Source organism: Mycobacterium sp. GA-1285, from assembly GCF_001499905.1.
Lineage (GTDB): Bacteria > Actinomycetota > Actinomycetes > Mycobacteriales > Mycobacteriaceae > Mycobacterium.
This window is the reverse complement of record NZ_LQIS01000017.1, coordinates 1-55974: the sequence shown is the minus strand read 5'-3', so window position 1 is coordinate 55974 and position 55974 is coordinate 1. Positions and strand designations below refer to the sequence as shown.

Sequence of the window (55974 nt, the reverse complement as noted above, 5' to 3'; positions counted from 1 at the left end):
GGCGCTGCTGGATCTTGTCCAACAGCATCGGGTACAGATGTGTCGCGGCAGGCGTCTCGACGCTCTTGGGCTTGCGGGTGATCGTGATGCCGGCGTACTGGGCTCCGGGAATCTCGACGGCTGCATGTTCGGCCAACTCCGCGATGACGGTGTCCGCATCGGGTCGGCTGTAGAGCCCGCGCACCAATTCTGCGATACGTAGGTGAGCGCCCTCGCGTTCGTCGGGTTCGTTCGCCATCACCATTCGGAGTCCTTCACCGTCGTCTCAGATTACGCCGCAAGGTCAAGATCGACCTTGCTAACAGGTCGTAATTATCGGTGACGCAAGCTGTCGGCGGTCCATTTTGACCTCCACCGCCGATCCGCGCATCACAGCGCTCTCAGATACCGGTCGGTGACCACCCGCTGGACCAGCGACGTCACCGGCGACGCAAGCCGGCTCCACCAGGTGGCATGCCGGGAGAACGCAGTGACCAGGGCCGTCACCTCGTACGATGCGGGGTCGTACGACACCAGGAACAGCTCTTCACCGGACTCCGCGTGGCCGGGCAGGGTGCCGTAGGCGAACCCGCGGGCGTGGTGTTCGTCGACGACGTAGACCACTCGGCACGGCGCCGCGATCGGACCCAGGTGCACGAGAACCTCGGACCCCACCTCCGCGACCTCCGTCGTCGCCTGGACCCGCACCCCAGCGCCGCGCAGCATGCCCCATCGCATTCCGGCGGCCGCAGCCTCCTCGAAGCGGTCGCGGCCATGACCGATGACGGCCGACTTGTGTACGTGGTGGTAGCCGGGCGGCAGCTCGCCGGTGGTCGCACCCACCTCGGGATACGTCAGCGGGAGCGCGCCGAGATCGCTGAGTCTCACTCGCGCTACCTTGCCATCGCCGGCGTACGGAGAGCATGGCCGCCGCCGAAATCGAGCTGACCGACGACGAGTTCGACACTCTGAGCAAAGCCGGAGCCGCCGACGACCGAGCGAGGCAATACGGTGGGACGGGTGAGCTCTGAGCAGCCGCCCGGTGGTGGCTTCAACCCGCCGGTCGCCACCGACCGTGGCGGACCCGACTATGGGCGCTTCATCGAAGCGGTCCGCACGTTGCAGGACCACGCCCGCGCCGCCGATGCCCCCGACGAGGTGATCAGCGAAGCGGCCAACCAGATCGAGAAGGTGTCGCAGCTGCTCGCCCCCTACTACGCCGACGAATGGTCCTCTCCCTCCGGCCGGCGGTTGGACCTGCCCAACCGCGGCAACATCCTGTCGATCCCCCTCGACGTGCGCGTCACCGATGATCAGCGCATCGAAGGCACCGCGGAATTCCGCCGCTTCCACCTCGGCCGCAACGGCGCGGCCCACGGCGGCACCGTCGCGCAGCTCTTCGACGCCCTACTCGGCTTCACCGCGTTCAAGCTCAGCGGCAGCAGGGCCCAACGCACGGCATTCCTGCGCATCGACTATCGGCGGATCGCGCACGTCGAGAAGCAATTTCAGGTGGAGGCGGGGATCGACCGGATCGAGGGCCGCAAGATCTTCGTCTCCGGACGGCTGCTCGACGGCAACGCCGTGCTGGCCGAGGCGCACGCATTGTTCGTCAAACTCAAACCGGGCCAGCCGTGAGCGTCGCCGACGTCAAGAGGCGCCTCGGCAGCTGGCGCGAGCGGGTCCGGAAACGACGCACGATCAACTTCGCCTACCGCATAGGGGTCGGCGTCGTCGGGGCCGCGGTCCTCGGGCTGGGCATCCTGGCCATCCCGTACCCGGGTCCTGGCTGGGCGATCGTCTTCGTCGGCCTGGGCATCCTCGCCACCGAGTTTGAGTGGGCGCGACGGCTGCTGGCCTACGCCAAGGAGCGCTACGACAAGGTGATGGACTGGTTCCATCGCCAGCACGGCGCAGTGCAGATCCTGGGCGGGGTGTTCACCGCGTTGGTGGTGTTTGCCACGCTGTGGCTGCTGGGCGCGGTCGACTTCTTCGCCAACCTCGTCGGGCTGGAGCACAGACTGCTCGAGAGCCCCCTCGGCATCGGGTCCTGACGCGGCCGATCGCAGACGGTCACCGATAGCATGGTCGCGTCCTCGAGTCTGTTGACACTGAAACTGGAGAGTCACCGATGAGCGCCGCCACCGACCGCACTCCCGCAGCCCCGATCCGGGTCGCTGCCGGGACCACGGCGGGGGAGGCGGTGCGCGAGGCGGGCCTACCGAGCCGGGGCGCATCCGATGCGATCGTCGTCGTCCGCGACGCCGAGGGCCGGCTCCGTGACCTGTCGTGGGTGCCCGACTCCGACGTCGAGGTGACGCCGGTGGCCGCCGACACCGACGACGGCCGCAGCGTCCTGCGGCACTCCACCGCGCACGTGCTGGCTCAAGCCGTACAGGATCTCTTCCCCGAGGCCAAGCTCGGCATCGGTCCGCCGATCACCGACGGGTTCTATTACGACTTCGATGTGGAGCAGGCCTTCACGCCCGAAGACCTCGCGGCGCTGGAGAAGCGCATGCGCCAGATCGTCAAAGAGGGCCAGCTGTTCTCCCGGCGCGTCTACGAGTCGAAAGACCAGGCCCGCGAGGAGCTCGCCAACGAGCCCTACAAGCTCGAGCTGGTGGACGACAAGTCCGGCGACCCCGATGTGATGGAGGTCGGTGGCGACGAGCTGACCGCCTACGACAACCTCAATCCCCGCACCCGACAACGGGAATGGGGCGATCTGTGCCGCGGCCCGCACATCCCGACGACGAAATACATCCCGGCGTTCAAGCTCACCCGCAGCTCGGCCGCCTATTGGCGCGGCAACCAGAACAACGCGAGCCTGCAACGTATCTACGGAACCGCCTGGGAATCGCAGGAAGCACTCGACAGGCACCTCGAGTTCATCGAGGAGGCGCAACGTCGGGACCACCGCAAGCTCGGCGCTGAGCTCGACCTGTTCAGCTTCCCCGACGAAATCGGTTCGGGTTTGGCCGTTTTCCATCCCAAAGGTGGAATCATCCGGCGCGAGCTCGAGGACTACTCGCGGCGCAAGCACACCGAGGCCGGCTACCAGTTCGTCAACAGCCCGCACATCACCAAGGCCGAGCTGTTCAAGATCTCCGGACACCTCGATTGGTACGCCGACGGCATGTTCCCGCCCATGCACCTCGACGCGGAACTCAACCCCGACGGCACGGTGCGCAAACCCGGCCAGGACTACTACCTCAAGCCGATGAACTGCCCCATGCACTGCCTGATCTACCGGTCGCGTGGGCGTTCGTACCGCGAACTTCCGTTGCGGCTGTTCGAATTCGGCACCGTGTACCGCTACGAGCTGTCCGGTGTCGTGCACGGGCTGACGCGGGTACGCGGGCTGACGATGGACGACGCCCACATCTACTGCACCCGCGATCAGATGCGCGACGAGTTGACCTCGCTGCTGCGCTTCATCCTCGACCTGCTCGCCGACTACGGCCTGACCGAGTTCCACCTCGAGCTCTCCACCAAGGACCCCGACAAGTCCGTCGGTTCCGACGAGCTGTGGGAGGAGGCCACCGACGTGCTGGCCGAAGTCGGCGCCGCCTCCGGGCTCGACCTCGTCCCCGATCCCGGCGGCGCGGCGTTCTACGGCCCGAAGATCTCGGTGCAGGTCAAAGACGCGCTCGGCCGCAGCTGGCAGATGTCGACCATCCAGCTGGACTTCAACTTCCCCGAGCGCTTCGAGCTGGAGTACACCGCCGCGGACGGGTCGCGGCAGCGGCCGGTGATGATTCACCGCGCGCTCTTCGGGTCGATCGAGCGGTTCTTCGGCATCCTCACCGAGCACTACGCCGGAGCGTTCCCGGCATGGCTGGCGCCCGTGCAGGTGGTCGGCATTCCGGTCGCCGACGACCACGTTCCCTACCTGAACGGCCTTGCGACGCAACTGAAGATGAAGGGCGTCCGTGCCGAGGTGGACGCCAGCGATGACCGGATGGCCAAGAAGATCGTCAACCACACCAACCAGAAGGTGCCGTTCATGTTGGTGGCGGGAGACCGCGACGTCGAGGCCGACGCCGTCAGCTTCCGATTCGGCGACCGCACCCAGATCAACGGCGTACCGCGCGACAAGGCCGTCGCCGCGATCACCGACTGGATCGCCAGCCGTCGAAACGCCGCTCCCACAGCCGAACTGCTCGAGGTGGGTACCGCGAAGTGAGCGCCGACGACCGGGCCGACAGCGGCATCGACAACGACCACACGGTGATCGACCGCGGCGCCGGTGACCCCGACCATCTGCAGCGGCTGTGGACGCCGCACCGGATGAGCTACATCGCCGAGGCGCCCATGAAAGGCGGGTCGGCCGGCTCGGGCAAGTCCCGCCAGCCGTTCACCGACATCCCGATGATGCCCGACGAGGAGGGGCTGGTCGTCGCGCGCGGCGAGTCCGTTTACATCGTGCTCAACCTCTACCCGTACAACCCGGGGCACTCGATGGTGGTGCCCTATCGACGGGTGTCTGAGTTGGAAGACCTCACCCCCGACGAGAGCTTCGAGCTGATCTCGTTCACCCAGAAGCTGATTCGCGTGATCAAGTCCGTCTCTCACCCGCACGGTTTCAACGTCGGGCTCAACCTCGGTCAGTCCGCGGGCGGGTCGCTGGCCGACCATCTGCACATGCACGTCGTGCCGCGCTGGAGCGGCGACGCGAACTTCATCACGATCATCGGCGGCTCGAAAGCGGTGCCGCAGTTGCTCCGTGAGACCCGTGAACTGCTGGCCACCGAATGGGCGAGACAGCAGTGAGCAACTTCTACCTGATGACCCGGGCCGCGTACGAGAAACTCAGCACGCCGATCGCCAAGGGCGCGCTGCGAGCGGGGTTCACCCCCGACAGCATCACGATCCTGGGTACCGCGGGCTCGGTGCTGGGGGCGTTGACGCTGTACCCGATCGGTCATCTGTGGTGGGGCTCGGTCGTCGTGTGGCTGTTCGTGCTCGCCGACATGCTCGACGGTGCGATGGCCCGCCAGCTCGGCGGTGGCACCCGCTTCGGGGCGGTGCTGGATGCCACGTGCGACCGCATCAGCGACGGCGCGATCTTCTGCGGGCTGCTGTGGTGGGCGGCGTTCGGGCTGCAGAGCGCCTCGCTCGTGGTCGCGACGATGATCTGCCTGGTGACCTCGCAGGTCATCTCCTACATCAAGGCCAGGGCCGAAGCCAGCGGTCTGTCGGCGGAGGGAGGTCTGATCGAGCGTCCGGAGCGGCTCATCATCGTGCTGGTCGGCGCGGGGCTGTCCGGTTTGTTCGGTGTGGTGTGGCTGCTGCACATCGCGATGTGGGTGCTCGCGGTGACCAGCTTGGTGACACTGGGTCAGCGTGTGCACAGTGTGCGGACGTCGCCCGGAGCGATGGATCGGATCGTCAAGCCCGACGCAACCGATGCGGGCGGGGACGAACCGGAGGCGGGTGAGCAGTGACCACCACCCCCTCGGGACCGACGGCCATTGGCAACCCGTTGGGTGGCTGGTTGTCGGACTGGGGGTACGCCGCGGGCTGGCGGCTGGTGCGCGCGATGCCGGAGTTCTTCGCCCGCAATACTTTCGATGCCGGCGCTTACTTCGCAGCACGCGGCGGCGGGCCCGAACAGCTGCGCAAGAACCTGGCTCGCGTCGTCGGCGTACCGCCCGAGCAGGTGCCCGGTGGACTGATCCGTGCTTCGCTTGCCTCCTACGCCCGATACTGGCGGGAGGCTTTTCGGTTGCCGACGATGGACCACGAGGCGCTCGGCCGTGAACTGGTCGTGGACGACGTCGACCTGCTGTGGGCCGCATTGGACGCCGGCCGCGGTGCGGTGTTGTCCTTACCGCACAGCGGCAACTGGGACATGGCAGGCGTCTGGCTGGTCCAGAACTACGGCACGTTCACCACGGTGGCCGAACGCCTCAAGCCCGAGTCGCTGTACAACCGCTTCGTCGCATACCGGGAGCGTCTGGGATTCGAAGTCGTTCCGTTGACCGGCGGTGACCGGCCGCCGTTCGAGGTTCTCGCCGAGCGGTTACGCGACAACCGGCCGGTATGCCTGATGGCCGACCGTGACCTCAGCCGCAGCGGGGTCGAAGTGAATTTCTTCGGCGAACCCACGCGCATGCCCGCGGGCTCGGCCAAACTCGCGATCGAGACCGGGGCGGCGCTGTTCCCGGTGCACTGCTGGTTCGAAGGCGATGGGTGGGGCATGCGGGTGTTTCCCGAGATCGACACGTCGTCGGGCGACGTCACGGTCATCACGCAGGCGTTGGCCGACCGGTTCGCCCGCAACATCGCCGAGCACCCGGCCGACTGGCACATGATGCAACCGCAGTGGGTGGCCGATCTGTCGGCGGAGCGGCGGGCGAGGCTGGAGGCCAGCCCGTGAGGATAGGCATGGTCTGCCCGTACTCGTTCGACGTGCCGGGCGGGGTGCAGTCGCACGTGCTGCAGCTGGCCGAGGTGATGGACGGCCTCGGGCATCACGTCAGCGTGCTGGCGCCGTCGTCGCCGGGCGCGCAGCTGCCCGACTACGTCGTCTCCGGCGGCAGGGCCGTGCCGATTCCGTACAACGGATCGGTCGCGCGCCTCCGATTCGGGCCCGCCACCCACCGCCTGGTGAAGCGCTGGCTGGCCGACGGCGACTTCGACGTGCTGCACCTGCACGAGCCCAACGCCCCGAGCCTGTCGATGCTGGCGCTCAACATCGCCGAGGGCCCGATCGTCGCGACGTTTCACACCTCGACCACAAAGTCGTTGACGCTGAGCGTGTTCGAGCCGATTTTGCGGCCGATGCACGAGAAGATCGTCGGGCGCATCGCGGTGTCGGACCTGGCCCGCCGCTGGCAGATGGAGGCGTTGGGCAGCGACGCGGTCGTCATCCCGAACGGGGTGGACGTGTCGACGTTCGCGTCCGCGCCGCTGCTCGACGGCTATCCCCGTCCGGGTAAGTCGGTGCTGTTCTTGGGCCGCTTCGACGAACCCCGCAAGGGTATGGCGGTGCTGCTGCGCGCGTTGCCGACGCTGGTCGAGCGGTTCCCCGACGTCGAGGTCCTCGTCGTCGGCCGCGGGGACGAGGACGAACTGCGCGACGACGCAGGTGAACTCGCACCGCATCTGCGCTTCCTCGGTCAGGTCGACGACGCGGTCAAGGCGTCGGCGATGCGCAGCGCCGATGTGTACTGCGCACCCCACACGGGCGGCGAGAGTTTCGGCATCGTGCTCGTCGAGGCCATGGCCGCCGGCACCGCGGTGGTGGCCAGCGACCTCGACGCGTTCCGTCAGGTGCTCGACGACGGGGCGGCCGGCCGCCTGGTGCCGGTCGACGACGCGGCGGCGCTGGCCGACGGGTTGATCGAGGTGCTCGACGACGACGCGGTGCGCGAGCACTACATCACGGCCGCGACGCACGTCGTGCGGCGCTACGACTGGTCGGTGGTGGCCCGGCAGATCATGCGGGTGTACGAGACCGTCTCGGGCTCGGGTACCACGGTGACGGTCTCAGGCGGTGACGGCGGCACCAGGGCGACGAGGGCGGCGAGAACCAGGAAGGCGACCGGAGGCGTCCGGTGATCACCTGGATCGTCGTGATCACGCTGGCGCTGCTGGTGGTGGTCATCCTGGCGGTCGGCGGGTGGGCGTTGCAGACCGCCAACCGACTGGACCGGCTGCACGTGCGATACGACCTGTCGTGGCAGGCGCTCGACGGGGCGTTGGCCCGCCGCGCCGTCGTCGCCCGCGCGGTCGCCGTCGACGCCTACGGTGACGGGCCGCAAGCCACTCGGCTGGCCGCGCTGGCCGATGCCGCCGAGCGGGCGCCGAGGCATGCTCGCGAGGGCACCGAGAACGACCTGTCCGCCGCGCTGGCGCAGGTGGACCCGGCGTCACTGCCGCAGCCTCTGGTCGCCGAACTGGCCGACGCCGAAGCGCGAGTGGTGCTGGCCCGTCGTTTCCACAACGACGCGGTGCGCGACACCCTCGCGCTGCGCGAACGACCTGTGGTGCGCATATTGCGGCTCGGTGGAACCGCCGCGCTGCCAACCTATTTCGAGATCGTCGAGCGGTCAGAGACGGTACCGGAGGTAGGTCGAAGGTGAGCTGGCGCACGTCGGCGCGGGTGGTTCTGCTCGACGAGGCGGGGGCGGTGCTGTTGTTTCGCGGCTCGGACCCGGCGCTGGCCGACGCCCCGCGCTGGTGGTTCACCGTCGGCGGTGCGGTGGAACCGGGGGAGACGGTCGCCGACGCCGCGGCGCGGGAGGTCGGCGAGGAGACCGGTCTGCGGGTGGCCGCCGCCGACCTCGTCGGCCCGCTGTGGCGGCGCCAGGCGGTGTTCGAGTTCGACGGTTCGGTGATCCGCAGCGAAGAGCTGTTCCTGGTGTACCGCACGACACGATTCCAGCCGTCGATGGGCGGTCACACAGCGCTGGAACGGCGCACGATTCTCGGCTATCGCTGGTGTGATGAGACAATGATCCAAGAGCTGGTCGCCAATGGCGAAACCGTCTACCCGCTGCAACTCGGCGAGTTGCTGCACCAAGCGAATGTGCTCGCCGACGCGCGCGGAAGCGGTACGCGGCTGCAGTTGCAATCGATCCGCTGAAGCGCGGAATCAACACGTTTGCGCCCGCGTTTAGACTCGATCAGTAGGGATTCGGAGGAGATAGCAGTGGATACCGCACCGAACGGGTCGGTGACCCAGACCGGAACAGCCCGGGTGAAGCGTGGCATGGCCGAGATGCTCAAGGGCGGCGTGATCATGGACGTCGTCACGCCCGAGCAGGCCAGGATCGCCGAGGGTGCCGGTGCGGTGGCGGTCATGGCGCTCGAACGGGTGCCCGCCGACATCCGCGCTCAGGGTGGCGTCGCGCGCATGAGTGATCCCGACCTCATCGAGGGCATCATCTCGGCGGTCACCATCCCGGTGATGGCCAAGGTCCGCATCGGCCACTTCGTGGAGGCACAGATTCTGCAGAGCCTCGGCGTCGACTACATCGACGAGTCCGAGGTGCTCACCCCCGCCGACTACACCCACCACATCGACAAGTGGAAGTTCACCGTGCCTTTTGTGTGCGGTGCGACCAATCTCGGCGAGGCGCTGCGGCGCATCACCGAAGGGGCGGCGATGATCCGCTCGAAGGGCGAGGCCGGCACCGGCGACGTGTCCAACGCGACCACCCACATGCGTCAGATCGGCGGCGAGATCCGTCGGCTGACTTCGCTGTCGGAAGACGAATTGTACGTCGCGGCAAAGGAGTTGCAGGCACCATACGATCTGGTGGTCGAGGTGGCTCGGGCCGGCAAACTGCCGGTGACGCTGTTCACCGCCGGCGGCATCGCGACCCCCGCGGACGCCGCGATGATGATGCAGCTCGGCGCCGAGGGCGTGTTCGTCGGCTCTGGCATCTTCAAGTCCGGCGATCCCGCCGCCCGCGCCGCCGCGATCGTGAAGGCCACCACGTTCTACGACGATCCCGACGTGCTGGCGAAAGTGTCGCGCGGGCTGGGCGAGCCGATGGTCGGCATCAACGTCGAGGACGTCGCCGCCCCGCACCGGCTCGCCGAACGCGGCTGGTAGTCCAGGTGGCGATCGAGCAGATACTCGATCTCGAGCAACTCGAGGTCAACATCTACCGTGGCAGCGTCTTCAGCCCCGAATCAGGGTTCCTGCAACGGACTTTCGGCGGACACGTGGCCGGCCAGTCGCTGGTCTCGGCGGTGCGCACGGTCGAAGCGCAATTCCAGGTGCATTCGTTGCACGGATACTTCCTTCGGCCGGGAGACGCCAAGGCGCCGACGGTGTACATCGTCGAGCGGCTGCGTGACGGCGGCTCGTTCGTGACGCGTCGCGTCAACGCGATCCAGCACGGCGAGACGATCTTCTCGATGTCGGCGTCCTTCCAGACCGACCAGAGCGGCATCGAGCATCAGGACGCGATGCCCGAGGCGCCGCCGCCCGACGACTGCCCGGGACTGACCGAGATCAAGGCGTTCGACGATGCGGGCTTCAACCAGTTCGCCGAATGGGACGTCCGAATCGTGCCGCAGCAGAAGCTGATCCAGCTGCCCGGTAAGGCGTCCCAGCAGCAGGTGTGGTTCAAGCACCGCGATCCGCTGCCCGACGACTACGTGCTGCACATCTGCGCGCTGGCCTACATGAGCGATCTGACGCTGCTGGGTTCGGCGCAAGTCCATCATCCGGATCTGCGCAAACACCTGCAGGTGGCGTCGCTGGATCATGCGATGTGGTTCATGCGCCAATTCCGCGCCGACGAGTGGCTGCTTTACGACCAGTCCTCGCCGTCGGCCTCCGGTGGCCGGTCGTTATGCCAGGGCAAGATCTTCAACCAGTACGGCGAGATGGTGGCGGCGGTCATGCAGGAGGGACTGACCCGCTTCAAACGCGACTACCGACCGTGAGCGCTGCGCATGTCGGTGTCCTTGCGCTACAAGGCGACACCCGCGAACACCTGGCGGCGCTGCGCGAGGCCGGGGCGGAGGCATCCACCGTGCGGCGAGTACGCGAGCTGGAGGCCGTTGACGCGTTGGTGATTCCCGGCGGAGAGTCCACCGCGATGAGCCACCTGCTGCGCGAGCTCGACCTGCTCGAGCCCCTGCGGTCGCGGCTGGCCGACGGCATGCCGGCTTACGGTTCGTGCGCGGGCATGATCCTGCTGGCCTCGGAGATCCTGGATGCGGGGTCAACGGGTCGGGAGGCCACGCCGCTGAAGGGGATCGATATGACGGTGCGGCGTAATGCCTTTGGGCGCCAAGTCGACTCGTTCGAAGACGACATCGCCTTCGGCGGCGTCGACGGGCCGGTGCACGCCGTGTTCATCCGGGCGCCGTGGGTGGAGCGCGTCGGGCCTGAGGTCGAGGTGCTCGCGACGGCCGCCGGTCACATCGTCGCCGTGCGACAGGGCAGACGACTCGCGACGGCCTTCCATCCGGAGATCACCGGCGACCGCCGCATCCACAAGCTGTTCGTCTCGATGCTCTAGCAATCGCGCGATTTGTGCACATTCAGGAGCGGTCAGCGCTCTCCGATGTGCACAAATCGCCGGAAGGGCTAGCGGATTTCCAGGCCCGTGACCGCGCGACCGATCACCAGGCGCTGGATCTCGCTGGTGCCCTCGAAAATCGTGAAGATCTTGGCGTCGCGGTGCATCCGCTCGACGGGATACTCGCGGGTGTAGCCGTTGCCGCCGAGAATCTGGATCGCCTCATCGGTGACGTACACCGCGGTCTCGCTGGCGACCAGCTTGGCCATCGAACCCTCGGCGTTCTCGAACGTCTTGCCATTGCGCGCCATCCAGCCCGCGCGCCAGACCAGCATCCGCGAGGCATCGATGCGAGCCTTCATATCGGCCAACTTGAAGGCGATGGCCTGGAATTCGCCGATCTTCTTGCCGAACTGCTCACGCTGACGGGCGTAATCGAGCGCGTACTCATACGCCGCGCGGGCTACGCCGACGGCCATGGCACCGACCGTGGGTCGCGTTCGCTCGAACGTCGCCAGCGCGGCCTGGCTCTTGGAACTCCTGCCCTCGCGAACCCGCGCGATGCGCTCCTCGAACTTCTCCCTGCCGCCGACGATCAACCGGCCGGGGATGCGCACGTCCTCGAGCACCACCTCGGCGGTATGTGAGGCGCGGATGCCGTGCTTGAGGAACTTCTGGCCCTGCCGGAACCCCGGTGTGTTCGGCGGGATGATGAAGGTGGCCTGTCCGCGAGTCCCGAGTTCGGGGTACACCGACGCGACGACGATGTGCACCTCGGCGATACCGCCGTTGGTGGCCCAGGTCTTGACACCGTTGAGCACCCATTCGTCCTTGGCCTCGTCGTACCGGGCGCGGGTGAGGATCGCCCCGACGTCAGAACCGGCACCGGGTTCCGACGAGCAGAACGACGCGACCTTCGGTTCGTCGACGCTGCCGAACATCTGCGGCAGCCATTCGCCCATCTGCTCGGGGGTTCCGTTGGCGGCCAGCGACGCCGCCGCCAGGCCGGTGCCCAGGATCGACAGCGCGATACCCGCGTCGCCCCAGAACATCTCCTCGAACGTGACGAGCATGCCCAGACCGGATGGTTCGCCGGCCTGCTCGGCGAAGAACTCCATCGAGTACAGACCGACCTTGGCGGCCTCCTGGATGATCGGCCACGGTGTCTGCTCGCGCTCGTCCCATTCGGCGGCGGCGGGCCGGATCACATCGGCGGCGAATTCGTGCACCCAGTTCTGAATGTGGACCAGGTCGGGCGACAACTCGAGCGAGAAAGACATGGCCCTATCTTACTCCGGAGTAAGATAACTGCGAAGGTCTGTGGCGGAGCTAACAACAGCTATCCGGGGAGATGTCGCGATGACAACGGTCGAGGTGGAGCCGCAGCCGCGCATCGACACCCTCGTCAAGCTTTCGAATGGAGCCGACGCCCGGAGCGCCGAATACACCGGCACCGCTTGGTTCGACGGCAAGCCGATCATGTCCGGTGCGGTGCTGCGCAGAGCCCCGAACGCACCGAAAGGCATTCGGATGCCGAACTTCTCGGCGTCGTTCTTCGTCCCCGACAGCCTCCCGTACAACCGGGCTGCACTGGATGACGCGACGTTGTCGGTCTCGATGGTTCTGCGGGCATCCGGGGAAACCGGCGCGATCGTCGACGCCGCGGCGACCTTCACCGACGATCCGTCCGGCGCACCGACGTGGATCCAGATCCACGTGCAGGGTCACCTCGCGTGGCCGGCTGCGGTCGGTTATCGCGTCATCGCGTTGACGTCGCCGGATGCTGTTCGGTAGGGCGCAAACGTCCACGTAGACTCGTCGGGCGGACTTCGCGCACGAAACTTGGCGCACGATCAGCGCACGGAGAGGTACTACCTGCATGAGCGGCCATTCCAAGTGGGCCACCACCAAACACAAGAAAGCCGTCATCGATGCCCGCCGGGGCAAGATGTTCGCCAAATTGATCAAGAACGTCGAGGTCGCGGCGCGTGTGGGCGGCGGCGACCCGGCGGGCAATCCCACGCTGTACGACGCGATCCAAAAGGCCAAGAAGTCGTCTGTGCCCAACGACAACATCGAACGGGCCCGCAAGCGCGGCAGCGGTGAGGAAGCCGGCGGCGCGGACTACCAGAACATCACCTACGAGGGTTACGGCCCCCACGGTGTCGCGGTGCTGATCGAATGCCTGACCGACAACCGAAACCGCGCGGCCGGCGAGGTGCGCGTCGCGATGACCCGCAACGGCGGCAACATGGCCGACCCCGGTTCGGTGTCCTACCTCTTCTCCCGCAAGGGCGTCATCACCCTGGACAAGGACGGCCTCACCGAGGACGACGTGCTGTTGGCGGTGCTGGACGCCGGGGCCGAGGACGTCAACGACCTCGGCGACTCCTTCGAGATTCTCTGCGAGCCAAGCGATCTCGTCGCCGTGCGCACCGCGTTGCAGGACGCAGGCATCGACTACGAATCGGCCGAAACCGGGTTCGAGCCCTCGGTCACCGTGCCGCTGGATGCCGACGGCGCGCGCAAGATCATGAAGCTGGTCGACGCGCTCGAAGATCTCGACGACGTCCAGGACGTCTACACCAACATCGACATCTCCGACGAGGTCGCCGCCGAACTCGACGCCGACGACTAAACGGGCAGGCTAGATCGTCAGGGCCACGCGGTAGTGGCGGTGGGCGAACAGCCAGTCGCCATCGACGCGCACCAGTTTGTCGACATACTCGCCGACCAGTTGGCGGCCCGGTTGATCGCGCAGCTTCATGAATTCCAGGCAATACGACCGCGCGTCGGCCAGGTCACCGCGCACCGTCAGCGACGCCATTTGGGTGAAGAACGCCATCTGCTCGATGGTTGCGAAGATGCCGTGCCAGTGGTCGCGCAGTTCACTCTTGCCGCGGCATTCGCCGCCCGAGCCGGTTCTGCGGCCGTCCTCGGTCCAGCACGACAGATACGCGTCGAGGTCCTTGCGGGTGACCGCGTCGCTGTAGATTTCGAGGCGCTCTCGGATGAGTTGTCTGTCTTCGGTCGGCCCGCTGAAGGTCATTGGCTCATTATCGAAGACGACCACTATCAGGAGCGGAGGCCCACGGCATGGCCAGGGTGACGGTGACCGACCCGGAGGGCGAGACGGTGACGGTGCGGCGCTGGTGGTGGCGCACGATCCCGTGGCAGACCGGGTTCTCCACGCTGGACACGTTCCTCTTCCTGCTCGTCCTGCCGTTCATGGTGATGTGGCCGGTCTGGCTGGCGCTGAAGTGGCTCGGCGTGTCGTGGACGATCCTCATCGAACGCGACGGTGAACGGATCGGCCGCGAACGGGTGCGCGGCTGGCACCGGTCCGGCGAGCGCATCTACGAGATCGCGGCGTCGGTGCAGGCGGGCACGTATCCGATCGAGCAGCCCGCGGCGTCCTGAGACGCGGTCAGCCCCTGCCGTTGGATCGCATCAGCTCGTCGTCGTCGCAGTCGATGGTGTGGTCGAACGCCTTGGCGCGCTCCTCGGCTTCGGGGCTGCCGGAGAACATCCCCGCCGCGACGCGCTTGGTCTCACTGGCGACCTCGCGAGGCAGCTGCGGTTCGGGAGCCGCTTCGGCCGGTTCGATGCGCTGGATGGGCACCACGCCGCCGGTGCGCTGTACCCAGTCGACCATGCCTTCGCGCACCGCGCACTGCAGGTCGAACAGTGCGCCGGCGTTGCGTGCGCTGACCACGATCCGCACCCGCACCACGCCGCCGACCGCGTCGGTCACCTGCAGCACGCCGCGCCGGCCGTCCCAGAGGTCGCTTCGGGCCAGCAGCCTGTCCAACTCGGCGCGCATGTCGTTGAACGGGACGTTGAAATCGACGTCGAATGCGACTGCGCCCATGATCTCGGTGGCGCTGCGGGTCCAGTTCTCGAACGGCTCGGTGGTGAAGTAGGTGGACGGCAACACGAGCCGGCGCTCGTCCCAGATGCGCACGACGACGTACGTCAGCGTGATCTCCTCGATGCGACCCCACCACTGACCGTTTTCGAGCTGGACGATGTCGCCGACGCGAATCGCCCCGGAGAATGCGATCTGCATCCCGGCGAAGACCGCGCCCAGCGACGTCTGGGCGGCCAGGCCGGCGACCACCGACAACACCCCGGCGGAGGCGAACACCGTGGTGCCGATGTCGGAGAACGACGGGAACGTCATCAGGATCGCGGCACCGCCGAGGATGACGACGATCGCGATGGCGAGCCTGCGCAGCACCGTCACCTGCGTCCGAACCCGGCGCCACAGCCGGTCGGCGTCGGAGATCTCCTCACCACCCCCGCCGTAACGGGCGATCATGCGTCTTTCGGCGACGCGGACAAGGCCGGTGACCAGCCAGGTGATCGAGGCGATCATCAGGATCAGCAGCCAGTGGTCCACCCAGCCGCGCCACGAGTCGGCGGTGTCCGACGTCCGTCGCACCGCGATCGTCGCCGCGATCACCATCAGCAGCATGCGGACCGGCTTGCGGGTCAGCACCTCGATGTCCTTGAGCAGCGCGCTACGGCGACTGACCCGCGCCATCAGCCAGGTCAGCACCACCCCGAAGACGTACACGGCGGCGATCGCTCCAGCCGCCCAGGCAAGGGTGACTGCGATATTGCTTGCGGTCTGCAGTTCGGTCTCGTCGGGCATGTTGATGAGGTCAACTCCACGAATCGGGGTCAGGGCCTCTGTCGACGGTAACCGTGTTGCCACGCAGGGAAACATCCGCTTCGGGGTCGCGAACGCGGATTCGGCCCTCTACGAGCACAATTGGAGAACAGCAGTGGTATGGCACACAGCGCCGAGTCACGGCGCATGAACGAGATCGCGCTGGACATCGCCGCGGTCGGCCGTGCCGATCGGTTTTCTGATCTGAGTGGGCGTGTCCCTGCCCAGTAACGGGCCGTCGGGCGGCTAAGCTCTCGAACAAGTGTTCACAGAAGGGCCGGACGTGCGGGTGATGGGAGTCGACCCCGGGTTGACGCGCTGCGGCCTGTCGGTCATCGAGGGCGGTACGGGTCGACAGGTCACCGCGCTCGACGTCGACGTGGTCCGCACCCCCTCGGGCGATCCGCTGCATCGGCGGCTGTTGGTGATCAGCGACGCCGTGGAGTACTGGATGGACACCCACAAACCCGACGTGATCGCGATCGAGCGGGTGTTCTCCCAACAGAACGTCTCCACCGTGATGGGCACCGCCCAGGCCGGGGGAGTGATCGCGCTCGCGGCCGCCCGGCGCGACATCGACGTGCATTTCCACACACCCAGTGAGGTCAAGGCGGCGGTCACCGGCAACGGCAACGCCGACAAGTCACAAGTCACCGCGATGGTCACCAGAATCCTTGCGCTGCAGGCCAAACCGACTCCGGCCGACGCCGCGGACGCGTTGGCCCTGGCGATCTGCCATTGTTGGCGGGCGCCGATGATCGCCCGGATGGCGGCGGCCGAGGCGCTGGCCGCCGAACAACAACGCAAGTACAAGGCCACGCTCAAGGCGAAAGCAAAGGCGGCACGATGATCGCATCGGTTCGCGGTGAGGTTCTCGACATCGCGCTCGACCACGTCGTGATCGAAGCCGGCGGGGTCGGGTACAAGGTGATGGCCACCCCGTCGACGCTGGCCACACTGCGCCGCGGTACCGAGGCTCGGCTGATCACCGCGATGATCGTGCGGGAAGACTCCCAGACGCTCTACGGCTTCGCCGACTCCGACGCCCGCGACTTCTTCCTCACCCTGCTCGGGGTGTCGGGAATCGGGCCCAGCATCGCGCTCGGTGCGTTGGCGATGTACGACGGGCCGACTTTGCGCGAGGCGATCGCCGACGGCGACATCACCGCGCTGACCCGGATTCCCAAGGTGGGCAAGAAGACCGCCGAGTTGATGGCCTTGAGCCTGCGCGACAAGGTCGGCGCTGTTTCGCCGTCCGGCGCGGCGACCGCGACGGGGCACGTGGTGCGCGGGCCGGTGGTGGAAGCGCTCGTGGGGCTCGGATTCGCGGCCAAACAAGCCGAGGAAGCCATTGACAAGGTGTTGGCCAACGACCCGGAAGCCAATCAGTCGACCGCGCTGCGGGCGGCGTTGTCGATGCTGGGTAACAAATGAGCAGATTCGACGACGACAGCGGCGACGCCGACGAGCGCGAGGTCTCTCCGGCGCTGACGGTCGGTGAGGGGGACGTCGACGCGAGCCTGCGACCGCGGTCGCTACAGGAGTTCATCGGGCAACCACGGGTCCGCGAGCAGCTGCAACTGGTCATCGGGGGCGCCAAGAACCGCGGCGGCACACCGGATCACATACTGCTCTCGGGTCCGCCTGGCTTGGGCAAGACGTCGCTGGCGATGATCATCGCGGCCGAACTGGGCTCCTCGCTGCGGGTCACCTCGGGACCGGCGCTCGAGCGCGCCGGCGATCTTGCCGCGATGTTGTCGAACCTCGTCGAGCACGACGTGCTGTTCATCGACGAGATCCACCGCATCGCCCGGCCTGCCGAGGAGATGTTGTACCTGGCGATGGAGGACTTCCGTGTCGACGTCGTGGTCGGGAAGGGCCCCGGTGCGACCTCGATCCCGCTGGATGTCGCTCCGTTCACGCTCGTGGGAGCGACCACCCGCTCGGGCGCACTGACCGGGCCATTGCGTGACCGGTTCGGTTTCACCGCCCACATGGACTTCTACGAGCCCGCCGAACTCGAGCGCGTGCTGTCGCGTTCGGCGGGGATTCTCGGCATCGAGCTTGGCGCCGACGCGGGTGCCGAGATCGCGCGCCGGTCGCGGGGCACGCCACGCATCGCCAACCGGCTGCTGCGTCGGGTCCGCGACTACGCCGAGGTGCGCGCCGACGGGGTCATCACCCGCGATATCGCCAAGGCGGCGCTGGAGGTCTACGACGTCGACGAACTCGGGCTCGACCGCCTCGACCGCGCCGTGTTGTCCGCGCTGACCCGAAGTTTCGGCGGCGGACCGGTCGGCGTCTCCACCCTTGCGGTGGCGGTCGGCGAGGAAGCGACCACCGTCGAAGAGGTGTGTGAGCCGTTCCTCGTGCGCGCCGGGATGATTGCGCGCACGCCGAGGGGACGGGTGGCCACAGCGCAGGCTTGGACGCATCTCGGCCTGACCCCGCCGAGCGGAGTCACCGGATTCGGGCAGGCGGGGCTTTTCGACTGAGGAGGACGGGATGGGCAGCGGCACGATCCGGCTGGGTGGGTTACTCGGCGTGGCCTGCGCCGGTGTGGCCGTACCGGCGTATCTGGTCGGTTCGCCGGAGAGGCCGAAGGACGCCGCCGGGATGGACGCCTATTTCGACAGTGCGTCAACCTTTCTCGCTCTGAACGGCACGCTGCCGCTGTTGCATCTTCTGTTCGGCCTGCTCTTCCTCGCTGTGCTCGTGTCGATGCTGCGGTCAGCGGCCGGGCCCACCGGTGCGGTGTACACCGCGGCGATCGGCGGGACGGTGTTCCTCGCACTGACCGCGGCTGGTCTGGCCGCCGAGGTCGCCGTGCCCGCCACCATCGTGCGGTTCGAAGACGTAACCGTGACGACGTACTCGCAGCCGTTCCTCGGCCTGGCGGTATGGCTGTATCACTACAGCCATATCGGTTCGGCCGCACTGATATTCGCCACCGCGTACATCGTGTGGCGTACCGGTGTGCTGCCGAAGTGGTCGGCGGCGCTGGCCGTGCTCGGCGTCCCCGCGCTGCTACACACCTGGATCGGGCTGCCTGGTGCGTACAGCGTGGCGACCTGGATCGCGCTGACCGGCCTGGTGATGTTGACCATACCGCCGGTCGTACAAGTGGAAAGCGTAGGTGCGTAATGGGTTTCGTCGGGTTGTTCTTCGCGGGCCTCGCCGCCCTCTTACACATCTACATCTGGGTGATGGAGTCGCTGACGTGGACGTCGCCGCGCACCAGGGCGACCTTCGGTCTCACCGAGGAAGAGGCGCTGGCCACCAAGGAGCTGGCTTTCAACCAGGGCTTCTACAACCTGTTTCTGGCAATCATCACGATCGCGGGAATCGTGATCGGCGGCATCGGCTACAACTGGGTCGGTATCGCGTTGGTCTTCGCGGGCGTCGGGTCGATGTTGGCGGCGGCGCTGGTGCTGTTGTTGTCCTCACCGGACAAGGCGAGGGCCGCGCTGACGCAGGGGATCTTCCCGCTCCTCGCAATCGTGCTGCTGGCGGCGGCCGTCACGCTGTAGCACTCGACGATGACTTCGCCCGTCACGTGCGGGCGTCATGGCCGGATCTTTGCTGTGACCACGTTGCCGGCTCCGTCACCGTGGAGTCGCGTGGCGTCAACCTGGCCGGCGACCGGTTACGGATGCGTCAACACGGGTAACCAGGCCTCACGACCAAGGAGGCATCATGACCGAGACCCGAGTGCATCCCCGAGGTGGGCGGATGCGAATTCCGCGCAGCCGCGGCGCTACGAGTGGATTTCTGTTGATCCTGCTGGGCGCGTGGGGCGCCCTGGCTCCCTTCATCGGACCCCTGTTCGACTTCGCGTACAGCCCCGACCAGGCGTGGACGTGGACGACCGGACGGGGATGGCTGGAGGTACTGCCCGGCGCGGTGACGGCGCTGGGCGGCCTGCTCCTGCTGATGTCACGAAACCGCGCGACGGCCTCTCTCGGCGGGTGGCTCGCCGTGGCCGGTGGCGCATGGTTCATCATCGGCCGCGCTCTGGCGGGCCCATTGGGCCTGGGTGACGCGGGCGTGCCCGTCGCTGCCACTGAGGGCAAGCGGATCGCGCTGGAGCTGACGTACTTCTACGGCCTCGGCGCGTTGATCGTGTTCCTGGGGGCCGCGGCGCTTGGACGCATCTCGGTGCGAAGCGTGCGCGACGTCGAGTGGGCGGACCGTCCACTGGCCGCGGACACCGTGGCCGACGAGCCCGCGCGGACCGCTGCGGCCGAACCGGCTCCGGTCGCCGGCGACACCGCCCCCGCCGCCGGGCAGCCGGCGATGGCGGAGCAGCGGACAGAGGTAATCGGGCCCACGGCTCAGGCCGCACAACCGCGTCGGCGCAGCCTGCTTGACAGGTTCCGCTCTCGCGGCCAACGCGGTGGCCGGCTCGCACACCGGTAAGCACGCAAACGCGTAGCGCCCCCCACGCGTGGGGGGCGCTTCTGCGTGTGAGCGCTCTCAATCAGGGCCTCTTCAGTCGGGAGGCGGACGTTTCGACCGCAGGTGATGTGCATCTCTACTACCTGCTCGTGCGACGAGATTCACCACGTCGTTGTGACCTACGTGACTGCCGGCGGACCCGTGCAAAAGATAGCGTGGCTATTCAACGCTTTGAATTTGCGCCTCCTGTCCAATGAAATCCGCACGGAGGCAATCGATACGACGTGAGTATGTAGCAGGAGGCCAAGCATGCCCGACCGGCCCGGTATCACCGATTCCGTTGCCGCGCGCCAGAACTCGGCAACGGCGGTGTGTGAGGCGTTCGGCTTCCCCGAAGGGGACTGGCCACTTTTCGCGCGGTTGGCCAGCGGCCCGACGGCGCCGCACGACGAAGAGGCGCTGTACCAGTACATCGACGTCAAGATCGCCGAGCGTTGCTGGAAGCCGACCGACGACCTGCTGTCGAATCTCATCGACGTCGAGGTCGACGGCGTCGAACTGACCGTCGACGAGATCTATCGCTTCGTTTCCACGCTGATCGGGGTCAGAGTCTTCTAGTCGCCAGCATTCTCCGGGGCGAACGCGTCGAGAAGGCGTTGCATCGTGCGGCACATCTGGGCGAAGTTCCGCTCGCCGACGAGGGATGACCACCGCCGCTCGATATCGGCAACGCGAGTGCCGGCGTCAGCCATCAGATGCCGGCCCCTGTCGGTCAGATCTATCAGCTTTGCCCGCCCATCGGCGGGGTCGGGTCGTCGGGCGAGATACCCAAGCGATTCAAGTTCGTTGACGAGTTCCGACGTCGCGGCAAGGCTGAGTTGCGCTCGATCGGCCAACTCGGTGAGCCGGATGCCGCCCAATCGGATGTTGCCGAATATCTGAAGATGCGGCTCCCGGATGTCCCCGTAGCCGGCTTCGACCCTGGGATAGGCGAGGTCGTTGCGAAACTCGCGCAGAAGTCGGATCAAGAGTTGACCGATCGCCTGCCGATCGCGATCCCTTGACGGAGCCATGGCCTCCGAGGATACTACGGTTACCGAAGTTTCGGTTTCCGAAGTAATTGGAGGGTCGTCATGTCCACGCCCGCTCCTAATTTCGTCAGCACCGACCTCTGCCGGCTGCATTTCCGCCGAGTGGGAGCCGGTCCGCCGGTTGTGTTGTGGCACAGCCTCTTTGTTGATTCTCAATCGTGGGGTCAGTTGGTCGATGTCCTGGGCCGCGATCGGACTGTCTACGCGATCGACGGTCCGTCGCACGGCAGGAGCGAGCCGGTGTCGCGCGACTTCACCTTCGACGAACTCGTCGCCGCTGTGCAGCAGGCACTCGATCGCCTCAATCTGTCCGAACCCGTCGACTGGGTGGGCAATGCGTGGGGTGGGCACGTCGGCATCCATCTGGCCGCCGCCGACCAGCCGCGATTGCGCACGCTCACGACCATCGGCACCCCCGTGCAGGGCTTCAGCCTGGTAGAAAAGCTCACGAAGGGCTGGCCCCTGGTCGAGCTCTACCGCTTCACCGGGCCGAACGCCTTCATCATGAAGCAGCTGTCGGACTCGCTGCTCGGAGCCGAATCCGTTGCTGCCCAACCGGAACTGGCTCTGGCGACGATGGCTGCGTTCCGAAACGCCGACCGTAAGGGGATGCACCACGCCATGCGGTCGATGATGCTCAAGCGTTCCGGGGTCGAAGCACTGCTTCCTGACATCAAGATCCCCACGTTGGTGATGCCGGTTCGCGACGATGTGATGGGTTGGCGCCCTGAAGAGGCCCGACGCACCTGCGCCGTCATATCGGACTGCCGCGTCGAAGAGGTCGCGGGGACGGGGCACGTGTCGCCGCTGCTGATCGACAACGACCGGATCGCCCGATCACTCGCCGATCTGTGGAGCGGCACCGGCGGTCAGCGCCGCTGATGCTCCACAAATCGCGCGGGAAAGTCAGCCCGTGTAGGCCATCACGTGCTTGATGCGCGTGTAGTCCTCGAACCCGTACATCGACAGGTCCTTCCCGTAGCCCGACGACTTGAACCCGCCGTGCGGCATCTCCGCCACCAGCGGGATATGCGTGTTGATCCACACACACCCGAAATCCAAAGCAGCCGAAACCCGTAGCGCTCGCGACACATCGCGCGTCCAGACCGAGGACGCCAACCCGTACTCGGTGCCGTTGGCCCACGCGATCGCCTCGTCCTCGTCGGAGAACGCCTGCACGGTGATGACCGGCCCGAAGATCTCCTGCTGAACCAGCTTGTCGTCCTGTCGAAGGCCGCCGATCACCGTGGGCTCGACGTAGAAACCCCTGTCGCCCTGGCGTCCTCCGCCGACCGCGACCGAAGCATGTGACGGCACGTCTCCCAGAAACCCGAGCACCCGCTCCAGCTGGTTGGAGTTGTTCACCGGCGGCACCCACGCGTCCTCGTCGTCGGCCGACTTGCCGTACGTAGTCGTCGCAGTGCGCGCCTGTTCGGCCAGCGCCTCGGTCAGATCCGAGGCCACCCGGGCCGTTGCGAGCACGCGCGTTGCCGCTGTGCAGTCCTGTCCGGCGTTGAAATAGCCCGCCGTCGCGATGCCTTCGGCGGCCGATGCGATGTTGCTGTCGTCGAACACGATCACCGGCGCCTTGCCACCCAACTCCAGGTGCGTGCGCTTGAGGTGTCCGCCCGCGCTGACAGCCACCGCACGACCAGCCGCGACCGAACCGGTGATGGACACCATCTGCGGCGTCGGATGCGCGACCACCGCGGCACCCGTAACGCGGTCTCCGCAAACGACATTCAGGACTCCGGGCGGGAAGTGCTCGGCGGCGATCTCGGCCAGCATCACCGTCGTCACCGGGGTGGTGTCGCTGGGTTTGATGACGACAGTGTTGCCCGCCGCCACCGCGGGCACGAACTTCCAGATCGCCATCATCATCGGGTAGTTCCATGGCGCCACTTGCCCGACCACGCCGACCGGCTCGCGGCGGATCCAGGAGGTGTGGTTCTCCATGTACTCGCCGGCCGACTTGCCCTCCAACATCCGCGCGGCGCCGGCGAAGAACCGGATCTGATCGATCGTCGGGGGAATCTCCTCGGCCATCGTCACGTGGTTCGGCTTACCGGTGTTGCGTCCCTCGGCCTCGACCAGATCCTGGGCGTGCTTCTCGACGTCGTCGGCGAAGTCCAGCAGCGCCTTCTGGCGCACCGACGGGGTGGTGCGCTTCCAGTCGGCGAACGCTTTCGACGCGGCCGCGTAGGCGCTGTCGATGTCGGCCTCGTTGGAGACAGGCGCGGTGCCGTAGCGCTCACCGGTCGACGGATCGATCAGCGGCATGGTGGCGCCGCTGACCGAGTCGAGCCTTTCGCCTCCGATGACGTTGTGGACCCTGAAGTCGCTGGTCATTGGATCTCCCTATGGATGGCGGGTCCCTGCAGACGAGCCGGTGCTCATCGAGCAAGAAGCCTAACCAAGACAGCACCGATCCGGTTGAGAACAGCTGCTGACAGTGGCGAGATCCACGGCAACCGCGGCCGCTGACGACGAAATCCGTCGAGGACATCAGTGATCGAGCATCTCGGCACGGCTGCGGCCTGAACAATTCGCGGTCTCATCGCGGTGGGCTGGTCGCCATGAAGGCCCGCAATGGCACACTGGTCACTTATGGGCGCGCGCCCCAAGCGGCGCTGCGCCGTGACCATATGACTCGACGAAAGATTTTGTTGCCATGGATTTGGTTGTCTTCCTTCCCCTGCTCATCGTGCTGGGCGCATTCATGTTCTTCGCGTCCCGCCGCCAGAAGAAGGCCATGCAGGCCACCATCGACCTGCACGATTCGCTTCAGATCGATGACCGGGTGCACACCACCTCCGGTCTCGTCGGGACCATCAAGGGCATCACCGACGACGAGGTGGAACTGGAGATCGCACCGGGCGTCGTCACCACCTGGATGAAGCTCGCGGTGCGCGACCGCATCACCGACGACGACGAGTTCGACGACGAGCCCGAATCGACCGCGACCGAGCTCACCGAAAGCCCCAACACCAAGACCGACGGCTGAGTCCGCGGGCGATCCACACAGCTGGAGCCCGTAGTCTCTGCGGTGCTGACGAACCGATTCCGAGGAGACCTGACTAAACGTGGCATCGTCTTCGACGCCGGTGCACCCTGCCCGCTACCTGTCGCTGTTCTTGGCGTTGCTCGTCGGCGCCTACTGCCTGGTCTTCCTGACCGGGGACAAGGAGCCCGAACCCAAGCTCGGCATCGACCTGCAGGGCGGTACCCGCGTCACCCTCACCGCCCGCACGCCCGACGGGTCGCCACCCACCCGCGAAGCGTTGGGCCAGGCCCAGCAGATCATCAATGACCGAGTCAATGGCCTAGGCGTGTCGGGCTCCGAGGTGATCATCGACGGCAACAACCTCGTCATCACGGTGCCGGGCAGCGAGAGCAGCGACGCCCGCAATCTCGGCCAGACGGCGCGGCTGTACATCCGCCCCGTCGTGCATGTGATGCCCGCCGAGGTCCCGGGCCAGCAGCCGCCGACAGAGGGACCAGCCGGACCGCCTCCGGGCGGTCCGAATCCTGGCATGCCCGGCGGGCCGATCCCGGGCATGCCGGGCACCGAAGGGCCCGCGGGTGAGCAGCCGCCGGGGGAGCCCACCGCTCCGCCGGCCCCGCAGCCGCGTCCCTATCCGCAGGAGCCGCCGGCACAGCCCGCACCGACGCCGCCGCCGACACCGGGTAGCCCAGAGCCCGCGCCGCGCACCCCCGAGCCCTCGCCGACCACGCAAACGTCACCGGAGGACGTTCCGCTGGCACAGCGCATCGCCGACGAGAAGCAGCTGCGACAGAGCACCGACCAGCAGATCCAGATCCTGGCCCTGCAGTTCCAAGCCACGCGCTGCCACGAAGACGACGTCCTCGCAGGCAACGACGACCCCAACCTGCCGCTGATCACCTGCGGTCAGGACGGCAACGTGTATCTGCTGGACAAGTCGATCATCAACGGTGAGCAGATTCGGGATGCCACTTCCGGCCTCGATCAACAGCGCGGTGAGTACGTCGTCGACCTCCAGTTCAAGGATGACGGCGCCAAGATTTGGGCGGACTTCACCGCCGCCAATGTCGGCACGCAGACCGCGTTCGTGCTGGACACGAAGGTGATGAGCGCACCCGAGATCCGGGAGGCGATACCGGGTGGACGCACCCAGATCAGCGGCCAGTTCACTCAGCAGTCGGCCCGCGAATTGGCCAACGTGCTCAAGTACGGTTCGCTGCCGTTGTCGTTCGAGTCGTCGGAGGCTGAAACAGTCTCGGCCACACTGGGTCTGTCGTCACTGCGCGCCGGCTTGATCGCCGGCGCGGTCGGGCTGGCGTTGGTGTTGGCTTATTCGTTGCTCTACTACCGCATGCTGGGGGTGTTGACCACCCTGTCGCTCGTCGCTTCCGGCGCAATGGTTTACGCGATCCTGGTGCTTCTCGGCAGATGGATCGGCTACACGCTGGACCTTGCCGGCATCGCCGGTCTGATCATCGGTATCGGTATGACGGCCGACTCGTTCGTGGTGTTCTTCGAACGCATCAAAGACGAGATCCGCGAAGGGCGTTCGTTCCGGTCCGCGGTGCCGCGCGGTTGGGCGAGGGCCCGCAAGACGATCGTGTCCGGCAACGCGGTGACGCTGCTCGCAGCGGCGGTGCTCTACGTCCTCGCGGTCGGCCAGGTCAAGGGCTTCGCGTTCACCCTGGGTCTGACCACGATTCTCGACGTGGTCGTGGTCTTCCTGGTGACGTGGCCGCTGGTGTATCTGGCGTCGAAGTCGCCGACACTGGCCAAGCCTTCGTTGAACGGACTCGGTGCGGTGCAACAGATCGCCAGGGAGCGACGAGCGGCCGCGCACGCGACGGGACGGGACTGACACATGGCGCCCAAGCAGTCATCGGACGAACAGCAGACCAGCGCCGTGGAGGCACCGGACCTCGAGGCCACCACGCCTCGTCACGGCTTCTTCGTCCGCCTCTACACCGGCACCGGTGCCTTCGAGGTCATCGGCAAGCGCAAGCTGTGGTACGCGGTCAGCGGTGCGATAGTTCTGGTGTGCCTGGCCAGCATGCTGTTGCGCGGCTTCACTTTCGGCATCGACTTCGAGGGCGGCACCAAGGTGTCGATGCCGAGCGTGACCGAATCGGGCACCGTCACGACCCAGCAGGTCGAGGACGTGTTCAACAAGACCCTGGGCAAGAGTCCGGAGTCGGTGGTCATGGTCGGCAGCGGCGGATCAGCCACCGTGCAGATCCGGTCCGAGACGCTGACCAACGAGGAGACCGAACAACTGCGCACCGCGCTGTTCGACGCGTTCAAACCGAGAGGCCCGGACGGACAGCCGAGCAAGCAGGCCATCAGTGACTCCGCGGTGTCGGAGACGTGGGGCGGCCAGATCACCCAGAAGGCGTTGATCGCGCTGGTGGTGTTCCTCGTGCTGGCGACGGTCTACATCATGCTGCGCTACGAGCGCTACATGTCGATCGCGGCGATGGCGACGCTGGTGTTCGACCTGGTGGTCACCGCCGGTGTGTACTCGATCGTCGGCTTCGAGGTCACCCCGGCCACGGTGATCGGCCTGCTGACGATTCTCGGCTTCTCGCTCTATGACACCGTCATCGTGTTCGACAAGGTCGAGGAGAACACCCACGGCTTCGAACACACGACGAGACGCACGTTCGCCGAACACGCCAACCTCGCGGTCAACCAGACCTTCATGCGGTCCATCAACACCAGCCTCATCTCCGTGTTGCCGATCGTGGCGCTGATGGTCGTGGCGGTGTGGCTGTTGGGTGTGGGCACGCTGATGGACCTGGCGCTGGTGCAGTTGGTCGGCGTCATCGTCGGCACCTACTCCTCGATCTTCTTCGCGACCCCGCTGCTGGTGTCGCTGCGCGAGCGCACGGACCTCGTGCGCAACCACACCCGCCGGGTGATGAACCGCCGCAAGAACGCGGCTGGGAAGACCACGCAGACCGAGGCAGCGGACGCAGCCACCGACGAGCCGGAGACCGTCGGCGCCGCCGCGACGGCGCGTGCCGGTGCCGCCGCGCGGACCGATACTCCGCCGCCGGACAAACCCGCACCGGGTGCGCGTCCGGTGCGGCCGAACAGCAGCCGGACCGGACGCCCGTCGGGTAAACGCAACACCCGGCGGCGGTAGGGAAGATGGGCGCCGGTAAGCGGGCGGGCACTCAGCCCGCGAGGGGAGTCGATCCGGTCCGGCGTTGCGGTGTCCTGACAACCGTTTTGGTGCTCGCCGCGGCGTTGGCGTCGGCGTGCACACGGACCCCCGCCGACAGCATCGACTACGCCGTCGACGGCACGTTGATCACCTACAACACCAACACCGTCGCCGGCGCGGCTTCGGGCGGCCCGCAGGCGTTCGCGCGGGTGTTGACGGGCTTCAACTACCACGGACCCGACGGCCAGATCGTCGGCGATCACGACTTCGGGACGATTTCGGTGGTCGGCAGGCAGCCGCTGGTGCTCGACTACGAGGTCAACGCCAACGCGGTGTACTCCGACGGTAAACCGATCACCTGCGACGACCTCGTGTTGGCGTGGGCATCGCAGTCCGGACGATTCCCGAACTTCGACGCCGCCAATCGCGGCGGTTACAGCGATATCGCCTCGGTGGACTGCACGCCGGGGCAGAAGAAAGCGCGGGTGTCGTTCGCGCCGGATCGTGGGTTCGTCGACTTCGGACAGCTGTTCGCCGCGACGTCGCTGATGCCGTCGCACGTCATCGCGGACCAACTTGGTCTCGGTGACGGCGGAGTCACCCGGGCGATCCTCGAGAACGACGGCGCCGCGGTGGAGCGCATCGCGGACGTCTGGAACACCGGTTGGGCGATCACCCCCGATCTCGACCTGAAGAAGTTCCCCTCGTCGGGGCCTTACAAGCTGGACTCGGTGACCGAAAACGGGGCGGTGGTGCTGGTCGCCAACGACAAATGGTGGGGCGCCGAACCGGTTACCAAGAAAGTGACCGTGTGGCCGCGCGGCGCCGACATCCAGGAGCGCGTCAATCAGGGCGCCTACGACGTCGTCGACATCGCCACCGGATCGTCGGGCACGCTGAACATTCCCGATGACTACGAGCGCACGGATGCCCCGTCGGCCGGCATCCAACAGCTGATCTTCGCGCCGCAAGGACCGTTGGCCGCCCCGCCGGCCCGCCGCGCGCTTGCCCTGTGCACGCCACGCGACGTGATCGCCCGCAATGCCGAACAGCCCATCGCCAATTCGCGGCTCAATCCCGCGACCGAGGATGCCTACAGCGGGGCCGAGGGCGGTCCGGAGCCCGGACAGTTCGTCGCCGCCAACCCCGACGCGGCGCGGGCCGCGCTCAACGGGCGGCCGCTGACCGTCCGCATGGGCTATACGGGCCCGAACCCGCGGCTGGCGGCGACCGTCGGCGCCATCGCCAAGGCGTGTGCTCCGGCCGGTATCACCGTCGAAGACGCCGCGAGCGACCGCGTGGGCCCATTGTCGTTGCGCGACAACGAGATCGACGTGCTGATCGCCGGCACGGGCGGCGCCGCGGGCAGCGGGTCCAGCGGCTCGTCGGCGATCGACGCCTACCAGTTTCACACCGGAAACGGCAACAACCTGCCCCGCTACTCCAACCCGCAGGTCGACCGGGTCATCTCGGCGCTCGCGATCACCAATGACCCCAAAGAAATAGCCCGGTTGCTCGGCGAGGGCGGCCCGGTGCTGTGGGCCGACATGCCGACGCTGCCGTTGTACCGACAGCAGCGCACGGTGCTGGCATCGAAGAAGATGTTCGCCGTGAGCAGTAATCCCACCCGGTGGGGCGCGGGATGGAACATGGACCGCTGGGTTCTGGACCGGTGAGTGCCGACGGGGAAGACATCTCGACGCTGATCGCGACGATGATGCGCGAGGTGCCCGACTTCCCCGAGCCCGGCGTCGCGTTCAAGGACCTGACCCCGTTGCTGGCCGACGCGCGTGGGCTGGCCGCGGTCACGGACGCGCTCGCCGACACCGCCCGGGGCGCAGACCTCGTGGCGGGGATCGACGCCCGTGGCTTCCTGCTCGGCGCGGCGGTCGCGTTGCGGCTCGGCACGGGCGTGTTGGCGATTCGCAAGGGCGGCAAGCTGCCGCCGCCGGTGTTCAGCGAAACCTATGCGCTCGAATACGGCACGGCCACGCTGGAGATTCCGGCCGACGGGATCGACCTCGGCGGCCGCAGCGTGCTGATCGTCGACGATGTGCTGGCCACCGGCGGCACCGCGGCTGCGGCGGTCAAACTGCTGCAGCACGCGGGTGCGTCCGTGCCTGGCGCCGCTGTACTGCTGGAGTTGACCACGCTGGGCGGCCGCGAAGCGCTCGAACCGTTGCCGGTCACATCGCTGCACCGGGTCTGAGGGATATCCTCGAAGGCGCACGTTGCGACGCCGCTATCGAGACAGACCGGGAGGTGACCATGGCTGACGAACCCGGCACGGGCCAGGCCGTGCAGTCGCCTCCGCCCGGGGCCCAGATCCCCGAGACGCAGCCGCTGGAGGTGCCGAAGCCCTCCGCGAGCGCGTCGCGCCGGGTCCGGGCCCGGTTGGCACGCCGGATGACGTCGCAGCGCAGTGCGATCAACCCCGTGCTCGAGCCGCTGGTGGCCGTCCACAAGGAGATCTACCCGAAGGCCGATCTGCAGTTGCTGCAGCGGGCCTACGAAGTGGCCGAACGGCGGCACGCCGATCAGCTGCGCCGCTCGGGTGACCCCTACATCACCCATCCGTTGGCGGTGGCCAACATCCTCGCCGAGCTCGGCATGGACACCACCACGCTGATCGCGGCGCTGCTGCACGACACCGTCGAGGACACCGGGTACACGCTCGAGGCGCTGACCGAGGAGTTCGGCACCGAGGTCGGCCATCTCGTCGATGGGGTCACCAAGCTGGACAAGGTCGCGCTGGGCACCGCCGCGGAGGGCGAGACCATCCGCAAGATGATCATCGCGATGGCGCGCGACGCCCGCGTGCTGGTGATCAAGGTCGCCGACCGGCTGCACAACATGCGCACGATGCGGTTCCTCCCGCCTGAGAAGCAGCAGCGTAAGGCGCGTGAGACGCTGGAAGTCATTGCGCCGCTTGCGCATCGGCTGGGAATGGCGACGGTCAAGTGGGAACTGGAAGATCTTGCGTTCGCGATCCTGCACCCGAAGAAGTACGAGGAGATCGTGCGGCTGGTCGCCGACCGTGCGCCGTCGCGCGACACCTACCTGGCCAAGGTGCGTGCCGAGATCACCGCGACGCTCAACGCGTCAAAGATCACCGCGATCGTGGAGGGCCGCCCCAAGCACTACTGGTCGATCTACCAGAAGATGATCGTCAAGGGCCGCGACTTCGACGACATCCACGACCTCGTCGGCGTGCGCATCCTGTGCGACGAAATTCGGGACTGCTACGCGGCTTTGGGTGTTGTGCACTCACTGTGGCAGCCGATGGCGGGCCGGTTCAAGGACTACATCGCCCAGCCGCGCTACGGCGTGTACCAGTCGCTGCACACGACGGTCGTCGGGCCCGAGGGCAAGCCGCTGGAAGTGCAGATCCGCACCCACGATATGCACAAGACGGCCGAACTGGGCATCGCCGCTCACTGGCGTTACAAGGAGACCAAGGGCCGCAACGGCGTTCCCAACCAGCACTCGTCGGCCGAGATCGACGACATGGCGTGGATGCGACAGCTTCTCGACTGGCAGCGGGAGGCCGCCGACCCAGGTGAGTTCCTCGAATCGCTGCGCTACGACCTTGCGGTGCAGGAGATCTTCGTCTTCACCCCCAAGGGTGATGTCATCACGCTGCCCACCGGGTCGACGCCCGTGGACTTCGCCTATGCGGTGCACACCGAGGTCGGTCACCGATGTATCGGCGCGCGGGTGAACGGCCGCCTCGTCGCGTTGGAGCGCAAGCTCGAAAACGGGGAAGTGGTCGAGGTTTTCACGTCCAAGGCGCCGAACGCCGGACCGTCACGTGACTGGCAGACCTTCGTGGTCTCGCCGCGCGCGAAGGCCAAGATCCGGCAGTGGTTCGCCAAGGAGCGCCGCGAGGAGGCGCTCGAGGCCGGTAAGGACGCGATCGCCCGCGAGGTTCGACGCGGTGGACTTCCGTTGCAGCGCTTGATGAATGCCGAGTCGATGGGGGCGCTGGCACGTGAGCTGCGGTACGTGGACGTCTCAGCGCTCTACACCGCGGTGGGTGAGGGGCACGTCTCGGCGCGACATGTCGTTCAGCGGTTGGTTGCCCAGGTCGGTGGCGACGAGGAGGCCTCCGACGAACTCGCCGAGCGGTCGACGCCCGCGACGATGCCGGTGCGTCATCGCACGAGCGACGATGTCGGGGTGGCTGTGCCGGGTGCTCCCGGTGTGCTGACCAAACTCGCCAAGTGCTGCACGCCGGTGCCCGGCGACAACATCATGGGGTTCGTCACGCGCGGCGGCGGGGTCAGCGTGCACCGCACCGACTGCACGAACGCCGCATCGCTGCAGGAGCAGTCCGAGCGGATCATCGAGGTGAAGTGGGCGCCGTCGCCGTCGTCGGTGTTCCTGGTCGCCATCCAGGTCGAAGCGCTCGACCGGCACCGGTTGCTGTCGGACGTGACGCGGGTGCTGGCCGACGAGAAGGTGAACATCTTGTCGGCGTCGGTGACGACGTCCAACGACCGGGTGGCGATCAGTCGGTTCACCTTCGAGATGGGCGACCCCAAGCATCTGGGCCACGTGCTCAACGTGGTGCGCAATGTGGAGGGTGTGTACGACGTCTACCGGGTGACTTCCGCGGCGTGAGCCGCGATTGGGCAGAAGCGGCGTGAGCCGCGATTGGGCAGAAGCGGCGTGAGCCGCGATTGGGCAGAAGCGGCGTGAGCCGCAATTGGGGCAAATTTCGCCGAACCGCGTCAATCTTTGCCAGTTCTGCGATACTGCGACGATGCGGCCCGCGCTACTCGTCATCCTCGTCTCCCTGGGATTCGCGGTCGTCGGTTGTGGGTCGACCATCAAGCCGGAACGCGCCGCGCAGTCCGTCGTCAACCTCGTCTCCGAGCAGACCGGCTTCACGCCGACGGACGTGACATGCCCCGAGGGCGTCGAAGCCAAAGAAGGCACGAAGTTCGAGTGCACATTCACTGGACCGGAAGGCGCCGAGTACACGGCGAACATGCGGGTGACCAAGGTCGAGGGCGACGACGTCGAGTTCTACATCGAGACCGCGCCGGCCAAGTAGCCGGTCAATCCAGTCGGATCGACTCGACGACGACATCGGCGACGGGTTCGCCGTCCTCGCTGCCGTCGGCCACGCCCTCGGCCGCGATCTTGTCCAGGGTGGCCAGCCCAGTCTGGTCGATCGTGCCGAACACCGTGTACGTCGGCGGTAGCCGTGAGTCCTCGTAGACGAGGAAGAACTGGCTGCCGTTGGTGCCGACCCCGGCGTTGGCCATCGCCAGCGTTCCGCGCGGATAGCGGACCGGCGACCGGAGCGCGGGATCGCTCAATCGGTACTGGTTGGTCGGGTATTCGTTCGGAAACTGATACCCGGGCCCGCCGGTACCGGTGGCGCTGGGGTCGCCGCACTGCAACACCCCCAGATGCGCGGCGGTCGTCAGACGGTGGCAGGCCGTGTCGTCGAAGAAGCCTTGCTGGGCCAGGCTCGCGAAATTGTTGACCGTGCAGGGGGACTTGGCATTGTCCAGTTGCAGGCCGATATTGCCCTCGCTGGTGGTCATGCTGGCGCTGACGAGCGCCGGATCGGTCGGTACTCGGCCGGAGCGCGGTGGATTGGCCGACTTGCTCGACGGTTCAGGCGTCTTCGGATACTGGCAGTTCGACCCGAGCGTCGCCGGCGGGTCGAACGTCGGGAGGTCATCGACGGCCAATCCGGGTGTCGCCGTGACATCCGGGACCGTCCCGTCGAACGATTCGAGGTCGCGGCCCACCGCCGCGAGGAAGACGACGCTGACCACGACGACCAGCACCGCCAATATCGTCACCAGATATCCGATGACCAGGCCCGCGATCGCCAGCCCGCGCCCTTCTTCGCCGGTCTTCTTGATCTGCGACAGCGACAGGTGGCCGAACACGATGCCCAGCGGCGCGAAGACGAACGCGCACACCAACGCCGCGACGGCCAGCGTGTTGGTCTGTCTGGGTGGGGGATAGCCGTAGGAGTACGGCGCCGGATAGCCGTACGGCGGTGGGGGACCGCCGTACGGCGGAGGCGCGGTCACGGCGTCAGTCCAACAGGATCGACTTCACCGTGACCGGCGTGCCCGGCGCACCGTCCTGGCCGCCACCGGCGACGCCGCCCTGCGCGATCTTGTCCAACGTGGCCAGGCCGGTGTCGTCGACCCGGCCGAACGCCGTGTACATCGGCGGCAGCTTGGAGTCCTGGTACACGAGGAAGAACTGGCTGCCGTTGGTGTTCGGGCCGGCGTTGGCCATGGCCAACGTTCCGCGCGGATAGGTGACCGCCTCTTGGAGCTTGGGGTTGTCGGGCTGGAACTGGTTGGTCGGGTACTCGTTGGCGAACGAGTAACCCGGCCCGCCGCTGCCCTCGCCCGTCGGATCGCCGCATTGCAGCACCTTCAGCGTGTCGGCGGTGGTGAGCCGGTGGCATGGGGTGTTGTCGAAGTAGCCCTGTTGGGCGAGGCTGACGAAGCTGTTCACGGTGCACGGCGCCTTGCCGTTGTCGAGCAGCAGGCCGAGATTGCCCTGATCGGTGGACATGCTGGCGCTGATCTCGGCGGGTTCGGTGGGCACCTTGCCTGCGCGGGGCGGGTTCACCTGCTTGCTGGCCTTCTCCGCGGACGCCGGGTATTGGCAGTTTTCGCCGAGTCCGGCCGGTGCCGCGAACGCGGGCAGCGATCCCGGCTCGGACGGTGCCGCCGAGGTGGGGGTTTCGGTCGCAGCCGCGGTCTGGCTGTCGGAGTCGCGGTTGGTGACGACGACGGCCGCGACGGCGGCGATGACGACGATCGCGCCCACGACCGAGCCGATGATCGCGTATTGACGCCGCTTGCGTGCCTTCTCCGCGCGGCGCTCCAACTGCCGCTCGAGCTTGCGCTTCGCCGCCGCCCGCCGCTGTTCATTCGTCGGCACCGCTGATGTCCTCCTCGTGTCGAATTGATCGGCAACGAGTGTGCCAGGCAATGCTGAGTGTGGCGCCGCGACCCACGCCGACCGGTGGTGGGAAACTGGACGACGTGTTCATCACCGGGTTCGCCGCCGGCATGCTGGCGTGCAACTGCTACGTGCTGGCCCCCCGAGCCGGGGCGGACGCCATCGTCGTCGACCCCGGCCAGCGGGCGATGGGCCCGTTGCGCCGCATCCTCGACGAGAACCGTCTGACCCCGGCGGCGGTGCTGTTGACGCACGGCCACATCGACCACATCTGGTCGGCCCAGAAGGTGGCCGACACGTACGGCTGCCCGGCCTTCATCCACCCCGAGGACCGCTTCATGCTCACCGACCCGATCAAGGACTTCGGGCGGGGCCTCATCGGGGGGCTGGCCAGCTCTGCGTTCGGCGCGTTGTTCCGCGAGCCCAAGCAGGTCGTCGAGCTCGACAAGGACGGCGACAAAGTCGAGTTGGGTGGTGTCACGGTCGCCGTTGACCACACACCCGGCCACACCCGCGGGTCGGTGGTGTTTCGCGTGGAAGAGGGCATCGGATCGGGGCCGGGAGCGGTCGCGTTCACGGGCGATACCCTGTTCCGGCAGTCGGTGGGGCGTACGGACCTGCCGGGTGGCAGCGGTCGGGACCTGCTTGGCTCGATCGTCGACAAACTGTTGGTGCTCGACGACGACACCGTGGTACTACCGGGGCACGGCCCCAAAACCACGATCGGTGTCGAACGCCGCACCAACCCGTTCCTCGAAGGCTTGACCTAGTGAGCTCCAGTGAGTGAATTTCAGGCGCCCAAAGGCGTCCCGGACTACCTGCCGCCGGACTCGGCACAATTCGTCGGTGTGCGCGACGGCCTGCTCGACACCGCACGGCGCGCCGGCTACGGCGACGTCGAACTGCCCATCTTCGAGGACACCGCGCTGTTCGCGCGTGGAGTCGGCGAGTCGACCGATGTGGTGTCCAAGGAGATGTACACATTCGCCGACCGCGGCGACCGCTCGGTCACGCTGCGGCCCGAGGGCACCGCGGGGGTGATGCGCGCCGTCATCGAGCACGGCCTGGACCGCGGGCCGCTTCCGGTGAAACTGTGCTACTCGGGGCCCTTCTTCCGGTACGAACGCCCGCAGGCCGGCCGCTACCGGCAGCTGCAGCAGGTCGGGGTGGAGGCCATCGGCGTCGACGACCCGGCGCTGGACGCCGAGGTGATCGCGATCGCCGACGCCGGCTTCCGATCGCTGGGGCTCGACGGTTTCCGGCTGGAGATCACCTCGCTGGGCGACGAGACCTGCCGGCCCCAGTACCGAGAACTGTTGCAGGACTTCCTGTTCAAGCTGGATCTCGACGAGGAGACGCGGAGGCGCGCCGAGATCAACCCGCTGCGGGTGCTCGACGACAAGCGCCCGAAGATGCGCGAGATGACCGCCGATGCGCCCGTGATGCTCGACCACCTCTCCGACGTCGCCAAACAGCATTTCGACACCGTGCTGGCAAATCTGGACGCGTTGGCGGTGCCGTACGTCATCAACCCGCGTATGGTGCGTGGGCTGGATTACTACACCAAAACGACGTTCGAGTTCGTCCACGACGGGCTGGGCGCGCAATCGGGTATCGGCGGCGGCGGTCGCTACGACGGGCTGATGGCGCAGCTCGGTGGAAAAGACCTGTCCGGCATCGGATTCGGACTCGGCGTCGACCGTACGCTGTTGGCGCTGAAGGCCGAGGGTAAGACCGTCGGCGGCACCTCGCGGGTCGACGTCTTCGGTGTTCCGTTGGGGGAGCAGGCGAAGACGACGCTGTCGGTGCTGGGTGCGCGGCTGCGGGCGGCGGGCGTGCGCGTCGATCTGGCCTACGGCGATCGCGGTATCAAGGGCGCGATGCGTGCCGCGGACCGTTCGGGTGCGGCGCTCGCGCTGGTGGCCGGCGACCGCGACATCGAGGCGGGCACGATCGGTGTGAAGATCATGGCAACCGGGCAGCAGACGGACGTCCCGTTGGATGATGTGCTGACCGAAGTTCTCGCGCGCCTCAACCGCGCCTAGCACTTCTGTTACGCGAGCGTTCCCTTCCGTTGGGCGAGCGCGCCTAATTTGCTACGCGAGCGCGCGTGTCTGCCTCCGACACGCCGCAAAATTTCGACAATTCGCGCACGCTCGCAACAGATTCGCATCCGCGACTATGTGACCGTGACCAGACTCGGCATAGAAGATCGACACGAGGCCGAAGCCGCCGAAGATCAACGCCGACATCGTCACCTGCAGCACGGTCATCTCCGTCGGCGCCCTCTCGCGGTCTATGAGCAGGACCTCAAACCCGCGCCCGGTCACCCACCACAGCGCCCTGATCCGCCAGCACGCATCGGCTCGAGCGATGGGCTCACACAGTGCCGCGCGCGACCGAGTTGAGAAGTTCGTCGATGTGCCCGACCCCGCCGTCGAACGGGTTTCCGCGCTTGAGCGTCTTCGTGCCGCCGGGTGTGACGGCGACGAGTTTCGGTGAGCTGGAACCGATTTGAAACTTGCGCGCGAAACGCACCTGATCGAGCTGTACCAGGGCCCCACCCCGGTAGCTGAACAGCCCGAGCTTGCGGTCGAGCACGGCGGCGGGCCGACATTCGTTCAGCGGTCGGCTGCGGTATCGGCGGATCTTACGGACGACGAAGAATGTGGCTACCGCAAGCGCCACTCCGGCGGCCAGGAAGGCCGCACCCAACGCCCGCGACGGGACACCGGCGAGCAGTGCGACCAGCCCGAAGCCGGCGCCGACGAGCGTCAGCACGCCGAGGACGAACGCCACCACCGTCAGCGGTCCCGTGCCGCGGTCGACGACCAGCACCCGACGCCCGTCGTCGGTGACGACCAGACCGCCGGTGTCGGCCAGTACCTGCGATTCCGAAGCTGCGTTCACGGGTGCACTGTGCCACTTCGACGACCGCGAGAGTGCGCAAACTGCTGGAAACCGGCCGCGTGTCGTCTACAGACCCGCACGCTCGCGCAGAGGAGGGGGACGCGCAACGAAGAGGAGGAGAACACGCTAGATGGCCATGGCGGCGCGGACGTCGGCTTCGGAGGCCGAGCCGCCCGCACCGCTGGAGGTCACTCGACCGGACTCCAGAACGTAATAGTGCCGCGAGGACTCCAGCGCGAAACCGATGTGCTGTTCGACCAGCAACACGCCCAGATCGCCGCGCCGGGTCAGCGACGTGATGGCCGCCTCGATCTCGGCGACCACCGACGGCTGGATGCCCTCGGTCGGCTCGTCGAGGATCAGGCACTTGGGCGTGGTGATCAGCGCCCGGGCGATCGCCAACTGCTGGCGCTGACCGCCAGAGAGCAGACCGGCGCGGCGGGTCAACAACTCCCGCAATGCGGGGAACAGGTCGAGTTGTTCGTCGATGAGCCGCTTGCCGTTCTTGCGTCCGTCCGCAACGACTTGCAGGTTCTCCATCGTGGTCAGCTGGCCGAACGACTGCTGCCCCTGCGGCACGTAAGCCAGACCTCGCGTGACGCGTGCGCTCGGCCGCAGGCGGCTGATGTCGTCACCGTCGAAGAGCACCTTGCCTGCACTGCATTTCAGCAACCCGACGGCGGCGCGCAGCAGCGTGGTCTTACCCGCTCCGTTGTGGCCCATCACCGCGGCGACCCCGTCGGATGGCACATCCACGCTGACCCCATGGATGACCTCGGAACGACCGTAACCGCAACGCACGTCGATCAGTGACAGCATCTACGACTCCTCGATGAGTTCGGCGGGCACATCGGCGGTCCCCGCCGCCGCGGTGCCGAGGTAAACCTCTTGCACCATGGGGTTGGCCTGCACCTCGGCGACAGTGCCCTCCGCGATCACCTGCCCGCGCGCGAGCACACTGACCGACGTGGCGAACGCGCGCATGAAGTCCATATCGTGTTCGACGACGACGACTGTGCGCTGGGCACCGATGCGGCGCAACAACTTTCCGGTCTCCTCACGTTCCTCGTGGCTCATCCCGGCGACGGGTTCGTCGAGCAGCAACACGTCGGCGTTCTGCACCAGCAGCATTCCGATCTCCAGCCACTGCTTCTGCCCGTGGGCCAGCACCCCGGCCGGTTCGTCGGCCAGGTCGCTCAACCCGATGGTGTCGAGCGCCTCTTCGATCGCGGGCAGCACGCCCTTGCGTCGGCGCAACAGCGTCCATGCCGACCGTCCGGCGCCTGCCGCGATGTCGAGGTTCTGCAGCACGGTCAGTTGCTCGAAGACGCTGGCCGTCTGGAAGGTGCGTCCCACACCGAGCCGGGCGATCTGATGCACCTTCTTGCCCAGCAGTTCGACGCCGGACTTGTTGACCGACCCGGTGGCGGCCACCAGGCCGGTGATCGCGTCGATCACGGTGGTCTTGCCGGCGCCGTTCGGCCCGATCAGGAATCTCAGGTCGCCCTGGAACAGCGTCAGATCGACGTCGCTGACCGCCTTGAAACCGTCGAAATCGACGGTGAGACTGCGTACTTCGAGGTACTCGGTGCCCATACCGGCGTTGCCGCCGGCGATCGGCTCGGCTTCCAGGGTCATGTCGCTGCGCCCACCTTCTCGGTGTCGGGGTCGGCCTGCGGTTCGGGTTCAGGTTCAATGGTTCTGGTGCGAAGGCGGATTCGTCGGCGTCTGAACAGCACACCCAGACCGGCCAGTCCCGCCGGGAAGAAGCCGACGACGACGATGAAGAGCAGGCCTTGCGCGTAGGTCCACTCGGACGGGAACCGTTCGGAGAACAGGGTTTGCGCCCACGCCACCCCGATCGCGCCGAGCACCGGCCCCAGCAACGTGGTGCGCCCACCGATCGCCACGCCGATCAGGAACGCGATCGACGGCAGGATGCCCACCTGCGACGGCGCGATGAAACCGACGATCGGCGCGAACAGCGCGCCCGCGATGCTGGCGAACAGCGCCGCCACCGTGTAGGCGAGCACCTTGATGTTCGCCGGGTCGTAGCCGAGGAAACGGATGCGCTCCTCACCGTCACGGACCGCCACCAGCAGCTCGCCGTACCGGCTCTGCATGAGTTGGCGAACCGCGGCGACGACGGCGAGCAACGCACCGGCGGCGATGAAGTACAGCATGCGCCGGTTGGCCGGGTCGTTCAGGGCGAACCCGAAGAAGGTGCGAAACCTGTTGAGCCCGTTGCTTCCACCCAAGCTGGTCTGCCCGACGAGCAGGATCGCCAGCGCGGCGGCCAGCGCCTGCGACAGGATCGCGAAGTAGGCACCCTTGACTCGGCGCTTGAACACACCGAGCCCCAGTACGGCCGCAACCGCCGTCGGTACGAGCACGATCGCCGCCACGGTGAAGGCGGGGGAGGCAAACGGCTGCCAGTAGCCGGGCAATTCGCGCACACCGGCGATCTGCATGAAGTCCGGCACATCGTCTCCGCGCAACTGCGCGTCGGCGATCTTCAGATGCATGCCCATCATGTAGCCGCCGAGTCCGAAGAACACGCCTTGACCCAACACGAGCATTCCGCCGCGGCCCCAGGCCAAGCCGATTCCGACCGCGACGATCGCGAAGCACAGGAACTTGCCCAGCAGGCTGAGCCGGAAATCCGACAGGACAGCGGGCGCGACACCGAACAGCAGCACCGCCGCCGCACCGAAACCGGCCCAGGTCCGCCAGCGGCCCACGAAGGTTCTCACGCGAGACTCCTTGTCCGGACGGTGAACAGACCCTGCGGCCGAGCCTGCAGGAAGATGACGATGATCACGAACACGATCACCTTCGCCAGCGATGCGGTGGTGTTGTATTCGATGAAGGAATTGAGGAAGCCCAGCGCGAACGCCGCGATCACCGTGCCCTTGATCTGGCCGAGGCCGCCGACGACGACCACCAGGAAGGCGTCGATCAGATAGCTCTGCCCGATCGTCGGGCTGGTCGATCCGATCAACGTCAACGCGACACCGGCCACCCCGGCCAGGCCAGAGCCGATGAAAAACGTTGTGATGTCGGTCTTCCGGGATGATATCCCGCTGGTCTCGGCGAGGTCCCGGTTCTGGACGACGGCCCTGATCCGCCGTCCCATCGGGCTGGCCTTGAGCGCGGCGGCCAGCGCCACGACGCACACGACCGCCAGCGCGAGGATGAAGATCCGCGTCTTCGGTACGACCGCCCCGAACATCTCCACCCCGCCCGACAGCCACACCGGCGCCACCACATTGACCGCGGGGGCTCCGAAGACGTCCCGCGCGACCTGCTGCAGGATCAACCCGACACCGAAGGTGACCAGCAGGGTGTCCAGCGGGCGGTGATACATCCGGCGAATCAGCGTCGTCTCGAGCAGCGCGCCCATCGCGCCGCCGATCAGGAATCCGACGACAAGCGAGATCAACAGTGACGCACCGGTGCTTGACACGATCTGCTGCACCACGTAGGCGGTGTAGCAGCCGGCCATGATGAACTCGCCATGCGCCATGTTGATGACGCCCATCTGACCGAAGGTCAGCGACAACCCCAGCGCGGCCAACAACAGGATCGAGCCGAGGCTCAATCCCGTTGCCAGCTGCCCGATCAGGACATCCATCTGCGGCTCAGCTGGACAGACCGGCCGCCCACGGATACGACTTGAGGTAGGGATCGGGTTCGATCGGCCCCGGCGACTCCCAGATCGTATAGATCAGCCCGTCGGGCCGAATCTCACCGATGCGAGCGGTCTTGGTGATGTGGTGGTTCTCGCCGTCGATGGTGACCAGACCCTCGGGCGCTTCGAACGTCACACCTCCAGCGTTGTCCTGAATCGCCTTGACGTCGAACGACTTCGCCTTCTCGACGGTGTTCTTCCACAGGTACACCGAGACGTAGGCGGCCTCCATCGGATCCGACGTCGGCTTGGTGGCGCCGTACTTGTCCTTGTAGGCCTTGACGAACGCCGAGTTGACCGGATTGTCGACGGTTTCGTAGTAGTTCCACGCGGTGAGCTGACCGGTGATGTTCTGGATGCCGATACCGCCGACCTCCTCCTCGGCGATCGACACCGACACCACCGGCATGGCCTCCGACGTCAGGCCCACGTTGCGGTACTCACGGAAGAACGCCACGTTCGAATCGCCGTTGAGCGTGTTGAACACGGCGTCGGCGTCCGCGGTGCGGACCTTGTTGACAATGGTCGAGAAGTCCGTCGACCCCAGCGGCGTGTAGTCCTCACCCTTGATCTCGATGCCGTTGGCGCCCGCGTACGCCTTGATGATCCGGTTGGCGGTCTGCGGGAACACGTAGTCGCTGCCGACCAGATAGAGCGACTTGACGCCCTTCTCCTTGAGGTAGTCCAGCGCCGGCACGATCTGCTGATTGGTGGTGGCGCCGGTGTAGAAGATGTTCTTCGACGACTCCAGCCCCTCGTACTGCACGGGGTAGTACAACAGCGAGTTTGCGCTCTCGAAGACCGGCAGCATCGCCTTGCGCGACGAGGAGGTCCACCCGCCGAACACCGCTGCCACGCAGTCGCTGCTGATCAGCTTCTCGGCTTTCTCGGCGAACACCGTCGGCTCGGACGCTCCGTCCTCGCCGACGAGCTCGATCCGCTTGCCCAGCACACCGCCGGAGGCGTTGATCTGCTCGACCGCGAGGTCGATGGCGTGGCGCACGGTCACCTCGGAGATGGCCATCGTCCCCGACAACGAGTTCAGCGCACCCACTTTGATCGTCGGTCCCGAGGTGTCGACGCAGGATTGGGCGTTTGCCGAATCCGACTCGGTCGCCTTGCTTCCGCAGCCGGCCAGCAGGCTTGCTGCGGCGACGATTACGCCGGCAACAAGGGCGCAGCGCTTCACCGGAGACCGTCGTGGTAGTCGCATGAACAGCCTTTCCCTATATATCCGCAGCGCACATCGGCGATGAGCGTCGAGTCGATTCCGAGAGTCCCGACCGTGCGTGGTTGTCGGATCGGGACGTTAGAGCGGTGGTGTTTCTGGGAAATGTCTGTGTGTGACGAACAAATTAACCTGCAACCTCTTCGCAGGTTTGCCGTCGGAAGGCCCCAGCGGGACGGCGCCGCCGGGACGGTAACGCTTTGGTACCGTCCGGCGATGTGACGAACATGCGAACAGCTACAGCCAAGGTCGGGGCGGCTTTGATGGTGGCGGCGGCGTCCGTCGCGGTCAGCCATGCGACCGCCGATGCCCAGTCGGACGGCCATGTGGTCCGGTACACGCTGACGTCAACGGCCCCTGCCGACTTCCAACTCAACTACCTGACGGCTCAGCCTCCGAGCAAAGAGGCCTACAACGCCGACGCCTACGCGTACCTGAAGAAGGAAGAAGTGGTCCTGCAGCCGGGCGTGCCGTGGGTGTTCGAGACGACGATGTCGGATCCGCAGTGGGCGATCCTGACCGCAAGCACCGGCGTACACGCCATGCAGGCTTCCCCGAACCCGCACTGCGAGATCGCGATCGACGGTCAGGTGGCCGTGCAGCAGGACGGCACCTACACGGTGCAGTGCCAGCTGAGCCAGTGGTGATCGCGCCGCAATAGGCGCTGTAGGTGCGACGGCCGATCAGTCGATTCGCGCGCGTCGACCTTGACAACTCGTCGAACGTGAGTTCGAATCGGATGTATGCGGTGGGATGGTCAGGGTGTCGGCGTCGATGACGGTGCGCTGCCCGGCCTGCAGCGTATCGGTTTCGTGCGCAGCGTGCGGACACCGCAGTTCGAGGGCATCACGTTCCATGAAGTGCTGTGCAAGTCGGCGCTCAACAAGGTGCCCAACGCGGCCATGCTGCCGTTCCGGTTCACGGTCAACGGCTACCGCGGGTGCTCACACGCCTGCCGTTACTGCTTCGCGCGGCCCACGCACGAATATCTCGAATTGAACTGCGGCAGTGACTTTGACACCCAGGTCGTGGTCAAGACCAACGTGGCCGACGTGCTGCGCCGCGAACTGTCGCGCCGATCGTGGCAACGCGAGACGGTGGCGCTGGGGACCAACACCGATCCCTATCAGCGGGCCGAGGGCCGCTACGCGCTCATGCCCGGGATCATCGCGGCGCTGACCGATTCCGGTACACCCTTCTCCATCCTCACCAAGGGCACCCTGCTGCGACGCGATCTGCCGCTGCTCCGCGAGGCCGCACGTCAGGTGGACGTCAGCGTGGCGGTGTCGCTCGCAGTCGGGGATCCCGTGCTGCACAGGGAAGTCGAACCGGGTACGCCGTCGCCGCAGGCCCGGCTCGGGATGATCTCCGCGATCCGCGACGTCGGGCTGGCCTGCCATGTGATGGTGGCCCCGGTGTTGCCGCATCTGACGGACTCCGCCGAGCATCTCGACGCGCTGCTCGGCCAGATCGCGGCAGCAGGCGCCACCGGGGTCACGGTGTTCGGCCTGCATCTGCGTGGTTCGACACGCGGCTGGTTCATGAACTGGCTGGCAGGCGCGCACCCCGAGCTGGTGCCCAAGTACCGCGAGCTGTATCGCCGCAGCGCGTACCTGCCACAGGACTACCGGAGGATGTTGCACGACAGGGCGGCACCGCTCGTCGCCAAGCACGGCCTGGCGCCGGACCGCCGGTCTTTCCGCGCCGCGGACACACCGGCCCCGCCTGAGCCCGTCGCCACCCTGCAGCCCACTCTGTTCTGAGCGGAGAACGGGTCAGCCCCTGTTGCGCTTGACCTCTTTGAACGGCACACCGCGATCGGCGGCGGGTTCGCGGGGGAAGCCGAGCACGCGCTCACCGATGATGTTGCGCGCGATCTCGGTGGTGCCGCCGCCGAGGGCGGCGGCCTGCCGCGACAGGTACCGCTCGCCGTAGCGGATCAGGTCACCGTCGACGTCGACGACGCCCGCGCTGCCGGTGATCGCCAGGACCGTGTCGAACTCGAGATGGTGAACGTCGGCGTGCGCGATGCGGATGATCGAACCCGCCGCCGGAGGCAGGGAGCCGTCGAGGACACCGTGGTAGACGTGGTCGATCAGCTGCTCGCGGACGGCGCGGTGCACCAGTGCGCGGCCGGCCATTTCGCGCAGGCGTTCGTTGTCGGGCTGGCCCAGCTTCTCCAGCAGTTCGACGTAGTTGATCGGCACATCGGACTTGCCTTCGGCGCCGATACCGCTCGCGAACTCCGAACCGCCGCCGACCGCGCGCCGCTCGTGATAGAGCTGGCGGGAGGCCACGTGCCAGCCCGCGTTGACCTCGCCGACGACGGCGTCGTCGCCGAGTTCGAGGTTGTCGAAGAATTCCTCGCAGAACTCGACAGAACCGTTGACCTGCTTGATGCGGCGCAGCGTGATGCCGGGGCTGTTGATGGGCACCAGGAACATGGTCAAGCCCTCGTGCTTGGGGACATCCCAGTTGGTACGCGCAAGCATCAACCCGTAATCGGCGGCGAAAGCGCTTGTGCTCCAGGTCTTCGCCCCGTTGATCACCCACTTGTCACCTTGGCGGTCGGCCCGGGTGATCACACCGGCCAGATCGGATCCGCCGCTCGGTTCCGACAGCAGCTGCACCAGTACCTCCTCGCCGCGCAGGGCCGCGGAGATGTGCTTCCGCTTCTGCTCTTCGCTACCGGTGTCGAGGATGGTGGCCGCACAGATCGTGAACGTCGGGGTGTTGAGGATGATCGGCAGCTCATAGCAGCGGGACACGTTGTCGAACGCCTTCTGATAGGCGATCGGCAGCCCCAGCCCGCCGTACTCCTTCGGGAAACAGATGCCGGCGAACCCGCCCTCCCACAACCGCTTCTGGAGTTCGCGCGCGCGCAGCCACGGCTCCTCTTCACCGCGGTCGTGTTCGGGTGGGTTGTTCGGATCGATCGGTGGCATGTTCTCCGCCAGCCACGTCTGGGCGCGCGCGGCGAACTCCTCGACCGACTCTGGGCCGGTGTCCGCGGCCAGGGCCGATGTCGATGTGGTCTCGGTCATGACGCTTGCTCCATGGCCTCGGTGAGGGAGTAGACGCGCAGGTTGTGATCCTCGGGAGTGCCGAACAGCGAGCGGTACAACGTGGCACGTCGCAGGAACATATGCAGGTCGTGCTCCCACGTCACCCCGATGCCTCCGTGCAGCTGCACGCACAGTTGCAACATCACCGGCGAGTACTCGCCCACATACGATTTCGCGACGCTGACGGCGATCGCCGCGCCGGGGGAGCGCGCCCCCACCTCGGCCACCGCGGCGTTGGTCGTCGCCCGGCATCCCTCGAACCAGATCTTCAGATCGGCGTACTTGTGTTTGAGCGCCTGATACGAGCCCAGGGGGCGGCCGAAGCTGTGCCGGTCGAATCCCCACTGAATCGTGAAGGCCAGCACCGTGTCCAGGATGCCGATCACCTCGGCGCATTGCAGCACATTGGCGATCTGAGACTGCCGCTCGATCAGGGCCGGTGTCTGATCGGCAGTGCCGACGGCCGCACCCGCGTCGACCTCGACGCCGTCGAAGTGCACGCGCGCGTAACTCTTGACCATGTCGATCGAGCGCTGCGACTCCACGTGCACGCCCGGTGCGTCCGCGGGCACGAGGAACTGCCTGACACCCTCGTCGGATTGCGCTGTCACCAAGAACAATCCGCTGTCCGCGCCGGCCTCGACACGGTCCTTGACACCCTCGATGCGAAAGCCGGTCGCCGTTGTGGTCGCGCTGACCGACGGAGCCAGCGGCGACCACGGCGCGCCGGGCTCGTACACCGCCCAGGTGGCCACGACATCGCCGGCGACCAGTGCCGCGATGGTGTCCTCGTGGCCGGCGGGCGCGTCCACCAGCCCGGCGAGCACGATGCTGATCGGGTGCAGCGGCCCGGGAGCGACGGTCTTACCGGCGATCTCGGCGACCAGCGCCAGATCCTCGACGCCGTTCCCGGAGACGCTGCCGCCGCTGAGGTCCTCGGGCACCAGCAGGCTGGTCCAGCCGAGCTCGACGGCCCTGCGCCACCAGTCGGCGTCGAATGAGGTTCCGGCGTCGTGCATCTGCCGTATCCGGCTCAGCGGCACTTCCTTTTCGAGGAACGACTGTGTCGTCGAGGCGAAGAGCAGTATCTCGGGATTCGTGCCGTTGTTAGCGCTGTCGGTCACGGGCTCTCTTTCGTAGTCGTGCGAACGTGCGTGTCGACGAATCGACACGCACGTTTTGCACGAGGCTCAGGCGGGGATGACGAGCGCGGGCACGTCGGGGTTGTGCACGATCTCGTTAGGGACCTTGAACAACTCGATCATGTTGCCGCCCATGATTTTTCGCTGGCCCTCCTCGTCGATGCCCTGCAGGTCGTCGATCAGATGCGTCGGCTCGGCCAGCCCCTCCGGGTGCGGCCAGTCCGATCCGAAGATCACCCGGTCGACGCCGATGAGATCCGCCATCTTGGCGAAGTCGTCTTCCCAGAAGGGCGCGACGTACACGCCGCGCTTGAACGCCTCGATCGGGTTCTCGGGGAATTCCTGCGGCATCTTCTTGAAGACACCGTCGAACTGTTTGAACAAATAGGGCACCCAGTCGGCGCCGTTCTCGATGGACAGGATGCGTAGATCGGGATTTCGGGTCAGCGCGCCGTGGCACACCAGGGCGGCCATCGAGTCCTCGATCGGCCGCTTGCCCATCGAGACCATGCGGAACGCGGTCGGCTTGAACGGCAGGTACTCGTCGGCGGGTTCCCAGTCGTTGAGGTATTCGGCATAGCCGGAGTCCGAGGCATGCATCGACACCGGGATACCGGCCTTGACGCAGGCATCCCAGAACGGGTCGAACTCGGGCAGCCCGAATGAACGGGTACCGCGCAGGCCGGGCACCGGGGCGGGGCGGACGAGTACGGTCTTGGCGCCGCGCTCCAGACACCACTCGAGTTCCTCGAGCGCGCGGTCGACGATGGCGAGGTTGATCACCGGGGTCGAGAAGATCCGGTCCTCGTAGTTGAACTGCCATGTCTCGTACATCCACTCGTTGAGCGCATGGATGACGTCGAGGATGAGTTCGGGATCGTCTTTCATCCGTTCCTCGACCAGGCTGGCCAGGGTCGGGAACATCAGCGAGTAGTCCAGGCCGAGGCCGTCCATGACCTCCAGGCGCGCGGCGGGTTCGCGAAACGCCGGGATCGCCTTCATCGGCTTGCCCATCACCTCGCGGAAGCTCTTGCCGCCGCTGCCGTGCTTGAAGTACTCCTCCTGGGCGCCCGGCCGCGCGACCACCTCGAAGGTCGGGTTCGGAATGTAGTCGCTGACCTGGTTGCGCACCATGATCTTGGTGCGGCCGCGGACCTCGATGTAATCGATGACGTGCTTGCGGTGGTCCGGGAGGAACTTGGTCAGCGCCTCCTTCGGCTCGTAGAAGTGGTTGTCGGCATCGAACACCGGATAGGGCAGCTGGCGGGCCATTTGCGCCTCCTGGAAGTCTGCTTGGCTGTTGGTGGTAATGACATTACCACTTTCGGACCAGCAGAAACAGACTCGTCGAGAAGCTAGTTCTCCGGCGGAACCGACGCAGGTCAGCCGGGCTGCGCGGGGCCGGTGAGCCCGCTCAGACAGAAGTCGTAGATGTCGTCGGCGCCGACCGGCACGCCGCTGAGTTCGGCGCCGAGCACCTGCAGCCGGATCGCCCCCAGCGACGACTGCATGATCAGTGCGGCACGGGCGTCGACGTCGAGGTCCGACCGGAACGCACCCTCGGCGATGCCGCGGTTGATGATGTCTCTGATCAACTCGTAGACCGGCGACAGCACCCGGGCGTACTCGCGCGGGACCGTCTCGGCGAGGCGGTCGTTGTAGTTCGTCAGGCCGCGGTTGACCTTGTCTTGGGTGGTGGTCTCGGGCGGGGTGCAGATCCGGTCGATGAGGACGCGCAGGGCCGTGGCGGCCGGCAGCCCGGCGGTGTCCTCGCGCCAGCGGCGCGTCGACTCCGACATGATCTTGTCGACCAGCGCGAGGAGCAGTTCGTCCTTGGTCGAGAAGTGCTGATAGAAGGACCGCAGTGACGTCTTCGACCGCTCGACGACCTCGAGGACGGTGAAGTCGGTGCGTCCGGTCTCGCCGAGGATCGCCAACGCCGACTTCATGAAGCGCTTGGGTCGCGGATCGCCATCGGCGGCGGACTCGGCCGTGCGTGTGGCGCCAGCCGCCGCTCGTCCGCTCGGCTTGGTCATGGTCGCCACCTTCCGACTCGGGATTGACTGGTAATGAGGTTACCGCTCTTGCAGAAGCTCGGTTACTGTTCGTTGTCATGACGACAGACTCAGCGCAGCAGCAATGGACCGTCGACACCTTGCTCGACCTGTTCGACGTCCGACCGGACGGGGACAACCGGTTCATCGCCGAGACCGGACCCGCGGGCGAGGAGGGTCGGCAGGTGGTCGAGGGCACGCAGGTGCTCGCCCAGGCGATCGTGGCAGTGGCCAAACGATTCGAGGGCAAGTCGGTGCGATCGGTGTATGCCGTGTTCTCGCGGGCGGTCATGGTGGGGGCGGGACCGATCGAGTTGGAGATCGACGTCGTCAACGAAGGCCGTTCCACCGCAACCGCTGTCGTCGCGGCCAAGCAGAACGGCAAACGCTGCATCACCGTCACCGTGCTGACCGACGTCCCGACCGACGACGTCATCCGGCATGCGCTGCCGCGACCCGACACGAAGCCACCCTCGGAAGCCAACGATGCCGGCATGGCCATGGCCGGACGGGAGATCCGGCTCGTCGACGTCGTCGACGTCAACAGCCCCGATGAGGTCGGGCCGCCGGAGCTGTATGCCTGGGTGCATTACGACAAGACCCCGGACCGCGAGGAACTCGCCAAGGCTCTTGTCGCGTATTTGACCGGGCACCTGGGTATTTCGACGACGATGCGTGCACACGAGGGTATCGGTACCGCGCAGTCGCATCTCACCGTGTCGACCGCGCCGATGGCGGTGTCGGTGAGCTTCCACGAGCCGTTCGAGTGGAACGGGTGGCTGCTCTACGGTCACGAGAGCACTCAGGTCGGTGCCGGGATGTCGTACGTGCGCGGCACGGTGCACACCGAGGCGGGCGAGCTGATCGCATCCTTCACCCAGGACGCGCTGATCCGGCCGCTGCGCACCAGCGATACCGCGATCAAGGAGCAGTCCCGGCTGTAACCGATCCGCTGGCCGGGCGCCGAAACTGAACTTCTGCACTGACATTCGTCGAAATTTGGCACACAAGTTCAGACTCGCGGCAAGCTCAGATCTTGAGGTAGCCCTTGTCGGCGGGGATTTGCGCCGCGGTCAGCAGTGACGAGGCGTCGCTGGCCAACCAGACCACGATGTCGGAGATCAGATCCGGGTCGGCCAGCGACTCCGTCGGCAGCGCGCCGGGGGAGAAGCTGTGGATGTAGGTCGGGTGGTCGGCGAAGATCTGCCACATCGATGTGTCGTTGCCCATCGGGGTGTCGGTGCCGTACGGATGCACGGAGTTGACCCGGATGCCGAATTCGCCGAGTTCGACTGCCAACGAGTTCGTGAGCCCGACCACGCCGAACTTGCTGGCGCAGTAGTGGCCGCAGCCGGGAACGGCTTTGATACCCGCCGCGGAGCTGATGGTGATGATCGATCCGCCGTTGCCCGCCTCGATCATCGGCGGCACGACGGCCTTGATCGTGTTCCACACGCCGGTGAGGTTGATATCGAGGACTTCCTGCCATTGTTGCGCCGAAATCTCCCACAGCCGACCCCAATTCATCACACCGGCATTGGCGACGACGATGTCGAGGCGGCCGAACTGTTCGATCGCGTCGGAGACCACCCGCTGCTGGCCTGCGAGGTCGCGGACGTCGACCCGGTCTGCGACGATCTTGCGGCCCTCGCCCTCGACCAGGCTCACCGTTTCGGCGAGATCCGCCGGGAGCGCAGGCGGATAACCGTTGTGCGCGGCGACCGGACCGCACGCGTCGATCGCGACGATGTCGGCGCCGGCGCGGGCCAGTCGGACGCAGTGCGAGCGACCCTGTCCGCGGGCGGCGCCCGTCACGTATGCGACCCTTCCGGCGAGCGGGATGTCGGGGTTGGTCATTCAGTTCTCCTGATCAGTTGGCGCCGGCGGCGAGCCAGTCGTCGAACGTCGTCGGGGCGATGCGCGCATTCTCGCCGGGCAGCAAGACGTTTCCGGCCATCGAGAGCCCGAACATGCCCGACCAGGTCGGGACGAGCTTCACCTGCCGGCCCCTGGCAGCCAGCGTGCGACGTGCCATGTCGACGAGGTCCTGTGTCTCGGGCCCCGCGACGTCCACATGCCGGCCCTGCGGTTGACCGACGGCGACCTCGGCGAGAACCTCGGCGATGTCATCGGGCGCGATCGGCTGCACGAGCAGTGGGGCAATGGTCGACACCCCGTCCTGCTCGAACCAACCGGCGACCATGGCCGCGAAGTCGTGAAACTGGGTGGCGGGCACGATGGTCCACGGAACCGGTCCGTCGGCGACGAGTCGTTCCTGTTCCCGCTTGCCCGAGTAGTGCGCATTGCCTTCGATGTCGTGGATGCCGACAATCGACAACAGCACATGGTGACCGACACCCGCGCGCTGCTCGGCGGCGAGCAGATTGCGTGTGGTGGTGCCGAAGTACTCGATGGTGCGATCCCGGTCGATGGGCGGTGCGCTGACGGCGTCGACGACGGCGTGCACGCCGGTGAGCGCGGCGTCCAGGCCTTCACCGGACATCAGGTCGACCCCGAGTGCGCGGCTGGTGCGAACGACATCGTGGCCGTCGCGCTCGAGTGCGGCGGCGGTGCGGGCGCCGATGTTTCCCGTCGCTCCTGCGATTGCGATGCGCATCAGTGTCTCCTTCGACCACGGTGACGGTACTCGCTGGGCGATTCGGATGGAGCCGGTCACGTCAACGTGGCTGCGACCTCCCGAAGCCGCGCGCCCGCGCCGGAGATGATCGGTTCGCCGTGCCCGAAACACGCCGTGTCGACGTCGAGGGCGGCGAGCCGGCGGAATGACGCCATCGTGCGCGCCCGGTCCTGGTTGAAGGTGCCGAGCATGAGCGTGCCGACGTTGGCGATGGTGTCACCGGTCAACAGCACGCCGTGGCGGGGCAGATGAATCGCAATGCTGCCCTCGGTGTGGCCCGGTATCGACAGGATCTCGGCACCGCCTCCGAAGTCGAGGATGTCGCCGTCGCGCAGTTCCCGGTCGAGGGGGACGGGGTCGGCCGCATCGGGCAGTCCCGCGGCGACGCGCGCGTGGATCGGCACCTCCCAGTCCTCGAACACCGGTGGTGGCAGCGCGGCGCCGTCGCGGATCGCCGCTGCATCGCCGGCGCCGGCCGCGACCGTAGCCCCGGTGGTTCTGTGCAGTTCGGCCGCCGATCCGGTGTGGTCGACATGTCCGTGCGTCAGGACGATCCGGTCGATTCCCGGCACCGCCTCGGCGATGGCCGCGCCGGATCCCGGTGCCCCCGTGTCGATCAGCGTGACCGAGTCACCGTCGCGCCAGGCGTAGACCTGCCGCCCATTGACGACAAACATGGTCAGGTTCGGCGTGACGGCCACAGACTCCATGCATCCACGCTAAGGCGCGCGAACGGCTGGCGAAAGAAACTCAGCCGGAAGCGAAATCGCGCCTCAAGGCCGATCGGAGCACGTCGAGCGGCAACCCGCCCAGATCCAGAGCACGATCGTGGAACTCCTTGAGCGGCACGCCGCGACCCACCACCTCGTCGCGCAACTGCTCCCAGATCCGCTGTCCGATCGCGTACGACGGGGCCTGGCCCGGCCAGCCGAGGTAGCGGTCGAGTTCGAACTGCAGGTGCTCCTCGTTCATCGCGCTGTGGGACACCAGGAAATGCCACGCCTTGTCGACATCCCACACGGTGCCGTCGGGTGCGGTCATACCGCAGTGCACACCGATGTCGATGACGACGCGCGCAGCCCGAAAGCGTTGCGCGTCCAGCATTCCGATGTGGTTGCCCGGATCGTCGAGCCAACCGAGTTCGGCCATCAGCCGTTCGGCGTACAGCGCCCAGCCCTCGCCGTGGCCCGACACGAAGCAGCCCAGTCGCCGCCACCGGTTGAGCTGGTCGGCGCGCACAACAGCGCGGCCGATCTGCAGGTGGTGACCCGGAACGCCCTCGTGGAACACCGTCGTCGTCTCCTGCCACGTGTGGAAGCTGTCGACGCCGTGGGGAACCGACCACCACATCCGGCCCGGTCTGCTGAAGTCTTCCGACGGACCGGTGTAATAGATACCCCCGGTGTGGGTCGGCGCGATTCGGCACTCCAGCCTGCGCAGCGGTTCGGCGATGTCGAAGTGCGTGTCCGCAAGTGCATCGACGGCGCGGTCGGAGAGATCTTGCATCCAGGCCTGCAGCGCGTCGACGCCATGGATGAGGTAGCGCTCCTCGCCGTCCAGGCGACGCAGCGCGTCCGCGATCGACCTCCCGGGATACAGCTGTTGAGCGAGCTTCTCCTGTTCGGCGACAATGCTTTCCAGCCGCTCCAGGCCCCACTGGTATGTCTCGTCGAAGTCGACCTCGGCGCCCAGGAACGACCGCGACCACAACCGGTAGACGTCCCGCCCGACTGCGTCCTCGGGCCGCGAATGTGGTGCGATCTCGTCTCCGAGGATTCTGCCGAGTTCCCGGTAGGCATTCGCCGCGTTGGCCGCGTTCTGTTGCAGATCCTCATGCAGCGTTGTGTTTTCGTGGACCGCCGCCGCGACCATGTCCACCAACAGGTGCTGGATGCTGGCGGCCTGATCGATACCACGCACGACTTGGCGCACGGCGGGAGGATGCCCTCCGGCGACCGCGGCGCGCAGCGCGTCGGCGTATCCGGCGACACGGTCGGGCACCCGCGACAACCGGCGAGCGATCACCGCCCAGTCGTCGTCGGTTTCCGTCGGCATCAGGTCGAACACGTCCCGCATCGATTGCAGCGGGGAGGCGATCACGTTGAGTTCGCCCACGTCGAGTCCGGCGTCGTTGAGGTCGATCACGATGCCCAGACGATCGCGCATCGCCGCGACCGTCACTTCGTCGACCGCGTCAGCCGGTGTGACTTCGGACAGTTCGCGCAGTGTGCGCCGTGCTGCGTCGGCGCGTGCGGCGACGCCGTCGGGGGAGTAGTCGGTGATCTCCTCGTCATGCCCGGTGATGCCCATTTCCGTTGCGGCACAGGGGTCGAGCTCGGCGAGGATGGCGAGATAGCGTTCGGCGACGGCGTCGACGGCCGTAGGCGTCCTACCCAAGGTCGGTCGACGAGAACGTGTCGCAGGCCTTCGGATCACCGGTGCGGTAGCCCTCGGTGAACCACTTCTGCCTCTGCTCGGCGGATCCGTGCGTCCACGCCTCGGGGTTGACCCGGCCTGTGGTCTGCTGCTGGATGCGGTCGTCACCGACTGCCGCCGCGGCCGACAGCGCATCGGCGATGTCCTTGTCCGTCAACGGCTCTAGAAACGTGACGTCGGTGCCTTCCTGCTTGGTGATGGCGGCATAGTGCGCCCAGACCCCGGCGTAACAGTCGGCCTGCAGTTCGGTGCGCACGCCGCCGCCCGTGGGTCCCGCCGCGCCGGGCCCCTGGGAGTTTCGCAGCGCGCCGGTGATGTTCTGCACGTGGTGACCGTACTCGTGGGCAACGACGTATTCCTGCGCCAATGGCCCGCCGCTGGAACCGAAGTCGTCACGAAGGACGTTGAAGAAGCCGACGTCGAAGTAGGCGGTCTGATCCGCGGGGCAGTAGAACGGTCCGACCTCGCTGGTGGCCTGCCCGCAGGCCGTGTTGACACTGCGGGTGAAGAGATGAACATCCGGCCGCGTGTAGTCCGGCATCAGCTGAGGCCAGATCCCGTCGAGCGAGTTACCCGTCGCGACCACCCGGCATTCGGGGATCGCGTTGGCATCCGCGCCGGTCTTGCACTGGTCGAGGTCGAAGCCCGGTGCCTGCACACCTTGGCTGTCGTACTGACCCTGCTGGGGCACCATCGTGCTGGGGTCGACGCCGAGGAACAGCGCTACCACGAGGACGAGCAGGCCGCCGACGCCGCCACCGACCGCGATGCCGCGCCCGGGCCCGCCCCCGCCGCCGCTGGACGAGGCGGTGCTGGTGTCGATCCGCATACCTTCGTTGAAGGTCATGACGTTCAGCTTCGCACACTACGATTCGGTCGTGGCCACCGTTGTCGGACATTCGGTCGTCGTGCACACCGACCTCGGTGATCTCCGCGGCACGACCGAAGGCGGCGTCGGGGTCTGGCGTGGCGTGCCGTATGCCGAGCAGCCGGTGGGAGAGCGCCGGTTCCTCGCCCCCGAGCCGAAGCGGCCGTGGACCGGCCTGCGCGACGCGGTCGAGCACGGGCCGCTGCCACCGCAGGGCAAGTCGTTCGTCGGCGGCGGCCGCGACGATCCCAAGGTCCGAGACGAAGCCTGCCTCACCCTGACGGTGTGGTCGCCCGACACCGGCGCGTCGCTTCCGGTGATGGTGTGGATCCCCGGCGGTGCGTTCGTTTACGGCGCCGGTCAGTTCCAGCTGTACAACGGATCGCGGCTGGCCGCCAACGGCGGGGTGGTCGTCGTCAACATCACCTACCGCATCGGCGTCTTCGGCGGCTTCGAACTCGGCGACCTCGGCGACGGGTTCGACGACAACCTCGCTCTGCGGGACCAGATCGCCGCATTGCGGTGGATCCGCGACCACATCGCGGCGTTCGGCGGCGATCCGTCGCGCGTGACGGTGTTCGGGGAGTCCGCAGGCGGCACGTCGGTGCTCGCGCTGATCGCCAGCCCCGCCGCTGAGGGCTTGTTCAGCCGCGCGATAGCCCAGAGTCCGGCGCTACCGCTGATCGCCGATCGGGAGCTGCGGGCCCAGCAAGCGCGCGAGTTCGTGCGCCGACTCGGCGTGCCGGTCTCCGAGGTCAAGGGGCTGCCGCAACGGGAGCTGCGCCGCGCGGCGGGCAGACTGCAACTCGAAAGCGCCGTGCGCACACCGACGTTGGCTTACGGATTGACGTACGGCGTAGACCTGCTGCCCCGTCACCCGGTGGACGCCGCGCGCACCGGAACCCTGCGGCGGGTGCCGCTGATCATCGGAACCAACAGCCACGAAGCGTCGATGTTCGCCTGGACCAAACCGCCGATGCTGCCGACCACCCAGGCGTCCGTCGAGGCCTACTTCGCCCGCGTCGCGCCCGACGCCAAGCAGCGCGTGTTGGCCGCGTACCCGCACTATCCGCGTCGACGGGCACTTCTCGAGTTCGCCTCCGACGTGATGTTCGGCGGGCCGGCGTGGGCATTCGCCGACGCCTACAGCGGCCACGCCCCGACCCATATGTACCGCTTCGACCATTTCGGTTTCAGCCTGCGCATGCTCGGTCTCGGCGCGACTCATGGCAGCGAGATCGTGCACATCCAGCACAGCTACGCGTCGTATCTCGGGCGCAAGATCCATCCGCTGGGGCGGCGGCTGCAGCCGGCGGTCGGCAGGCGTATGCAGCGGGCCTGGCTCGACTTCGCTTCTCAGGGGTGGGCCAGCGGCGAAATCCACTGGTCCAACGGGCACGACTGGCCTGTCTACGACACCGAACGGCGCTGCACCCGGATCATTCTGTCGGCGCGCGACACCGTCGTCTCCGATCCCGACGCCGAGCGCCGCGAGGCCTGGGCGGGGCTGTACTAGGCCGCGAAATTGCATTCCAGCAGCGAAAGTTCGAGTAGACGCCTGCTGGAATACAGTTTCGCGGGGAAATCAGGGCCCGAAGCGACTGTTCGATTAGGGCGTGTCTGACAAATGGGGTAGCCAGAGGGTGATGGCGCGTAGGACTGCTGCGCCGCGGTAGACGATGGCGAG

At 66.8% G+C, this 55974-nt stretch carries 58 protein-coding genes and 1 pseudogene (1 of these 59 only partly in view); 35 read left to right on the top strand and 24 right to left on the bottom strand.

Annotation, left to right across the window (positions count from 1 at the left end; genetic code table 11):
• Together AU193_RS12345 and AU193_RS12340 are read right to left on the bottom strand one after the other, a co-directional pair.
• A protein-coding gene (locus AU193_RS12345; RefSeq protein WP_064422688.1) for a GAF and ANTAR domain-containing protein crosses the window boundary here: on the bottom strand, positions 1-238 show its start. The gene continues 458 nt to the left of window position 1, outside the view; 238 of the gene's 696 nt are visible here — the first part of the coding sequence; the start codon lies at positions 236-238; its stop codon lies off the left edge, out of view.
• A gap of 131 nt (positions 239-369) precedes the next feature.
• Entirely contained in the window at positions 370-867 is a 498-nt protein-coding gene (locus tag AU193_RS12340; protein WP_064422668.1) for a DUF1990 family protein, read from the bottom strand.
• 132 nt (positions 868-999) lie between these two features.
• On the opposite strand from AU193_RS12340, the gene AU193_RS12335 reads away from it, so the two are divergent.
• From AU193_RS12335 to pdxT, 11 genes and pseudogenes are all read left to right on the top strand, one after another.
• The gene (locus AU193_RS12335; protein ID WP_064422667.1) at positions 1000-1617 is read left to right on the top strand and encodes a PaaI family thioesterase; all 618 of its coding nucleotides are present in this window, start codon (positions 1000-1002) and stop codon (positions 1615-1617) included.
• Positions 1614-2033 (top strand): TIGR02611 family protein, encoded by a 420-nt coding sequence (locus AU193_RS12330; protein ID WP_064422666.1) that lies wholly within the window; start codon positions 1614-1616, stop codon positions 2031-2033. Before AU193_RS12335 ends, AU193_RS12330 begins: the two co-directional genes overlap by 4 nt.
• A 77-nt stretch (positions 2034-2110) precedes the next feature.
• Positions 2111-4165, top strand: a complete 2055-nt coding sequence (gene thrS, locus AU193_RS12325; protein WP_064422665.1) for a threonine--tRNA ligase — start codon at positions 2111-2113, stop codon at positions 4163-4165.
• Positions 4162-4752, top strand: coding sequence for an HIT domain-containing protein (locus AU193_RS12320; protein ID WP_064422664.1), 591 nt, complete (start codon positions 4162-4164; stop codon positions 4750-4752). Before thrS ends, AU193_RS12320 begins: the two co-directional genes overlap by 4 nt.
• Positions 4749-5426, top strand: coding sequence for a phosphatidylinositol phosphate synthase (pgsA, locus tag AU193_RS12315; protein ID WP_064422663.1), 678 nt, complete (start codon positions 4749-4751; stop codon positions 5424-5426). The genes AU193_RS12320 and pgsA overlap by 4 nt, the downstream gene beginning before the upstream one ends.
• Positions 5423-6361 carry a phosphatidylinositol mannoside acyltransferase gene (locus AU193_RS12310; RefSeq protein WP_256364338.1) on the top strand — a complete coding sequence of 313 codons (939 nt, stop codon included), beginning with the start codon at positions 5423-5425 and terminating at the stop codon, positions 6359-6361. Before pgsA ends, AU193_RS12310 begins: the two co-directional genes overlap by 4 nt.
• Positions 6358-7545, top strand: a complete 1188-nt coding sequence (locus AU193_RS12305) for a glycosyltransferase family 4 protein (RefSeq protein ID WP_064422662.1) — start codon at positions 6358-6360, stop codon at positions 7543-7545. The genes AU193_RS12310 and AU193_RS12305 overlap by 4 nt, the downstream gene beginning before the upstream one ends.
• Positions 7542-8572 (top strand): annotated as a pseudogene (locus tag AU193_RS12300) (NUDIX hydrolase). Before AU193_RS12305 ends, AU193_RS12300 begins: the two are co-directional and overlap by 4 nt.
• Positions 8573-8638: 66 nt before the next feature.
• A complete protein-coding gene (pdxS, locus tag AU193_RS12295; protein ID WP_059164661.1) occupies positions 8639-9547 on the top strand; it encodes a pyridoxal 5'-phosphate synthase lyase subunit PdxS in 909 nt (302 codons plus the stop codon).
• A 5-nt stretch (positions 9548-9552) separates the two neighbouring features.
• Positions 9553-10389 carry an acyl-CoA thioesterase II gene (gene tesB, locus AU193_RS12290; RefSeq protein ID WP_064422661.1) on the top strand — a complete coding sequence of 279 codons (837 nt, stop codon included), beginning with the start codon at positions 9553-9555 and terminating at the stop codon, positions 10387-10389.
• A complete protein-coding gene (gene pdxT / locus AU193_RS12285; RefSeq protein ID WP_064422660.1) occupies positions 10386-10970 on the top strand; it encodes a pyridoxal 5'-phosphate synthase glutaminase subunit PdxT in 585 nt (194 codons plus the stop codon). Before tesB ends, pdxT begins: the two co-directional genes overlap by 4 nt.
• Positions 10971-11038: 68 nt before the next feature.
• On the opposite strand, the gene AU193_RS12280 is transcribed toward pdxT, so the two are convergent.
• Positions 11039-12250: an acyl-CoA dehydrogenase family protein gene (locus tag AU193_RS12280; protein ID WP_064422659.1), complete on the bottom strand. Its 1212-nt coding sequence runs from the start codon at positions 12248-12250 to the stop codon at positions 11039-11041.
• 79 nt (positions 12251-12329) lie between these two features.
• Here AU193_RS12280 and AU193_RS12275 point away from each other — a divergent pair, with 79 nt between their 5' ends.
• Together AU193_RS12275 and AU193_RS12270 are read left to right on the top strand one after the other, a co-directional pair.
• On the top strand, positions 12330-12764 hold the full coding sequence (locus tag AU193_RS12275; protein ID WP_064422658.1) for a hypothetical protein: 435 nt from the start codon (positions 12330-12332) through the stop codon (positions 12762-12764).
• Between the two features lie 85 nt (positions 12765-12849).
• Positions 12850-13608, top strand: a complete 759-nt coding sequence (locus tag AU193_RS12270) for a YebC/PmpR family DNA-binding transcriptional regulator (protein ID WP_064422657.1) — start codon at positions 12850-12852, stop codon at positions 13606-13608.
• A gap of 9 nt (positions 13609-13617) precedes the next feature.
• On the opposite strand, the gene AU193_RS12265 is transcribed toward AU193_RS12270, so the two are convergent.
• Positions 13618-14019, bottom strand: coding sequence for a nuclear transport factor 2 family protein (locus AU193_RS12265; protein WP_064422656.1), 402 nt, complete (start codon positions 14017-14019; stop codon positions 13618-13620).
• 62 nt (positions 14020-14081) lie between these two features.
• Here AU193_RS12265 and AU193_RS12260 point away from each other — a divergent pair, with 62 nt between their 5' ends.
• Positions 14082-14390 carry a hypothetical protein gene (locus AU193_RS12260; RefSeq protein ID WP_253867783.1) on the top strand — a complete coding sequence of 103 codons (309 nt, stop codon included), beginning with the start codon at positions 14082-14084 and terminating at the stop codon, positions 14388-14390.
• Between the two features lie 7 nt (positions 14391-14397).
• Here AU193_RS12260 and AU193_RS12255 read toward each other — a convergent pair whose 3' ends face one another.
• Positions 14398-15627: a mechanosensitive ion channel family protein gene (locus tag AU193_RS12255; RefSeq protein WP_064422654.1), complete on the bottom strand. Its 1230-nt coding sequence runs from the start codon at positions 15625-15627 to the stop codon at positions 14398-14400.
• Positions 15628-15928: 301 nt separating this feature from the next.
• Between AU193_RS12255 and ruvC the strand changes: the two genes are divergently transcribed.
• From ruvC to AU193_RS12220, 7 genes are all read left to right on the top strand, one after another.
• Positions 15929-16495 (top strand): crossover junction endodeoxyribonuclease RuvC, encoded by a 567-nt coding sequence (gene ruvC / locus AU193_RS12250; protein WP_064422686.1) that lies wholly within the window; start codon positions 15929-15931, stop codon positions 16493-16495.
• Positions 16492-17079 carry a Holliday junction branch migration protein RuvA gene (gene ruvA, locus AU193_RS12245; protein WP_064422653.1) on the top strand — a complete coding sequence of 196 codons (588 nt, stop codon included), beginning with the start codon at positions 16492-16494 and terminating at the stop codon, positions 17077-17079. Before ruvC ends, ruvA begins: the two co-directional genes overlap by 4 nt.
• Positions 17076-18140 (top strand): Holliday junction branch migration DNA helicase RuvB, encoded by a 1065-nt coding sequence (gene ruvB, locus AU193_RS12240; protein WP_064422652.1) that lies wholly within the window; start codon positions 17076-17078, stop codon positions 18138-18140. The genes ruvA and ruvB overlap by 4 nt, the downstream gene beginning before the upstream one ends.
• Before the next feature lie 10 nt (positions 18141-18150).
• Positions 18151-18789 (top strand): hypothetical protein, encoded by a 639-nt coding sequence (locus AU193_RS12235; RefSeq protein ID WP_064422651.1) that lies wholly within the window; start codon positions 18151-18153, stop codon positions 18787-18789.
• Entirely contained in the window at positions 18789-19175 is a 387-nt protein-coding gene (locus tag AU193_RS12230) for a DUF1304 domain-containing protein (protein ID WP_064422650.1), read from the top strand. The genes AU193_RS12235 and AU193_RS12230 overlap by 1 nt, the downstream gene beginning before the upstream one ends.
• A 166-nt stretch (positions 19176-19341) precedes the next feature.
• A complete protein-coding gene (locus AU193_RS12225; RefSeq protein ID WP_064422649.1) occupies positions 19342-20064 on the top strand; it encodes a hypothetical protein in 723 nt (240 codons plus the stop codon).
• A gap of 288 nt (positions 20065-20352) precedes the next feature.
• Positions 20353-20661, top strand: a complete 309-nt coding sequence (locus AU193_RS12220; protein ID WP_064422648.1) for a hypothetical protein — start codon at positions 20353-20355, stop codon at positions 20659-20661.
• On the opposite strand, the gene AU193_RS12215 is transcribed toward AU193_RS12220, so the two are convergent.
• Positions 20658-21116 carry a MarR family winged helix-turn-helix transcriptional regulator gene (locus AU193_RS12215; protein WP_082682948.1) on the bottom strand — a complete coding sequence of 153 codons (459 nt, stop codon included), beginning with the start codon at positions 21114-21116 and terminating at the stop codon, positions 20658-20660. The genes AU193_RS12220 and AU193_RS12215 overlap by 4 nt on opposite strands.
• A gap of 60 nt (positions 21117-21176) precedes the next feature.
• Here AU193_RS12215 and AU193_RS12210 point away from each other — a divergent pair, with 60 nt between their 5' ends.
• The gene (locus tag AU193_RS12210; protein ID WP_064422647.1) at positions 21177-22016 is read left to right on the top strand and encodes an alpha/beta fold hydrolase; all 840 of its coding nucleotides are present in this window, start codon (positions 21177-21179) and stop codon (positions 22014-22016) included.
• A gap of 24 nt (positions 22017-22040) precedes the next feature.
• Here the strand turns inward: AU193_RS12210 and AU193_RS12205 are convergent, their stop codons facing one another.
• Positions 22041-23483 (bottom strand): gamma-aminobutyraldehyde dehydrogenase, encoded by a 1443-nt coding sequence (locus tag AU193_RS12205; protein WP_064422646.1) that lies wholly within the window; start codon positions 23481-23483, stop codon positions 22041-22043.
• 322 nt (positions 23484-23805) lie between these two features.
• Between AU193_RS12205 and yajC the strand changes: the two genes are divergently transcribed.
• The 7 genes from yajC to AU193_RS12170 all read left to right on the top strand — a co-directional run bounded on the left by yajC (position 23806) and on the right by AU193_RS12170 (position 32363).
• Complete coding sequence (yajC, locus tag AU193_RS12200) at positions 23806-24138, top strand: preprotein translocase subunit YajC (protein ID WP_064422645.1); 333 nt, start codon at positions 23806-23808, stop codon at positions 24136-24138.
• Positions 24139-24217: 79 nt separating this feature from the next.
• Complete coding sequence (secD, locus tag AU193_RS12195) at positions 24218-25996, top strand: protein translocase subunit SecD (RefSeq protein WP_064422644.1); 1779 nt, start codon at positions 24218-24220, stop codon at positions 25994-25996.
• Positions 25997-25999: 3 nt separating this feature from the next.
• Positions 26000-27283, top strand: coding sequence for a protein translocase subunit SecF (gene secF / locus AU193_RS12190; protein WP_064422643.1), 1284 nt, complete (start codon positions 26000-26002; stop codon positions 27281-27283).
• Between the two features lie 5 nt (positions 27284-27288).
• Positions 27289-28980, top strand: coding sequence for an ABC transporter substrate-binding protein (locus tag AU193_RS12185; RefSeq protein ID WP_082682947.1), 1692 nt, complete (start codon positions 27289-27291; stop codon positions 28978-28980).
• Complete coding sequence (locus AU193_RS12180; protein ID WP_064422683.1) at positions 28947-29513, top strand: adenine phosphoribosyltransferase; 567 nt, start codon at positions 28947-28949, stop codon at positions 29511-29513. The genes AU193_RS12185 and AU193_RS12180 overlap by 34 nt, the downstream gene beginning before the upstream one ends.
• 59 nt (positions 29514-29572) lie before the next feature.
• Positions 29573-31927 carry a bifunctional (p)ppGpp synthetase/guanosine-3',5'-bis(diphosphate) 3'-pyrophosphohydrolase gene (locus tag AU193_RS12175; RefSeq protein WP_064422642.1) on the top strand — a complete coding sequence of 785 codons (2355 nt, stop codon included), beginning with the start codon at positions 29573-29575 and terminating at the stop codon, positions 31925-31927.
• A gap of 142 nt (positions 31928-32069) precedes the next feature.
• On the top strand, positions 32070-32363 hold the full coding sequence (locus AU193_RS12170) for a DUF4333 domain-containing protein (protein ID WP_064422641.1): 294 nt from the start codon (positions 32070-32072) through the stop codon (positions 32361-32363).
• A 4-nt stretch (positions 32364-32367) separates the two neighbouring features.
• Here AU193_RS12170 and AU193_RS12165 read toward each other — a convergent pair whose 3' ends face one another.
• Positions 32368-33363 carry a peptidylprolyl isomerase gene (locus AU193_RS12165; protein WP_064422640.1) on the bottom strand — a complete coding sequence of 332 codons (996 nt, stop codon included), beginning with the start codon at positions 33361-33363 and terminating at the stop codon, positions 32368-32370.
• 4 nt (positions 33364-33367) lie between these two features.
• Positions 33368-34234, bottom strand: coding sequence for a peptidylprolyl isomerase (locus tag AU193_RS12160; protein ID WP_064422639.1), 867 nt, complete (start codon positions 34232-34234; stop codon positions 33368-33370).
• Between the two features lie 104 nt (positions 34235-34338).
• Here AU193_RS12160 and AU193_RS12155 point away from each other — a divergent pair, with 104 nt between their 5' ends.
• Positions 34339-35025, top strand: coding sequence for an MBL fold metallo-hydrolase (locus AU193_RS12155; protein WP_064422682.1), 687 nt, complete (start codon positions 34339-34341; stop codon positions 35023-35025).
• 9 nt (positions 35026-35034) lie between these two features.
• The gene (hisS, locus tag AU193_RS12150; protein ID WP_064422638.1) at positions 35035-36300 is read left to right on the top strand and encodes a histidine--tRNA ligase; all 1266 of its coding nucleotides are present in this window, start codon (positions 35035-35037) and stop codon (positions 36298-36300) included.
• A 334-nt stretch (positions 36301-36634) separates the two neighbouring features.
• Here hisS and AU193_RS23355 read toward each other — a convergent pair whose 3' ends face one another.
• The 6 genes from AU193_RS23355 to urtA all read right to left on the bottom strand — a co-directional run bounded on the left by AU193_RS23355 (position 36635) and on the right by urtA (position 42069).
• On the bottom strand, positions 36635-37165 hold the full coding sequence (locus AU193_RS23355) for a hypothetical protein (protein WP_172798284.1): 531 nt from the start codon (positions 37163-37165) through the stop codon (positions 36635-36637).
• A 126-nt stretch (positions 37166-37291) separates the two neighbouring features.
• Positions 37292-37984, bottom strand: coding sequence for an urea ABC transporter ATP-binding subunit UrtE (gene urtE / locus AU193_RS12135; protein ID WP_064422636.1), 693 nt, complete (start codon positions 37982-37984; stop codon positions 37292-37294).
• Entirely contained in the window at positions 37985-38803 is an 819-nt protein-coding gene (gene urtD / locus AU193_RS12130) for an urea ABC transporter ATP-binding protein UrtD (protein ID WP_064422635.1), read from the bottom strand. It lies immediately after the preceding gene.
• The gene (gene urtC / locus AU193_RS12125) at positions 38800-39918 is read right to left on the bottom strand and encodes an urea ABC transporter permease subunit UrtC (protein ID WP_064422634.1); all 1119 of its coding nucleotides are present in this window, start codon (positions 39916-39918) and stop codon (positions 38800-38802) included. The genes urtD and urtC overlap by 4 nt, the downstream gene beginning before the upstream one ends.
• Complete coding sequence (gene urtB / locus AU193_RS12120; protein WP_064422633.1) at positions 39915-40799, bottom strand: urea ABC transporter permease subunit UrtB; 885 nt, start codon at positions 40797-40799, stop codon at positions 39915-39917. Before urtB ends, urtC begins: the two co-directional genes overlap by 4 nt.
• 7 nt (positions 40800-40806) lie before the next feature.
• On the bottom strand, positions 40807-42069 hold the full coding sequence (urtA, locus tag AU193_RS12115; protein WP_064422632.1) for an urea ABC transporter substrate-binding protein: 1263 nt from the start codon (positions 42067-42069) through the stop codon (positions 40807-40809).
• Positions 42070-42311: 242 nt separating this feature from the next.
• Between urtA and AU193_RS12110 the strand changes: the two genes are divergently transcribed.
• Positions 42312-42731 carry a hypothetical protein gene (locus tag AU193_RS12110; protein WP_156425186.1) on the top strand — a complete coding sequence of 140 codons (420 nt, stop codon included), beginning with the start codon at positions 42312-42314 and terminating at the stop codon, positions 42729-42731.
• A gap of 96 nt (positions 42732-42827) precedes the next feature.
• Entirely contained in the window at positions 42828-43847 is a 1020-nt protein-coding gene (locus AU193_RS12105; protein WP_064422630.1) for an Rv2578c family radical SAM protein, read from the top strand.
• A 12-nt stretch (positions 43848-43859) separates the two neighbouring features.
• Here AU193_RS12105 and AU193_RS12100 read toward each other — a convergent pair whose 3' ends face one another.
• The 4 genes from AU193_RS12100 to AU193_RS12085 form a co-directional block, all read right to left on the bottom strand.
• Entirely contained in the window at positions 43860-45128 is a 1269-nt protein-coding gene (locus AU193_RS12100; RefSeq protein WP_064422629.1) for an acyl-CoA dehydrogenase family protein, read from the bottom strand.
• The gene (locus AU193_RS12095) at positions 45125-46273 is read right to left on the bottom strand and encodes an acyl-CoA dehydrogenase family protein (RefSeq protein WP_064422628.1); all 1149 of its coding nucleotides are present in this window, start codon (positions 46271-46273) and stop codon (positions 45125-45127) included. Before AU193_RS12095 ends, AU193_RS12100 begins: the two co-directional genes overlap by 4 nt.
• Before the next feature lie 66 nt (positions 46274-46339).
• Positions 46340-47563, bottom strand: coding sequence for an amidohydrolase family protein (locus AU193_RS12090; protein ID WP_064422627.1), 1224 nt, complete (start codon positions 47561-47563; stop codon positions 46340-46342).
• A gap of 110 nt (positions 47564-47673) precedes the next feature.
• A complete protein-coding gene (locus AU193_RS12085) occupies positions 47674-48327 on the bottom strand; it encodes a TetR/AcrR family transcriptional regulator (protein ID WP_064422680.1) in 654 nt (217 codons plus the stop codon).
• 77 nt (positions 48328-48404) lie between these two features.
• On the opposite strand from AU193_RS12085, the gene AU193_RS12080 reads away from it, so the two are divergent.
• Complete coding sequence (locus tag AU193_RS12080; RefSeq protein ID WP_064422626.1) at positions 48405-49289, top strand: acyl-CoA thioesterase II; 885 nt, start codon at positions 48405-48407, stop codon at positions 49287-49289.
• Between the two features lie 85 nt (positions 49290-49374).
• On the opposite strand, the gene AU193_RS12075 is transcribed toward AU193_RS12080, so the two are convergent.
• From AU193_RS12075 to AU193_RS12055, 5 genes are read right to left on the bottom strand one after another with little or no spacing between them, the layout of a single operon-like run.
• Positions 49375-50202: a mycofactocin-coupled SDR family oxidoreductase gene (locus AU193_RS12075; RefSeq protein WP_064422625.1), complete on the bottom strand. Its 828-nt coding sequence runs from the start codon at positions 50200-50202 to the stop codon at positions 49375-49377.
• A gap of 13 nt (positions 50203-50215) precedes the next feature.
• Positions 50216-50962: an SDR family oxidoreductase gene (locus AU193_RS12070; protein ID WP_064422679.1), complete on the bottom strand. Its 747-nt coding sequence runs from the start codon at positions 50960-50962 to the stop codon at positions 50216-50218.
• A gap of 56 nt (positions 50963-51018) precedes the next feature.
• Positions 51019-51693, bottom strand: coding sequence for an MBL fold metallo-hydrolase (locus tag AU193_RS12065; RefSeq protein WP_064422624.1), 675 nt, complete (start codon positions 51691-51693; stop codon positions 51019-51021).
• Between the two features lie 40 nt (positions 51694-51733).
• The gene (locus tag AU193_RS12060; protein ID WP_064422623.1) at positions 51734-53380 is read right to left on the bottom strand and encodes a DUF885 domain-containing protein; all 1647 of its coding nucleotides are present in this window, start codon (positions 53378-53380) and stop codon (positions 51734-51736) included.
• Positions 53373-54266 carry a neutral zinc metallopeptidase gene (locus AU193_RS12055; RefSeq protein WP_064422622.1) on the bottom strand — a complete coding sequence of 298 codons (894 nt, stop codon included), beginning with the start codon at positions 54264-54266 and terminating at the stop codon, positions 53373-53375. Before AU193_RS12055 ends, AU193_RS12060 begins: the two co-directional genes overlap by 8 nt.
• A 31-nt stretch (positions 54267-54297) precedes the next feature.
• Here AU193_RS12055 and AU193_RS12050 point away from each other — a divergent pair, with 31 nt between their 5' ends.
• Positions 54298-55803 (top strand): carboxylesterase/lipase family protein, encoded by a 1506-nt coding sequence (locus tag AU193_RS12050; RefSeq protein WP_064422678.1) that lies wholly within the window; start codon positions 54298-54300, stop codon positions 55801-55803.
• Positions 55804-55974: the final 171 nt, after the last annotated feature.

What these genes read in the sequence shown, in the direction of transcription:
- thrS (WP_064422665.1), top strand. Translation starts at nt 2,111, where the DNA reads ATGAGCGCCGCCACCGACCGCACTCCCGCAGCCCCGATCCGGGTCGCT.
- AU193_RS12280 (WP_064422659.1), bottom strand. Translation starts at nt 12,250, where the DNA reads ATGTCTTTCTCGCTCGAGTTGTCGCCCGACCTGGTCCACATTCAGAAC.
- AU193_RS12275 (WP_064422658.1), top strand. Translation starts at nt 12,330, where the DNA reads ATGACAACGGTCGAGGTGGAGCCGCAGCCGCGCATCGACACCCTCGTC.
- AU193_RS12270 (WP_064422657.1), top strand. Translation starts at nt 12,850, where the DNA reads ATGAGCGGCCATTCCAAGTGGGCCACCACCAAACACAAGAAAGCCGTC.
- AU193_RS12265 (WP_064422656.1), bottom strand. Translation starts at nt 14,019, where the DNA reads ATGACCTTCAGCGGGCCGACCGAAGACAGACAACTCATCCGAGAGCGC.
- AU193_RS12255 (WP_064422654.1), bottom strand. Translation starts at nt 15,627, where the DNA reads ATGCCCGACGAGACCGAACTGCAGACCGCAAGCAATATCGCAGTCACC.
- ruvA (WP_064422653.1), top strand. Translation starts at nt 16,492, where the DNA reads ATGATCGCATCGGTTCGCGGTGAGGTTCTCGACATCGCGCTCGACCAC.
- ruvB (WP_064422652.1), top strand. Translation starts at nt 17,076, where the DNA reads ATGAGCAGATTCGACGACGACAGCGGCGACGCCGACGAGCGCGAGGTC.
- AU193_RS12235 (WP_064422651.1), top strand. Translation starts at nt 18,151, where the DNA reads ATGGGCAGCGGCACGATCCGGCTGGGTGGGTTACTCGGCGTGGCCTGC.
- AU193_RS12230 (WP_064422650.1), top strand. Translation starts at nt 18,789, where the DNA reads ATGGGTTTCGTCGGGTTGTTCTTCGCGGGCCTCGCCGCCCTCTTACAC.
- AU193_RS12225 (WP_064422649.1), top strand. Translation starts at nt 19,342, where the DNA reads ATGACCGAGACCCGAGTGCATCCCCGAGGTGGGCGGATGCGAATTCCG.
- AU193_RS12220 (WP_064422648.1), top strand. Translation starts at nt 20,353, where the DNA reads ATGCCCGACCGGCCCGGTATCACCGATTCCGTTGCCGCGCGCCAGAAC.
- AU193_RS12215 (WP_082682948.1), bottom strand. Translation starts at nt 21,116, where the DNA reads ATGGCTCCGTCAAGGGATCGCGATCGGCAGGCGATCGGTCAACTCTTG.
- AU193_RS12210 (WP_064422647.1), top strand. Translation starts at nt 21,177, where the DNA reads ATGTCCACGCCCGCTCCTAATTTCGTCAGCACCGACCTCTGCCGGCTG.
- AU193_RS12205 (WP_064422646.1), bottom strand. Translation starts at nt 23,483, where the DNA reads ATGACCAGCGACTTCAGGGTCCACAACGTCATCGGAGGCGAAAGGCTC.
- yajC (WP_064422645.1), top strand. Translation starts at nt 23,806, where the DNA reads ATGGATTTGGTTGTCTTCCTTCCCCTGCTCATCGTGCTGGGCGCATTC.
- secF (WP_064422643.1), top strand. Translation starts at nt 26,000, where the DNA reads ATGGCGCCCAAGCAGTCATCGGACGAACAGCAGACCAGCGCCGTGGAG.
- AU193_RS12185 (WP_082682947.1), top strand. Translation starts at nt 27,289, where the DNA reads ATGGGCGCCGGTAAGCGGGCGGGCACTCAGCCCGCGAGGGGAGTCGAT.
- AU193_RS12180 (WP_064422683.1), top strand. Translation starts at nt 28,947, where the DNA reads ATGGAACATGGACCGCTGGGTTCTGGACCGGTGAGTGCCGACGGGGAA.
- AU193_RS12175 (WP_064422642.1), top strand. Translation starts at nt 29,573, where the DNA reads ATGGCTGACGAACCCGGCACGGGCCAGGCCGTGCAGTCGCCTCCGCCC.
- AU193_RS12170 (WP_064422641.1), top strand. Translation starts at nt 32,070, where the DNA reads ATGCGGCCCGCGCTACTCGTCATCCTCGTCTCCCTGGGATTCGCGGTC.
- urtE (WP_064422636.1), bottom strand. Translation starts at nt 37,984, where the DNA reads ATGCTGTCACTGATCGACGTGCGTTGCGGTTACGGTCGTTCCGAGGTC.
- urtD (WP_064422635.1), bottom strand. Translation starts at nt 38,803, where the DNA reads ATGACCCTGGAAGCCGAGCCGATCGCCGGCGGCAACGCCGGTATGGGC.
- urtB (WP_064422633.1), bottom strand. Translation starts at nt 40,799, where the DNA reads ATGGATGTCCTGATCGGGCAGCTGGCAACGGGATTGAGCCTCGGCTCG.
- urtA (WP_064422632.1), bottom strand. Translation starts at nt 42,069, where the DNA reads ATGCGACTACCACGACGGTCTCCGGTGAAGCGCTGCGCCCTTGTTGCC.
- AU193_RS12110 (WP_156425186.1), top strand. Translation starts at nt 42,312, where the DNA reads ATGCGAACAGCTACAGCCAAGGTCGGGGCGGCTTTGATGGTGGCGGCG.
- AU193_RS12105 (WP_064422630.1), top strand. Translation starts at nt 42,828, where the DNA reads ATGCGGTGGGATGGTCAGGGTGTCGGCGTCGATGACGGTGCGCTGCCC.
- AU193_RS12100 (WP_064422629.1), bottom strand. Translation starts at nt 45,128, where the DNA reads ATGACCGAGACCACATCGACATCGGCCCTGGCCGCGGACACCGGCCCA.
- AU193_RS12090 (WP_064422627.1), bottom strand. Translation starts at nt 47,563, where the DNA reads ATGGCCCGCCAGCTGCCCTATCCGGTGTTCGATGCCGACAACCACTTC.
- AU193_RS12085 (WP_064422680.1), bottom strand. Translation starts at nt 48,327, where the DNA reads ATGACCAAGCCGAGCGGACGAGCGGCGGCTGGCGCCACACGCACGGCC.
- AU193_RS12080 (WP_064422626.1), top strand. Translation starts at nt 48,405, where the DNA reads ATGACGACAGACTCAGCGCAGCAGCAATGGACCGTCGACACCTTGCTC.
- AU193_RS12075 (WP_064422625.1), bottom strand. Translation starts at nt 50,202, where the DNA reads ATGACCAACCCCGACATCCCGCTCGCCGGAAGGGTCGCATACGTGACG.
- AU193_RS12070 (WP_064422679.1), bottom strand. Translation starts at nt 50,962, where the DNA reads ATGCGCATCGCAATCGCAGGAGCGACGGGAAACATCGGCGCCCGCACC.
- AU193_RS12065 (WP_064422624.1), bottom strand. Translation starts at nt 51,693, where the DNA reads ATGGAGTCTGTGGCCGTCACGCCGAACCTGACCATGTTTGTCGTCAAT.
- AU193_RS12055 (WP_064422622.1), bottom strand. Translation starts at nt 54,266, where the DNA reads ATGACCTTCAACGAAGGTATGCGGATCGACACCAGCACCGCCTCGTCC.